At 71.4% G+C, this 57,150-nt stretch carries 42 protein-coding genes (2 of these 42 running past the window's edge); 20 read left to right on the top strand and 22 right to left on the bottom strand.

Annotated elements, in window-relative coordinates; all coding sequences use genetic code 11:
* Positions 1-4,089, bottom strand: partial view of a DEAD/DEAH box helicase gene (locus KYK13_RS04470; protein WP_223642236.1) — the 5' portion only. Its footprint begins 255 nt before the window's first position; only the first 4,089 of its 4,344 coding nucleotides appear in the window; its start codon is at positions 4,087-4,089; the stop codon falls past the left edge of the window.
* 216 nt (positions 4,090-4,305) lie between these two features.
* Here KYK13_RS04470 and KYK13_RS39195 point away from each other — a divergent pair, with 216 nt between their 5' ends.
* Positions 4,306-4,494 carry a DUF1778 domain-containing protein gene (locus KYK13_RS39195; RefSeq protein WP_223642234.1) on the top strand — a complete coding sequence of 63 codons (189 nt, stop codon included), beginning with the start codon at positions 4,306-4,308 and terminating at the stop codon, positions 4,492-4,494.
* A 93-nt stretch (positions 4,495-4,587) separates the two neighbouring features.
* Here the strand turns inward: KYK13_RS39195 and KYK13_RS04460 are convergent, their stop codons facing one another.
* Positions 4,588-5,583, bottom strand: a complete 996-nt coding sequence (locus KYK13_RS04460) for a hypothetical protein (protein ID WP_223642233.1) — start codon at positions 5,581-5,583, stop codon at positions 4,588-4,590.
* A 377-nt stretch (positions 5,584-5,960) separates the two neighbouring features.
* Between KYK13_RS04460 and KYK13_RS04455 the strand changes: the two genes are divergently transcribed.
* Positions 5,961-6,896 carry a pirin family protein gene (locus KYK13_RS04455; RefSeq protein WP_223642232.1) on the top strand — a complete coding sequence of 312 codons (936 nt, stop codon included), beginning with the start codon at positions 5,961-5,963 and terminating at the stop codon, positions 6,894-6,896.
* Here the strand turns inward: KYK13_RS04455 and KYK13_RS04450 are convergent.
* Both KYK13_RS04450 and KYK13_RS04445 read right to left on the bottom strand, forming a co-directional pair.
* A complete protein-coding gene (locus KYK13_RS04450) occupies positions 6,887-7,495 on the bottom strand; it encodes a DUF2378 family protein (protein ID WP_223642231.1) in 609 nt (202 codons plus the stop codon). The genes KYK13_RS04455 and KYK13_RS04450 overlap by 10 nt on opposite strands.
* An 83-nt stretch (positions 7,496-7,578) precedes the next feature.
* Positions 7,579-9,039, bottom strand: a complete 1,461-nt coding sequence (locus KYK13_RS04445) for an ATP-binding protein (protein WP_223642230.1) — start codon at positions 9,037-9,039, stop codon at positions 7,579-7,581.
* A gap of 175 nt (positions 9,040-9,214) precedes the next feature.
* On the opposite strand from KYK13_RS04445, the gene KYK13_RS04440 reads away from it, so the two are divergent.
* From KYK13_RS04440 to KYK13_RS04430, 3 genes are read left to right on the top strand one after another with little or no spacing between them, the layout of a single operon-like run.
* Positions 9,215-10,168, top strand: coding sequence for a PLP-dependent cysteine synthase family protein (locus KYK13_RS04440; RefSeq protein ID WP_223642229.1), 954 nt, complete (start codon positions 9,215-9,217; stop codon positions 10,166-10,168).
* Between the two features lie 17 nt (positions 10,169-10,185).
* Positions 10,186-11,337, top strand: coding sequence for an ATP/GTP-binding protein (locus KYK13_RS04435; RefSeq protein WP_223642228.1), 1,152 nt, complete (start codon positions 10,186-10,188; stop codon positions 11,335-11,337).
* Positions 11,334-12,107 (top strand): DUF3226 domain-containing protein, encoded by a 774-nt coding sequence (locus KYK13_RS04430; RefSeq protein WP_223642227.1) that lies wholly within the window; start codon positions 11,334-11,336, stop codon positions 12,105-12,107. Before KYK13_RS04435 ends, KYK13_RS04430 begins: the two co-directional genes overlap by 4 nt.
* A 1-nt stretch (position 12,108) precedes the next feature.
* Here KYK13_RS04430 and KYK13_RS04425 read toward each other — a convergent pair whose 3' ends face one another.
* Both KYK13_RS04425 and KYK13_RS04420 read right to left on the bottom strand, forming a co-directional pair.
* Entirely contained in the window at positions 12,109-13,200 is a 1,092-nt protein-coding gene (locus KYK13_RS04425; RefSeq protein ID WP_223642225.1) for an aromatic ring-hydroxylating dioxygenase subunit alpha, read from the bottom strand.
* Between the two features lie 97 nt (positions 13,201-13,297).
* Complete coding sequence (locus KYK13_RS04420; RefSeq protein WP_223642223.1) at positions 13,298-15,769, bottom strand: heavy metal translocating P-type ATPase; 2,472 nt, start codon at positions 15,767-15,769, stop codon at positions 13,298-13,300.
* Positions 15,770-16,067: 298 nt separating this feature from the next.
* Between KYK13_RS04420 and KYK13_RS04415 the strand changes: the two genes are divergently transcribed.
* Complete coding sequence (locus KYK13_RS04415; RefSeq protein WP_223642221.1) at positions 16,068-18,119, top strand: hypothetical protein; 2,052 nt, start codon at positions 16,068-16,070, stop codon at positions 18,117-18,119.
* A 9-nt stretch (positions 18,120-18,128) separates the two neighbouring features.
* Here the strand turns inward: KYK13_RS04415 and KYK13_RS04410 are convergent, their stop codons facing one another.
* Both KYK13_RS04410 and KYK13_RS04405 read right to left on the bottom strand, forming a co-directional pair.
* The gene (locus KYK13_RS04410) at positions 18,129-18,704 is read right to left on the bottom strand and encodes an RNA polymerase sigma factor (RefSeq protein ID WP_223642219.1); all 576 of its coding nucleotides are present in this window, start codon (positions 18,702-18,704) and stop codon (positions 18,129-18,131) included.
* A 15-nt stretch (positions 18,705-18,719) separates the two neighbouring features.
* On the bottom strand, positions 18,720-19,298 hold the full coding sequence (locus tag KYK13_RS04405; RefSeq protein ID WP_223642218.1) for a hypothetical protein: 579 nt from the start codon (positions 19,296-19,298) through the stop codon (positions 18,720-18,722).
* A gap of 120 nt (positions 19,299-19,418) precedes the next feature.
* Here KYK13_RS04405 and KYK13_RS04400 point away from each other — a divergent pair, with 120 nt between their 5' ends.
* The 3 genes from KYK13_RS04400 (at position 19,419) to KYK13_RS04390 (ending at position 22,713) form a co-directional block, all read left to right on the top strand.
* On the top strand, positions 19,419-19,883 hold the full coding sequence (locus KYK13_RS04400) for a hypothetical protein (RefSeq protein ID WP_223642216.1): 465 nt from the start codon (positions 19,419-19,421) through the stop codon (positions 19,881-19,883).
* 96 nt (positions 19,884-19,979) lie between these two features.
* A complete protein-coding gene (locus tag KYK13_RS04395) occupies positions 19,980-20,915 on the top strand; it encodes an MBL fold metallo-hydrolase (RefSeq protein WP_223642215.1) in 936 nt (311 codons plus the stop codon).
* Between the two features lie 31 nt (positions 20,916-20,946).
* A complete protein-coding gene (locus KYK13_RS04390; protein ID WP_223642214.1) occupies positions 20,947-22,713 on the top strand; it encodes a M14 family zinc carboxypeptidase in 1,767 nt (588 codons plus the stop codon).
* Positions 22,714-22,831: 118 nt separating this feature from the next.
* Here the strand turns inward: KYK13_RS04390 and cglD are convergent, their stop codons facing one another.
* The gene (gene cglD, locus KYK13_RS04385; RefSeq protein WP_223642213.1) at positions 22,832-26,245 is read right to left on the bottom strand and encodes an adventurous gliding motility lipoprotein CglD; all 3,414 of its coding nucleotides are present in this window, start codon (positions 26,243-26,245) and stop codon (positions 22,832-22,834) included.
* 261 nt (positions 26,246-26,506) lie between these two features.
* Between cglD and KYK13_RS04380 the strand changes: the two genes are divergently transcribed.
* Positions 26,507-27,235: a TIGR02266 family protein gene (locus KYK13_RS04380; RefSeq protein ID WP_223642212.1), complete on the top strand. Its 729-nt coding sequence runs from the start codon at positions 26,507-26,509 to the stop codon at positions 27,233-27,235.
* Positions 27,232-28,179, top strand: coding sequence for a serine/threonine-protein kinase (locus tag KYK13_RS04375; RefSeq protein WP_223642211.1), 948 nt, complete (start codon positions 27,232-27,234; stop codon positions 28,177-28,179). The genes KYK13_RS04380 and KYK13_RS04375 overlap by 4 nt, the downstream gene beginning before the upstream one ends.
* A 4-nt stretch (positions 28,180-28,183) precedes the next feature.
* Here the strand turns inward: KYK13_RS04375 and KYK13_RS04370 are convergent, their stop codons facing one another.
* Both KYK13_RS04370 and KYK13_RS04365 read right to left on the bottom strand, forming a co-directional pair.
* A complete protein-coding gene (locus tag KYK13_RS04370; RefSeq protein WP_223642210.1) occupies positions 28,184-32,014 on the bottom strand; it encodes an AAA family ATPase in 3,831 nt (1,276 codons plus the stop codon).
* On the bottom strand, positions 32,011-33,255 hold the full coding sequence (locus tag KYK13_RS04365) for an exonuclease SbcCD subunit D C-terminal domain-containing protein (protein ID WP_223642208.1): 1,245 nt from the start codon (positions 33,253-33,255) through the stop codon (positions 32,011-32,013). Before KYK13_RS04365 ends, KYK13_RS04370 begins: the two co-directional genes overlap by 4 nt.
* Positions 33,256-33,706: 451 nt before the next feature.
* Between KYK13_RS04365 and KYK13_RS04360 the strand changes: the two genes are divergently transcribed.
* On the top strand, positions 33,707-34,387 hold the full coding sequence (locus tag KYK13_RS04360; RefSeq protein ID WP_223642206.1) for a hypothetical protein: 681 nt from the start codon (positions 33,707-33,709) through the stop codon (positions 34,385-34,387).
* Between the two features lie 9 nt (positions 34,388-34,396).
* On the opposite strand, the gene KYK13_RS04355 is transcribed toward KYK13_RS04360, so the two are convergent.
* Complete coding sequence (locus KYK13_RS04355) at positions 34,397-35,119, bottom strand: 1-acyl-sn-glycerol-3-phosphate acyltransferase (protein ID WP_223642204.1); 723 nt, start codon at positions 35,117-35,119, stop codon at positions 34,397-34,399.
* A 221-nt stretch (positions 35,120-35,340) separates the two neighbouring features.
* Between KYK13_RS04355 and zwf the strand changes: the two genes are divergently transcribed.
* From zwf to gndA, 3 genes are read left to right on the top strand one after another with little or no spacing between them, the layout of a single operon-like run.
* The gene (gene zwf, locus KYK13_RS04350) at positions 35,341-36,882 is read left to right on the top strand and encodes a glucose-6-phosphate dehydrogenase (protein ID WP_223642202.1); all 1,542 of its coding nucleotides are present in this window, start codon (positions 35,341-35,343) and stop codon (positions 36,880-36,882) included.
* Complete coding sequence (gene pgl, locus KYK13_RS04345) at positions 36,879-37,544, top strand: 6-phosphogluconolactonase (protein WP_223642200.1); 666 nt, start codon at positions 36,879-36,881, stop codon at positions 37,542-37,544. The genes zwf and pgl overlap by 4 nt, the downstream gene beginning before the upstream one ends.
* Before the next feature lie 21 nt (positions 37,545-37,565).
* Positions 37,566-38,993 (top strand): NADP-dependent phosphogluconate dehydrogenase, encoded by a 1,428-nt coding sequence (gene gndA / locus KYK13_RS04340; RefSeq protein WP_223642198.1) that lies wholly within the window; start codon positions 37,566-37,568, stop codon positions 38,991-38,993.
* A 26-nt stretch (positions 38,994-39,019) separates the two neighbouring features.
* On the opposite strand, the gene KYK13_RS04335 is transcribed toward gndA, so the two are convergent.
* The 3 genes from KYK13_RS04335 to KYK13_RS04325 form a co-directional block, all read right to left on the bottom strand.
* Complete coding sequence (locus KYK13_RS04335) at positions 39,020-40,657, bottom strand: acyl-CoA synthetase (protein ID WP_223642196.1); 1,638 nt, start codon at positions 40,655-40,657, stop codon at positions 39,020-39,022.
* Between the two features lie 129 nt (positions 40,658-40,786).
* On the bottom strand, positions 40,787-41,614 hold the full coding sequence (locus tag KYK13_RS04330; RefSeq protein ID WP_223642194.1) for a zf-HC2 domain-containing protein: 828 nt from the start codon (positions 41,612-41,614) through the stop codon (positions 40,787-40,789).
* Complete coding sequence (locus KYK13_RS04325; protein ID WP_223642192.1) at positions 41,611-42,168, bottom strand: RNA polymerase sigma factor; 558 nt, start codon at positions 42,166-42,168, stop codon at positions 41,611-41,613. Before KYK13_RS04325 ends, KYK13_RS04330 begins: the two co-directional genes overlap by 4 nt.
* 433 nt (positions 42,169-42,601) lie before the next feature.
* Between KYK13_RS04325 and KYK13_RS04320 the strand changes: the two genes are divergently transcribed.
* Complete coding sequence (locus KYK13_RS04320; protein ID WP_304504094.1) at positions 42,602-43,609, top strand: cupin-like domain-containing protein; 1,008 nt, start codon at positions 42,602-42,604, stop codon at positions 43,607-43,609.
* Between the two features lie 8 nt (positions 43,610-43,617).
* On the opposite strand, the gene KYK13_RS04315 is transcribed toward KYK13_RS04320, so the two are convergent.
* Positions 43,618-46,374 (bottom strand): CHAT domain-containing protein, encoded by a 2,757-nt coding sequence (locus KYK13_RS04315; RefSeq protein WP_223642190.1) that lies wholly within the window; start codon positions 46,372-46,374, stop codon positions 43,618-43,620.
* Positions 46,375-46,888: 514 nt separating this feature from the next.
* On the opposite strand from KYK13_RS04315, the gene KYK13_RS04310 reads away from it, so the two are divergent.
* Entirely contained in the window at positions 46,889-47,944 is a 1,056-nt protein-coding gene (locus KYK13_RS04310; RefSeq protein WP_223642189.1) for a polysaccharide lyase, read from the top strand.
* A 191-nt stretch (positions 47,945-48,135) separates the two neighbouring features.
* Complete coding sequence (locus tag KYK13_RS04305) at positions 48,136-49,671, top strand: S1 family peptidase (protein ID WP_223642188.1); 1,536 nt, start codon at positions 48,136-48,138, stop codon at positions 49,669-49,671.
* A 1-nt stretch (position 49,672) separates the two neighbouring features.
* Here KYK13_RS04305 and KYK13_RS04300 read toward each other — a convergent pair whose 3' ends face one another.
* Complete coding sequence (locus tag KYK13_RS04300; RefSeq protein ID WP_223642187.1) at positions 49,673-50,563, bottom strand: LysR family transcriptional regulator ArgP; 891 nt, start codon at positions 50,561-50,563, stop codon at positions 49,673-49,675.
* A 108-nt stretch (positions 50,564-50,671) separates the two neighbouring features.
* On the opposite strand from KYK13_RS04300, the gene KYK13_RS04295 reads away from it, so the two are divergent.
* The gene (locus KYK13_RS04295) at positions 50,672-51,280 is read left to right on the top strand and encodes a LysE/ArgO family amino acid transporter (RefSeq protein ID WP_223642186.1); all 609 of its coding nucleotides are present in this window, start codon (positions 50,672-50,674) and stop codon (positions 51,278-51,280) included.
* A 99-nt stretch (positions 51,281-51,379) separates the two neighbouring features.
* Here KYK13_RS04295 and KYK13_RS04290 read toward each other — a convergent pair whose 3' ends face one another.
* From KYK13_RS04290 to KYK13_RS04275, 4 genes are all read right to left on the bottom strand, one after another.
* Positions 51,380-52,930: a DHA2 family efflux MFS transporter permease subunit gene (locus tag KYK13_RS04290; protein WP_223642185.1), complete on the bottom strand. Its 1,551-nt coding sequence runs from the start codon at positions 52,928-52,930 to the stop codon at positions 51,380-51,382.
* A gap of 6 nt (positions 52,931-52,936) precedes the next feature.
* Positions 52,937-54,220, bottom strand: a complete 1,284-nt coding sequence (locus tag KYK13_RS04285) for an HlyD family secretion protein (protein WP_223642184.1) — start codon at positions 54,218-54,220, stop codon at positions 52,937-52,939.
* 44 nt (positions 54,221-54,264) lie between these two features.
* Positions 54,265-54,771, bottom strand: a complete 507-nt coding sequence (locus tag KYK13_RS04280) for a MarR family winged helix-turn-helix transcriptional regulator (protein ID WP_223642183.1) — start codon at positions 54,769-54,771, stop codon at positions 54,265-54,267.
* A gap of 130 nt (positions 54,772-54,901) precedes the next feature.
* Positions 54,902-56,008 (bottom strand): glycerophosphodiester phosphodiesterase family protein, encoded by a 1,107-nt coding sequence (locus KYK13_RS04275; protein WP_223642182.1) that lies wholly within the window; start codon positions 56,006-56,008, stop codon positions 54,902-54,904.
* A gap of 41 nt (positions 56,009-56,049) precedes the next feature.
* On the opposite strand from KYK13_RS04275, the gene KYK13_RS04270 reads away from it, so the two are divergent.
* Positions 56,050-56,283 (top strand): hypothetical protein, encoded by a 234-nt coding sequence (locus tag KYK13_RS04270; RefSeq protein WP_223642180.1) that lies wholly within the window; start codon positions 56,050-56,052, stop codon positions 56,281-56,283.
* Between the two features lie 8 nt (positions 56,284-56,291).
* Here KYK13_RS04270 and KYK13_RS04265 read toward each other — a convergent pair whose 3' ends face one another.
* Positions 56,292-57,150 carry the final stretch of a non-ribosomal peptide synthetase/type I polyketide synthase gene (locus KYK13_RS04265; RefSeq protein ID WP_223642178.1) on the bottom strand. Its footprint extends 7,790 nt past the window's final position, so 859 of the gene's 8,649 nt are visible here — the last part of the coding sequence; the start codon falls outside the window, past its right edge — the gene reads right to left on this strand; its stop codon occupies positions 56,292-56,294.

Genomic DNA, 57,150 nt, shown 5'->3' with positions numbered 1-57,150 from the left:
CTCACCCACGAAGCCCGACACGAAGCGCCCTCCTCGCAGCTCGCCCCGCGCCTCCATGCGCCGGTAGACGAACAACAGGTCTCTCCACGTGGGCGCCAATGATTCGCGCATCACCAGGTCGCGCCAGACGATGCCGTAGCGCTGGAGGAACAGCTTCGCCAGCGACTCCGTCACCTCCTCCTGCGACTTCGGCTCCGACGGCGCCAGCAGGCTCCAGCGGCCCGGCCCGCCCCGGTTGAGCAGCTTCTGCCGCTTGCGGTGCGCCGGGCTCTGCAGGATGCGCAGGTTCTGCACCGCGTCCGCCGTGACGAGCCCCTTCGCCACCAGCTCCCACAGCGCGTCCTCCACCTCCGCCGGCAGCCGCCTCGCCCGCGTCACCAGGTCCTGGAAGAAGCACGCGCCCCGCCGCTCCAGCACGCCCACCACGTCCTTCGCCGCCGCGCTCAGGTCCGGCGGCATCCACACGCCCCCGTCCGCCAACACCGCGTGCGGACGCGCCGCCGCCAGCATCCACTCCAGGTCCTCGCGCACCGTGAACGTCAACGGCGCGTTGCGCGTCGGGGATGAGCGCTTCGCCACCACCGGCTCCGGCGCCTCCACCGGCGCGCCCCGGCGCGGCCCCGGGGGCTTCGGCGGATCCTTCAGCGTCACCCGCCCCCACGCCACCTCGCCCGCGTAGCAGGCACGCTCCATCAGGTCCGGCGTGTAGCCCCGCATGCGCGCGGGCAGCAGGAAACGCTCCCACGCGGAGGCCGGCGCTTCGTACCCCTGAAGCAGCCGTACCGCCTTGAGCAATCCCGTGGAGCCCCGCAGCGCGTCCACGTCCTCCAGGTGGTGCCACCGGAAGAGGAAGCGCATGAAGTCCTGCGGGCTCAGCGGTTCAATCTCGCGGCGCAGACGCCCCACCGTCAGCCGGTGGATGCGCTGGAGCAGACGCCTGTCACACCACTCCAGCACCGGGCTCCCGTCCGCGTCCCGAGGCACCGGCACGTCGTCCTGCGCGCGGAACTGGCCTCGCAGCACGCTGCCCTGGCTCTCCAGGTTGTGCAGCGCCAGGTTGATGTCGTCCGGATCCAACAGCGTGAGCCGCGCCAGCTCCACCACCGTGGTGGGCCCCACCATCTCCATCCGCCCGCGCACCACCTGGAGCACCGCCGCGTCGCGCTCCACCGGCCGGTCGTACTCCAGCACCGGCAGTACCGGCTGCGTCTGAGCGTCCGGGAAGAGCGCTCGCACCGCGTTGCCACGCTCCGCTGATACCAGGAACCGCCCACCCTCGCGCTCCAGCCAGGCCACGCGGCCCTGCTTGAAGAGCCCCACCTCCAGGCCTCGCGGCACCTCCGACGCTCGCACCAGCACGAGCTGGAGGAGCGCGTCGTGCAGCTCGTCCTCGTCGCGCATCGGCGGCGCCGCGTCCTCCACCACCTGCCGGATGGCGTTCGCGTCCAGCGCTCCGAACGCCGCCGCGTCCTCGGCCGGCATCGCGCGGCGCAGGGCCACGTTGCGCACGCGGCGCTCCTCGGCCGGCGCGTCGTCCAGGAAGGTGTAGGGCTGGCTGTTGATGAGCGCGTGCGCGAAGACGCTCGGCTCCGGGACGTCTCGCGCGACCAGTTGGATGCGCCCGTCCTTCATGCGCCGGAGCACCTCGCGCAGCCCTTCGATGTCCATCGCCTCGCGCAGACAGTCGTCCATCGTCTGCTTCACCAGCGGATGGTCCGGCAGCTCCACGTCCGCGCCGCCATGGTTGTCCTGGCAGCCCACCTGCGCGGGGAACACCGCCGCCAGCAGGTCCTCGCTGCGCGCGCGCTGGAGGTTCGGCGCCACGCGCTTGCCCCCCATCACCCGGTACAGCGTCAGCGCTCGCGACGCCACCCAGCGGAAGCGCGTGCCGAAGATGGGCGACTGGAGGATGGCCTGCACCAGCACCTCCTCCACGTTGTCCGGATGCAGGAAGTCGAAGATGTCCGCCAGCGGGAACGAGTGCTGCTCCCCCAGGCTCAAGAGGATGCCGTCCTCCGTCGCCGCCGCCTGCAACTCGAAGTCGAACGAGCGGCAGAAGCGCTTGCGCAGCGCCATGCCCCACGCGCGGTTGATGCGGCTGCCGAACGGCGCGTGGATGATCAGCTGCATGCCGCCCGCTTCGTCGAAGAAGCGCTCGGCGACGATCTGCTTGTGGCTGGGCACCACGTCGCCCAGCATCTTCCGGCCCAGCCGCAGGTAGCCCAGCAGCGCGTCCACCGCGGGCGGCGGCACGCGCAAGAGCTTCTCCAGGAAGCCCGCGGGGTCGTCGTGGCGCAGGAGCTCCTCGCGCAGGCGGCCCACCTGGAGGCTCAGCTCATCCGTGCGGCCCGGCGCCTCGCCGCGCCAGAAGGGCACGTTGGGCGGCGCGCCCTTCGCGTCCTCCACCATCACGGTGGCGCCCATCACGCGCTGGATGCGCCACGCGGTGCTGCCCAACAGGAAGATGTCCCCGGGCGAGGACTCCACCGCGAAGTCCTCGTCCAGCGTGCCCACCACCTTGCCCTCGGGCTGGGCCATGACGGCGAAGTTGAACGTGTCCGGGATGGCGCCGCCGTTGGTGAGCGCGGTGATGCGCACGCCCCGGCGCCCCTTGAGCCGCTGGTTCACCCGGTCCCGGTGCAGGTGGATGCTGCCCCGGCCGCGGCGCTCGGCGACGCCTTCGGAGAGCATCTCCAGCACCTGCTGGTACTCCTCCCAGGTGAGGTCCTGATACGGGTACGCGCGCTGGAAGACGCTGAAGAGGGCGCGCTCGTCCCATTCCTCGCACGCGCACGCGGCGACAATTTGCTGCGCGAGCACGTCCAGCGGCTTCTTGGGGATGCGGACCGCGTCCAGGTCGCCCTCGCGCACGGCGTTGAGGAGCGCGACGCACTCCACCAGCTCGTCGCGCGTCATCGCGAAGAGGATGCCCTTGGAGATGCCGGCCTTGTGGTGGCCCGCGCGGCCCACGCGCTGGAGCAGCACGGAGATGGCCTTGGTGGTGCCCAACTGCACGACCAGGTCCACGTTGCCCACGTCAATGCCCAGCTCCAGCGACGCGGTGGCGACCATCACGCGGAGCTGGCCAGCCTTGAGGCGCTCCTCGGCGGACAGGCGCATCTCGCGGGACATGCTGCCGTGGTGCGCGGCCACCCACTGCTGGCCCAGGCGCTCGCCCAGGTCGTGCGCCACGCGCTCGGACATCTTGCGCGTGTTGACGAAGATGAGCGTGGTGCGGTGCTCGCTGGAGAGCTGGATCAGCCGGTCATAGACCTGCCCCCACATCTCGTGGCTCGCGATGGAGGACAGCTCCGCGTCGGGGATCTCGACCGTGAGGTCCCATGGGCGCTGGTGGCCCACCTCCACGCGCTTGCACTCGGTGAGGGACGCGCCGGTGAGGAAGCCCGCGATGGCGTCCAGCGGCTTCTGCGTGGCGGACAGGCCCAAGAGCTGGGGGCGCACGTCGGTGAGTGCCTTGAGGCGCTCCATGGACAGCGCGAAGTGGCTGCCGCGCTTGTCGCGGGCGAGTGCGTGGATTTCGTCCACGATGACCGTGCGCACGTGGCGCAGGGTGGCGCGGGCGCGCTCGGCGGTGAGGTAGAGGTAGAGGGATTCCGGCGTGGTGATGAGGATGTGCGGCGGGCGGCGCACCATCTGGGCGCGCTCGCCGGCGGGCGTGTCGCCGGTGCGCACCTGGACGCGAAGTTGCTGCGGTTCGTAGCCCTCCTCACGCGCCAGGGTCATCAGCTCCTCCAGCGGCTGGAGGAGGTTCTTCTGCACGTCGTTGCCCAGGGCCTTCAGGGGCGACACGTAGAGGACGTGGGTGTGGTCGGAGAGCGTGCCGTCGAGCGCCAGGCGGAACAGCGAGTCCAGCGCGGCGAGGAACGCGGTGAGCGTCTTGCCGCTGCCGGTGGGCGCGGCGATGAGCACGTCATGGCCCGCGTGGATGAGGGGCCAGCCTTCAATCTGCGGACGGGTGGGTTCGCCCAGGCGAGAGGCGAACCAGCGCCGCACCACCGGATGGAAGGCGGCGAGCGCCGGATGGGCCGCGGACTCCGACGTGAAGGCGAGGGCGATTTGAGGGGACATGGCGGGCTCCCGAGAAGCCAGCCTGAACACAGGTACAGCGCGTCGTCAACGGACGGGGGGTGCCGACTGCGGCCGCCGGGTCATGGAGACTGGAGGCTCTGCGTATCCCCCTGAACTGGCGACGGATTCGTCTTCTCAGCGGGGCACAGGGTGCTCAGGCGGGCAGGCGTCACATCGTCGTAGAACACCGCGTCAGCACTCGGCTCCGTTGCAGCCATGGCCCCAAAACTTCCAACGCTCGAAGAAGACGACCCGCCCTCCACGAACCGGCAGGAATGGACAGCACGCGAGGCAGTCCGAGTCGTGCTGCTTGCCGATGATTTCGACCGGCTCGTGGACGCGTTGGAGAAGCCAGCGAAGCCCCTGCCCCGGTTGCGGGAGCTTGCGCGCAAGAAAGCTCGCTGACGTCCTTCTGTCCTTCTAACGGCGGACCTCCCAGGCCAGTCCGTGAAGGCGACCACCAACGCCGATGAGGCCCGTGACCTCAAGTCGCACCGCTCACCGCAACCGGAGATCGCAGTGCGGACAGCGGTCGAGCGACAGCTCGATCATGGTTGCATCCGGCGTCTCTGGATCCGGCACCTCATGGCGCACGTCGTTCCCACACGACGGACAGAGCAGCAGGTACCGGATGCTCCACGCGTAAGCCGACGCGGCTCCGACGAAGAACGACATCAAGGGAAGCCCGGTCAGGTCCCATCCCTCATGCGGCATGTGCCGCGCCCAGAGCCACAAGGGCACGCCCACCAGCAGCCCCACGAAACCGCCCCCGAAGACCAACGCCTTGTGCCGCGTCAACCGTGCATTGAACAGCTCGCGCAGCGCCGCCTGCTCCTGGAAGTCCCTGCGCGCGGGCACGGGATGCCTGCTCCCGACAATGGGGACTTCCCTCCGGGCCGCATCCCGTGCGGCATCCGCCTGCGAGCGGTGCGATTCCGCCGCCTCCCGTAGCGCCGACGCAACCCGCGTCAGGTCCCGCAGAAGCGCCCGGCAGGTCTCCTCGTTGAAGGCTCCTCGCACCGGGGCGAGCAGTTCCTGACCCGCGAGATGGACCCGCACACCCTGCTGTTGAAGCGCGAGGAGCGCCGCCCGCACGGCGGGCTCCTTGAGCAACCGGAGGACGGCCGCCGGATTCGCCCCCTGGATGAGATACGCCGCGTCCAGCAGGGGCTCCCCCACCTGGAGGTCCTGGACCGGCGACACACCCCGCGGTCCCCGCCGCTGGGGCGTCAACGCGAAGCCCTCCGGCAGCTTCGCATCCAGGAGGAGCCGCAGCCGCGAGCCCCCCGTGCGAGCCAGGAACACCTCCACCGGATACCCCCGATAGCGGCCCACCAGCAGCGTGCCTGGGGACGCCTCCGGCGGGGACAGCTCCAGCTTCGGCCCCAGCGCCCGCCAGCGACGCCGGAGCCGATCGCGCCGCCAGGCCCGCAGCGGGATGGGTGCCAACACCAGAAGCGCCACGATGGCGAGCGTCGTGAGCCAGGGGTTCATGCGTGGCGCAGGTTAAGCGCGCGCCCGCACCGGTGGAAAACCCCGCGGCCTCAAAGCCCGACGCTTCACGCATGCCACCCGGTCCGCCGCCAGGTGCGGCTCACGGTTCCCTCCGGGTGCGTCCTGGGATGCGCGCGGCACACAGGCCGGCTCCCACTCCACGAAAGGCTGCCTCCCCCTGAGGCCGTGGCACCTGGGGCTCGCGAGCCTGCTGGCGCTCGCGGGCTGCTCCTCCTCCGGTACGCACCTTCGCGACACGAACGCGGACTGCACCGCGGGGCTCGTCTGTATCCACGAACACGCACACGACATCGACGAAGCAGGGCACGTGACGGCATGAAGTGGGGCACACTGCGCCCCCGAAAAGGAGCCACACCATGAGCTGGGAAGAAGACCTGCAGGGCCGTGAGCCCCCGCCCTCCCTGGAGACGCTCATCGTCCCGCGCGTGCGCGACCTGGGCGATGGCTTCCACGTGCGCCGCGCCCTGCCCTCCGCGCGCCGACGCATGGTCGGCCCCTTCATCTTCCTGGACCAGATGGGCCCCGCGGACTTCGACCCCGGCCGAGGCCTGGACGTGCGCCCCCATCCGCACATCGGCCTGTCCACCGTCACCTACCTCTTCCAGGGCGAAATCCTCCACCGCGACTCGCTGGGCTTCGTGCAGCCCATCCGCCCTGGCGCCGTGAACTGGATGACCGCCGGCCAGGGCATCGCCCACTCGGAGCGCACCGCCCCCGAGCCCCGCGCCGCCGGCGGCCGCCTCTTCGGCATCCAGGCCTGGGTCGCCCTCCCCAAGCAGCACGAGGAGACCGCTCCCTCCTTCGTCCACCACCCCTCGGACACGCTGCCCGTCATCGACGGCGAGGGCGTCCACCTGACCGTCATCGCGGGCCAGGTGCACGGCGGCAGGTCCCCCGTGCGCGCCCACTCCGACCTCTTCTACGCGGACGCGAAGATGGAGGCGGGCTCCCGCCTGAAGCTCTCCACCGAATACGAGGAGCGGGGCCTCTACCTCGTCGAAGGCACCCTGGACGTGGAGGGCACGCGCTTCCAACCCGGCGAGCTGCTCGTCTTCAAGCCGGGCAGTGAGATCATCCTCAAGGCGGAGTCCTCCGCGCGGATGATGCTCCTGGGCGGCGAGCCCATGGACGGCCCGCGCTACCTCTTCTGGAACTTCGTGTCGTCCTCCAAGGACCGCCTGGAGGCCGCCAAGGCGGACTGGAAGGAGGGCCGCTTCGCCCCCGTGCCCACGGAGACGGAGTTCATCCCCCTGCCGCCGGATGATCCGCCCGCGCCCGTGCGCTACCCGTAGAGCCGGCGCACCGGCGCCAGCGTGCCCGCGGGCCGCTGCGCCGTCGCCTGCGACCACGTCAGCCGGTACGTCGCCGCCGTCCCGTCGAAGGCGATGGGCTTCACCTCCGGGGAGCCCGCGCCCGACGCGCGCAGCGTCTCCGCCAGGAAGCCGCAGGCGAAGAAGGGGTTGTCCGCCAGCACGTCCTTCACCCACAGGGTGGCGTCCTGCTTCGTCAGCTCCTCCACCCGGACCTCGTTGAAGTTGTTGCCCGCGCGCAGGTTGTACGGCACGCGCTCCAGCGTCTTCTGCGGGCCCAGGTGCGTGACCAGCTGCATGCTCGCCCGCCCCACGGACGTCTGCTGGAAGCCCTTCAGGTAGCGGGCGCCCAGCTCCAGGTAGGCCGCCTCCAGGGCCTGGCCGGGGAAGACGTCCCGCGCGGCGATGTCCAGGAAGGACCGCCACTGCTCCAGCGAGTAGTGGGGGCGCAGCGGCTCGGACAGGTTCAGGCCCGCGGCCTTCAGCTTCTGGCGTCCGTCACGCGTCAGGTAGGGCCCCAGCGCACGCACGAAGAGGGCTTCCACGCTCTGGGCGAAGATTTGCTTTTCGGATGGGACCATGCCCCCAGGGTGGGGGCGCCCCTGCGCATCCGGAAGGGTCGACGCAACGCTTCCGTCCACGAGTCGTCAAACCCGTAGCTTTTTCAGTCTCGCGGCAGCCGCACCGTGAAGGTCGTGCCCTGGGCCTCCGTGGAGGTCACCTGCACGGTGCCGCCGTGGGCATTGACGATGCGCTCCATGATGTAGAGCCCCAGCCCCAGCCCTCCGGCCGCACCGCGCTCCCGGTCGCTGCGGCCGGCGCGGCGCCACGCGGTGAAGAGGTGCGGCAGCTGCTCCGCCGGGATGGGCGAGCCCTGGTTGTGCACGCGCAGCACGGCCTCGCCCTCCAGCCCCTCCGCGCTCACGCGCACGGGCGTCTCCGGCGGGCTGAACTTGAGCGCGTTGGACACCAGGTTGGTCACCACCTGCTCCAGCCGGTCCGCGTCCCACGCGCCGCGCCCGTCGCCGCGCAGGTCCAGCAGCACCTCGCGGTGGGGCTGGCTGGCGCGCGACTCGTCCACCGCGCCGCGCACCACGTCGAACAGGTCGCACCGCGAGCGCACCACCGGCAGCCCCGCGCCCAGCCGCGCCCGCGCGAAGTCGAGCAGCTGGCGGATCATCCGCTCCATGCGCTCGGCGCTGGTGAGGATGCGCCCGGTGAAGACGCGCTGGCGGTCGGACAGCTCGCCCTGGCGCAGGAGCTGCTGCGCGGACATGGACAGCGCGTTGAGCGGGTTGCGCAGGTCGTGGCCCAGGATGCCGATGAACTGCTCGCGGAAGTCCTCCGCGTTGCGCAGCTCCGTGACGTCCTGGCCGGTGGCGATGACCGCCTCCACCGCGCCCGTGGGGCCGGTGGCCGGAGACATCGTGTACTCGAAGTGCCTGGGGCCCTGGTCCGAGGACAGCGTGACGCGGCCGCGCTGCACCTGCCCCGTGAGCCGCGCCGCATCCAGCGACTTCGCGAAGGACTCCAGCTGCGGGTCCATCGCGCGCATCGCGTCGATGTTCCTGCCCGGCACGTGCACGTGGTGCGAGCCGCGCGACGCGGCCACCGCCTGGTTGACGTAGATGAGCGTCCCGTCGCCGTCGTAGAGCGCGATGGGGTCCGCCGCCGCGGACATGGCCAGCTCCAGGAGGCGGCGCTGCTGCTGCACCCGGTCGGAGAGGACGCGCACCTCGCGCTCGGCGCGGCGCAGGCGCAACAGCGCGTGCACCTGGGCCACCAGCTCCTCGGGATCCACCGGCGCCACCAGGTACGCGTCCGCGCCGTGCTCCAGCCCCTGCGCCCGGTCCGCGGGGCCCACCGCCTGCGCGGACAGGTGCAGCACCAGCACGTTGCGGGTGCGCGGGGAGGCCTTCAAGCGCCTGCACACCTCCAGGCCGCTCATGTCCGGCAGGCGGACGTCCAGGATGACCAGGTCGGTGTGCTCGTCCGCGAGCGACAGCGTCTCCGCACCCGTCCCCGCCTCCAGCACCTGGAAGCCCGACAGGGACAGCACACGCGACGTGACATAGCGGCTGGCCAGGTCGTCGTTGACGTTGAGGATGATGGGCGCGGAGGACATGCGGGCGGAAGAAGACCGTGGCCCTCCTTCGTAATGGCTGCCCCGAGGCGCGCCAAGTGTTGCACATGGGAAAATGTCTTCTCTGACGGAACAGCCAGGGAACCGGTCGGCCGCAGACGCTCGCTGGACGACAGGCTGGCTCCCCCGCTGGCGCGTTTCGCGGTAGGGATGACCCATGCGCCCTCCCTGCCGCCCTCTCCCCGCTGATGGTCGCTTCCTCCAGGCCGTGGGCCCCACGCCGCTCGTGCCCGTGCGGCTGGACCCGGAAGGTCCGACCATCTGGTGCAAACTGGAGTTCCTCAACCCCAGTGGGTCCACCAAGGACCGCATCGCCCGGTACATGCTGGAGAAGGCGTGGCGGCTGGGGGAGCTGTGCCCGGGCGGCGACGTGGTGGAGGCGTCCAGCGGCTCCACCAGCATCGCCATGGCGCTGGCGAGCGCGCAGATGGGCTGCCGCTTCACCGCGGTGATGCCGGAGGGCGTGACGGAGGAGCGGCTCATCGCCATCCGCGCCTACGGCGGCGAGGTGGAGCTGGTGCCGCGCGCCGAGGGCATCCGGGGCGCCATCGCGCGGGCGGAGGCGCTGGCGAAGGAGCGCGGCGGCTTCGCGCCCCGTCAGTTCGAGAACCCGGACAACGCGGAGGCCCACCGCGTGTGGACGGGGCAGGAGATCCTGGCGCAGGTGCCGGGCGGGCTGGTGCACGGCGTGGTGAGCGGCGTGGGCACGGGCGGCACCATCGTGGGGCTGTACCAGGCGTTCGCGGAGGCCGGCTGTCCGGTGACGGCCTTCGTCGCGAGGCCCATCGCCGGGCTGGGCTGCGACATTGAATGTTGCAGCTTCAGCGCGCGCGTGCCGGGCGTGGTGGACGGCCTGTCGCGGCTGTACCACGAGGCGGACATGCCGGGCCGCGTGGAGCTGGACATCTCGGATGACCTGGCCATGCGCACCGCGCGGGCGCTCATCCGCCGCGGCTTCCCGGTGGGCCCGTCCTCCGGCCTCAACTACGCGGCGGCGGTGGAGGCGGCGAAGCGGCTGGGCCCGCAGGCCCAGGTGGTGACGGTGTTCCCGGACCGCATGGAGCGCTACTTCTCCACGGAGCTCGTGCAGCCCCGGCCCGCCAAGGGTTAGAGTGGCCTGGGCACCCCATGCTCCCCATTGAGAACCTCACCATCCACAGGCTCCGGGGGCTCCGCGACGTGGAGCTCACCGGATGCGGGCGCGTCAATGTGCTGGTCGGGCGCAACAACTCCGGGAAGAGCACGGTGCTGGAGGCTGTGGCCTTGCACGCACGACCGCTGAGCCCAGCAGAATGGGTGGAGGCAGTGAGCCGGCGGGACCCTGTTCTCTCCCGCTCAGCCATCATCGAAGGGCTGCGTTGGCTCTTTCCTCAAGCGAAAGAAGAGGATGTCGCGGAGGCTCCGCCTGAGTCACGCATGGTCCACATCAGTGGCCAGGGCAGCCTCCCAACGCGGGAATCGCGTACTCACTTCGAGGAGATCGAGGGCTATCTCCTGGGTGGTGAAGAGCCTCCTTCAGGGGATGCGCCGGAGTTCCCTCCCCTCGGAGAAGGCGTAGTCCGACACGGGGCCAGACTCCGGTTCCATGCCACGCTGACGGATAACGATGCCGCGCCGTCATCAAGTGGCCTCGCGCCGTCCTACGAAGAGCGCTTCTCGGTCGACTTCTGGGAGTCTCGCCCTTCCCTCATCGCCCTGGCACATCAGACGGTCGCTCCCCCCATCGCCACAGTCACTCCGTTCAGCCACCGCATCCGGCAACTCGAAGTCGAGGCGCTGTCAGACGCCGTTTTTTCAGACCTCAAACCGACGGTGCTCGAACTCCTGAAGCAGTTCGACCCCTACATCGAGGATCTCGAAATCCTGAAGCGCCCCCGGAACGACGCGGCCATCTACCTACGCCATCGCCGTCTGGGCAGAGCCCCCCTCAACACCTTCGGCGATGGAATGCGTCGGGTGCTCCTGCTCGGTGTCAGTCTGGCCACGGTCCAGGGCGGGATACTGCTCGTCGACGAGATCGAATCCGCCATCCATACCCGGGCGCTGGATGCATCGTTTCGCTGGCTCATCCAGGCCTGCCAGCGGCTGGACGTGCAGCTCTTCGCGACGACCCACAGTCTCGAAGCGGTCGACGCCCTGCTCGCCGCGAGCGCGTCCTCTTCCGATGACATGGTCGTCTACCGGTTGGAGAGCAAGGACGGGAGCATCCGGGCCAAGCGGTTCTCGCAGGAGCAACTCACCGTCCTGCGTGAGGAACTGGGTCAGGAGATCCGCGTGTGAAGTACGCGATGCTCGCGGTGGAAGGACCGACCGACCAGGCCGTCGTCGGCCAGTCCTTGAAGCTGCTCGGCTTCAAGCGTTTTGGGGGGCAGAGCGATGAGCTTGACGGCTTCTGGACCCCCCTCATCCCCCGCTATCCGTCCCAAACGGGCAACCTCTATGAGCGCTTGCCCATGCCGTCGATCTTCGAGGATGGCGTCACCTCCCTGGCCATCTACACCGGGGGCGGCAGCGACCTGATCAGGCAGGTCAGCGCCCTGCTCCTGAACCACGACCTGCACGAGAAGCTTGCGGCCTTCGGCGTCATCGCGGATGCCGACAAGCAGGCGCCTTCGGATGTGGCCAGGAAATACCAACAGGGGTTCCGCCCACTGTTCCCGGACTTTCCAACCACGCCGGGCGAGCTCACAAACGGCGCTCCGAAGACTGGCATCTTCGTACTCCCTGACAACAACCAGCAGGGCGTCGTCGAGCATTTGATCATCGAAGCGGGAGAAGCGGTCTACGGCACTCTGCTCCAGCGCGCCCGCGCATATGTCGACGGATTCGACGAAGCAGAGCGGCGTGCTGCGAAATGGAAGCCTTTCTCCCCGGAGAAGGCCGTCATCGCGGCGGTGGCGAGCCTGCTCAAACCCGGCAGCACCAATACGGTCACCCTGACGGACAACCTCTGGATTTCCGAGCAGACGAAAGCCCGCTCCATGCTCGCGGGCCTCATCGACTTCCTGGAGGGGTTGCTCGGCGGTTGGGAAAACGCTCCCGGCGGGTGAGCTACGTGCGCATGCGCACGCGCGTCTCGTGCACCGTGTCCGGAGCGGGCCCGGTGCGCTCGCGCTCCTGGGCGCGCATCAGGCGCAGGATGCTGGGCCCCAGCACGTCAATCTCCGTGGAGGCATAGGTCTCCGTGCCGAAGCGGCGGATGGTGTCCGTCTGCTTCTCCAGGATGCGCGCGTCCTGCCCGAAGATGTGCAGGCCCACCGGCAGCACGAAGGGCACCGCGGCCTTGAGCAGCCAGCGCGGCACGGGCAGCTTCACCGTCACCACCGCGTACACGAGCGTGTCCCAGTCATCCACCGGCGTCATGGCGGAGTTGACCAGGATGTGGCTCTTGTCTCCGATGCGGTACTCCACCTGCGCGATGGAGGGCATGAGGAAGCGGTCGAAGTGCTGCACCACCCCGCCGCCCGGCGCGAGCAGCCTCCCCACGAGCCCCTTGGGCGCGGGCTCGTTCAGGTACTCCGCCTCCACGCGGTCCGCGCTCCTGCGCACCACCACGTCGATTTCGTTCTTCTTCTCCGCGGTGCGGAACAGGCCGCCGTGGAGGAAGGCCGTGTGCGGCACGTCCAGCGTGTTCTCCAGCACCGCGTGCAGCGACCCGGGCGCGCGCAGCACCCGGCGCACGGTGGTGTAGTCCGCCGCGTCCAGCAGCGGGAAGCGGAAGGGCTCCGACGTGGGCTCCACGCCGGGCGTGGAGTAGACCCAGACGAAGCCGTCCTGCTCGCGCGTCGCGTAGGACGCGGCGCAACGGGAGCGGGCCTCGGGTTCACCCAGGAGCCCCGGGATGAGCCGGCACTGCCCCCCGGTGTCGAAGCGCCACCCGTGGTAGCCGCACTCCAACTGCCCGTCCTTCACGCGTCCCAGCGACAGGGGCACGTTGCGGTGCGGGCAGCGGTCCATCAGGGCGCCGGGCTTGCCCCCCTCGCCCCGGAAGAGCACCAGGGGCGTGCCCTGCAGCGTGCGCGCGAGTGGCTTGTCCCCCAATTCGCGCGACGTGCAGAGGATGAACCAGGAGTTCGGAAGCCGGACGACGGAGATGTGACTGGGGGGCGCACTCGGGGCGCGCCCCTCCTCGCGGGCGTTCATGCGCCCAGTCTAATGGGCCCGGGCCTGGGTGCACGCCCCCTTCAGGCGGGCAGGTTGGCGGCACACAGGGCGGCCTCTGGGTGGAAGGGCGGAGGCCCTAGAGCTTCAGCCGCCGCAGCCTCAGGGCATTGCCGATGACGGACACCGACGAGAGGCTCATCGCCGCGCTCGCGAAGAGCGGGCTCAGGAGCAGCCCCAGCACGGGGTACAGCACGCCCGCGGCCAGCGGCACCCCCAGCAGGTTGTAGACGAAGGCGAAGAAGAGGTTCTGCCGGATGTTGCGCAGCACGGCCTGGCTCAAGCCGCGCGCCCGCGCGATGCCCCGCAGGTCGCCCTTCACCAGCGTCACGCCCGCGCTCTCCATGGCGATGTCCGTGCCCGTCCCCATGGCGATGCCCACGTCCGCCCGCGCGAGCGCCGGAGCGTCATTCACCCCGTCGCCCGCCATGGCCACCACGCGCCCCCGGGCCTGCAGCGCCTTCACCGCGTCGCCCTTCGCGTCCGGCTGCACGCCCGCGATGACCTCGGTGAGCCCCAGCCTGCGCGCCACCGCGTGCGCCGTCGTCGGGCTGTCCCCGGTGAGCATCACCACGCGCAGGCCTTCATGGCGCAGGCGCGCCAGGGCCTCCGGCGTGGACGGCTTCAGCGGATCCTCCACGCCCAGGAGCCCCGCCGTGCGGCCGTCCACCGACACCAGCACCACCGTCTGCCCCTCCTGGCGCAGCGCCTCCGCGCGCTCCGTCAGCCCTTGCGCCTCCACGCCCAGCGCCCGCATCAGCGCCGCGTTGCCCAGCGCCACGTCGCGTCCGTCCACGCGGCCCCGGACGCCCTGCCCCGTCACCGACTGGAAGCCCTCCACGCCTCCGAGGGACACGCCCCGCTCCTTCGCGCCCGCCACCACGGCGGCGGCCAGCGGGTGCTCGCTGCCGCGCTCCAGGCTCGCGGCCTGGCGCAGCAACTCGGACGCGTCCACGCCCGGCGCGGGCTCCACCGTCACGAGGTGGGGCTTGCCTTCCGTGAGCGTGCCCGTCTTGTCCACGACCAGCGTGTCCACCGCCGCCATCCGCTCCAGCGCCGCCGCGTCGCGGATGAGCACGCCCATGCGCGCGCCCTGCCCCGTCCCCACCATCACGGACATGGGCGTGGCCAGGCCCAGCGCGCACGGGCAGGCGATGATCAGCACCGCCACCGCATTGACCAGCGCGTGCGCGAGCCGCGGCTCCGGCCCCCACACGCCCCAAACGGTCGCCGTCACCCCCGCCACCGCGATGACCGCGGGCACGAAGATGCCGGCCACCCGGTCCGCCAGCCGCTGGATGGGCGCGCGCGTGCGCTGTGCCTCCGCCACGCGCTGGACGATGCGCGACAGGAGCGTGTCCTGGCCCACGCGCTCCGCGCGCATCACCAGCGAGCCCGTGCCGTTCACCGTGCCGCCCGTCACCTTCGCGCCCGGCCCCTTCTCCACCGGCACCGGCTCTCCGGTGACGAGCGACTCATCCACCGCGCTCGCGCCCTCCAGCACCTCGCCGTCCACCGGCACCTTCTCCCCGGGGCGCACGCGCAGACGCCACCCCACGTGGACCCCGGACAGCGGCACGTCCTCCTCGTGGCCATCGTCCGCGATGCGCCTCGCCGTGGCGGGGGCCAGCGACAAGAGGGCCCTCAGCGCGCCGGAGGTCGCGTGGCGCGCGCGCAGCTCCAGCACCTGCCCCAGCGCCACCAGCGTGAGGATGATGGCGGCGGCCTCGTAGTACACGGGCGCGGTGCCGCCGTGCCCCGTGCGCGCGCCTTCCGGCAACAGGTGCGGGAACAGCGTGGCCCCCACGCTGAAGACGTACGCCGCGCCCGCGCCCAGCGCGATGAGCGTGAACATGTTCAGGTGCCGGTTCCTCACCGAGGCCCAGCCCCGCTGGAAGAACGGCGCCCCCACCCACAGCACCACCGGCGTCGCCAACGCGAACTGTGCCCACACGAGCGCCGAGGGCGACAACCCCGCCTGCCTCCCCGGCAGCATGTCCGACATGCCCAGCAGCATCAGCGGCACGCTCAGCAGCAGCCCCACCCAGAACCGGCGCGTCATCGAACGCAGCTCCGGATCCGGCGCCTCCTCCACCGTCACCGTGCGCGGCTCCAGCGCCATGCCGCACTCCGGACAGGTGCCGGGCCCGTCGCGCACCACCTCCGGGTGCATCGGGCAGGTGTACTCGACGCGCGTCTGGAGGACGGGCGGAGCCTCCGGCTCCAGCGCCATGCCGCACTTCGGGCAGGCCCCGGGCGCGTCCTGGCGCACCTCCGGATCCATGGGGCACACGTACACGGCGCCCGGCGCGGCGGGCGGCGGCGCCGGCTGGGGATGAAGGAAGTGCTCGGGGTCCGCCTGGAAGCGCTGGCGGCACTTCGGGGCGCAGAAGAACCAGGTGTGCCCCTCGCGCTCCCAGCTCCCGCCCCTGGGGGCGCGTGGATCCACCTTCATGCCGCACACGGGGTCGATGGCCGGTCCCCCCCTTTCGGAAGCGGGCGGCGGACGGGATGAAGGCGGGACGGGGGAATGCGGATGGGGATGCGTCATGGTGGAGCCTCCTTTCCCCGGGCCAACGCGGCACCCTGCGCGCTCTTACACATGTGCCATCCGCCCTCCCCGCCGGCCCATGCCGCCCACGCGCTCCCCGCATTGGATGGCGGGGGACCAGGCGAGCCCGGGGCTGTCCGGGGCGGGCGATTTCCGATAGGAGGCGGCGCCAGAGGCCTGGATTTCCAAGGCCTTGCACGCCGCGCCGGACGGGCTTCAGGGAAATACAGCCTGGAAAATCCCCTCGCTCCGTATGGCCTGGGAGGCAAGGTCGGGGCCCGACCGGAGAGGGCATCGAATGCGACGCACGTGGGGGACATGGGGGGCCGTGCTGGCCCTCCTCACCAGCGGCTGTGATGCCATCGACCTGTCGGAGCTCACCCAGCGCGACGTGAAGACCCGCGTGCGCCCGGAGCCGCCGGGCGGGCACTGCGAGTTCGGCGGAGACGCGGTGGAGTCCGGCCTCGACCTGGACCGCGACGGGGAGCTGGACGACTCGGAGGTCACCGCCACCGACTACGTCTGCGGCGCCGCCCTGCCCCCGGTCCGTACCCGCGCGCGGGCCGAACCCCACGGCGTGAACTGCACGCTGGGGGGCCAGGCGGTGCAGTCCGGCCTGGACCTGGATGGCAACGGGCTGCTCGACGACGCGGAGGTCTCCGCCACCGACTATGTCTGCGCCACCTCGGTCGCCAACGTGCTCCTGCGCGTGCGGCCGGTGACTCCGGGCGAGCGGTGCCCCCTGGGCGGACGGGTGTCCGACGCCGGCCAGGACATCAACGGCAACGGGCTGCTGGAGGACGCGGAGATCTCCCAGACGGTCTACGCCTGCGACCAGACGGCCCCCGTCCTGTCCCGCCTGCGCGCGCTCCCGGCCTTCACCGCGCCGTGCGACAAGGACGGCAGCGGAGGCACCGCGCTGGAGTCCGGCCTCGACCTGGACGGCGACGGTTCACTCGCGACGTCCGAAATCGAGGCCACCAGCTACGTCTGTGGCCTGGCGCCGGGGGTCCTGAAGGTGCGCCACCAGGCGGAAGGCCCGGGGCCGAACTGCGCCCGGGGCGGCACGCGCGTGGACGCCTTCCAGGACAAGGACGGCGACGGCCAGCCAGACGTCGGCGGCCTCACGAGCCCGGTGGCGTACGTCTGTCAGACCGCCCGCGTGCACGACGGGGACTTCGCCGTGTCGAGCCCCGTGGACCTGGTCGCGCTCGAGGGCGTCACCCACCTGCGCGGCAGGTTGATCATCTCCGCGCCCACGCTGACCGATGCGTCCCTCCCCGCCCTCGCGGTCATCCAGGAGGACCTCATGGCCCGGGGCAACGCGAGCCTGCGGCGGTTGTCCCTGCCCGCGCTGCGCTTCGTGGGCGGCGACGTGATGGTGAGCGCCAACGCCCTGCTGGACTCACTCACGCTGGGCACTGCGCCGGACTTCCCCCTGTGGGTCGAAAGCAGCCTGCTCGTGGAGAACAACCCCATGCTCCCCACGCTGGAGGGGCTGGCCGCGGTGCAGCCGCGCTTCAGCGTCATCCTGCGCGCGAACAACTCGCTGGTGGAGCCCGGCCTGCTGCCCAGAATCACCGAGCTGCTGGGGTCCCTCATCATCGAGAATCACCTCTGGATGGACCGGCTGCCCTTCTTCCGCCTGGCCCGCGTCCATGGCGACGTGCGCCTCACGAACAACAGCGCGCTCCCGATCCCCTCCGGGCTGGAAGCGCTGACCTCCGTGGACGGCGCGCTGGAGCTGCGCGGGAACCCCGTGCTGGAAGAGCTCCGCCCGCTGGGCAAGCTCTCCTCCGTGGGCGAGCTGGACATCATCGGCAACCCGCGGCTGACGGACACGAAGGGCTTGGAGCGGCTCTCCTACGCGGGCCGCATCTTCATCCAGGGCAACCCGGCGCTGGTGAGCGTGGGGGACATGGCCTCCCTGGAGCAGGTCGCCCAGGACTTCTCCCTGAAGTACAACGAGAAGCTCCAGCGCGTGCACCGCCTGCCCCTCCTGCGGAGCGCGGGCGCGGTGGCGGCCGTGGGCAACCCCGTGCTGACGTCCCTGGAGGGCTTCCATTCGCTGCCCCGGCTGGGCTCGCTGGAGGTGCTGGGCAACACGGCGCTCACGTCCCTGGGCGACCTGGCGCTGCTGCGCGAAGTGGCGAGCCTCAACCTCCAGGGCAACGCGACGCTCACGGACCTCGCGCTGCCGGAGCTGGCGCGCGTGTCCGCCGACTTCGTCGTCGTGAGCAACCCGAAGCTGCCCACGTGCCGGGCCACCGCGCTCGCGGCGAGCGTGTTCCAGGGCGACCCGTCGGGCGTGCACATCGACATGAACGACGACGCGGCAACCTGCCCCTGAGCCAGCGCCTCAGCGGCGCGGCTTGCAGGAGCAGTCCAGGCAGCCGTGCTCCGCGCACGTGCCGCAGCCGCGCTCCAGCGAACGCTTGAGCGCGAGCCGCGCGCGGTGCAGCCGCACGCCCGCGTTGTTGGAGGTGATGCCCACTTCACGCGCCACGTCCGGCACCGCGCGTCCCTCCAGGTCCACCTGGCGCACGAGCTCCGCGTACTCGGGTTTGAGCGTGGGCAGCAGGTCGTGCAGGCACTCGCACACCGCGCCCTTGAGCTCCAGGTCCTCCGTGGCGCCGTCCCCTTCGCGGGCCTCCACCGCCAGCGCGCGGCCCTCCGCGGTCTGCCGGCGGTGGTGGTCCACGAGCGCGTTGCGCAGGAGGCGGTAGAACCACGCCACCGCGCCCTCGCCGTCCTTCAGCGCCCCGCCCTTCTCCAGCGTGCGGGCGAAGGCCGTCTGGAGGAGGTCCTCCGCGACGGCCCGGTTGCCCACGCGCCGCTCCACGAAGGCGCGGAAGCGGCGCTGCTGGGCCAGGAGCGCGGACATCACGTCCTCCCGGTCCGGAGGCAGCCCCGCGTCTGGCCCTTCAACGTCCATGCGTCTCCCTTGCGGCTACGGAGGGCCGTAGCCCTGCACGCGCGAGTTCAGCTCCACCGCGGTGGCGTAGATCTGCGCCCACGCACGGTACTTGAACTTCGCCATCGTGCCCTTCTGGTCGTTGGCGTAGTCGAACATGTCCTGGCGGAACTGCGCGTCCGCGGCCTTGCGGGCCTCGGGCTTCAGCGGCGTGCCCTTGCGGTCGTAGTACCGCAGCATGTCGTAACCGTAGTCGTGCGTCTTGGCCGCCTTGTCGAACTCCTCGACGGGGCCAATCTTGCCGGGCACCGACGCGTAGCCGAGCGGATCCTGCATGCGCTGCCCGTGCGGCGTCTGGATGGCGTAGGGCTTGTAGCCCATGACCTTCTCGAAGTCCGCCGGGGGCGGGCGAGCGCCGGTGAGGTACTCGCTCATCAGCTTGCCGTGGTCCCCCGGAGGCCCGTTCGTGACGGCGCCCGTGCGCTGGGCGGCGGCGGTGCCGGAGGAGAACGAGTCCTTCACCGCGTTGCGCGCGGCGGGAGCGGCGGGGCGCGCGGCGGAGGTCTCCGGACCGGAGGTCAGCGGCTGGCGGACGGGCGAGTTGCGGATGATCATGGGGGCCTGGGGGGAGAAGTCTTCTCGATTTTTCGGAAACCGCCTCCCCAAAGTTGCGGCCCCCCGCCCGAAGTCGCGCAGAATGGATGCAACGCACCGCGTGGTGCATTGGGAGACACCGTGAAGAGCTCTCCGTATTCCGAGGGAATCAAGGAGCTGCGCGCCGGCCACCTCGAGAACGCCCAGCGCCTGGTGGACCAGGTGAAGCAGCGGGGCGACGCCACCGTGGAGGAGCTCCAGGCCATGGCGTTCGCGATGGACGAACACGACCAGCGCGGCTTCGCCACGGAGTTCCTGCGGGAGGCGCTGAAGCAGCAGCCCTCGGCGGTGGAGCCAGCCTGCCTGCTGGCCATGTTCCACCTGGAGAAGCAGGAGGACGCACAGGCCGCGGAGGTCCTCAAGCCCGCGCTGGCCTCATCTCCGGCTCACCCCAAGGCGAACCTGTGCATGGCCATGGCCCTGGCGAAGACGGAGGCCGCCCGGGCCCGCGCCCACCTGGCCAGGGCCGCGAAGGACACCGACGAGGACGTCCGCCAGCAGGCGGAGGCGCTGGACAAGGCGCTCGCGGAGCACGAGCCGCGCTGAAGGCCGGCCCACCGCCTCGCCGCTGGACTGTCAGACCCGTGCGGAGCGGCACGGACCATCTTCAAGGGACGGGACCCCCGTTGCCGGGAGCCACTCATGGCCATGCGCTTCAAGAACCTGGATGGCAGCGGACCGCAGCCCTTCACCCGCGTCTTCAAGTGGGCGGTCACGGACAAGCTCACGGGCAAACGCCGCAGCGCCCCCGCGCACGCCGCGGTGCCGCACGTGGAGCCGGACCTGGCCGCGCTCGCCACCCCGCCCGCCCCCGGAGAGGGCGCGCGCCTGACCTGGCTGGGCCACGCCAGCTGGCTGGTGCAACTGGATGGCGTGTCGCTGCTCATCGACCCGGTGCTGCGCGACGCCATCAACGTCGTCATCCGCCGCAACGTGCCGCCCGGCGTGCCCATGGAGAAGCTGCCGCGCATCGACGCGAGCCTCGTCTCCCACAACCACTACGACCACCTGGACCTGCCCACGCTCAAGCAGGTGGGCGCCCGCATCATCACCGGCCTGGGCCACGCGCCGGTGTTCCAGGGCCAGGGCCTGGCCTTCCACGAGCTGGACTGGTGGGAGTCCACGCAGGTGGGGCCCGTGCGCGTGCACTACGTGCCGGCCCAGCACTGGAGCCGCCGCGGCCTGAATGACGCCAACCAGATGCTCTGGGGCGGCTTCGTGGTGGAGGGCTCCAGCGCGCGCGTCTACCACTCCGGCGACACCGCCTACTTCCAGGGCTTCAAGGAGATTGGCGCGAGGTTCCCCCAGCTGGACGCGGCGCTCTTGCCCATTGGCGCCTATGACCCGGCGTGGTTCATGCGGCTGCAGCACATGAACCCGGAGGAGGCGGCGCAGGCCTTCGAGGACCTGGGCGCGCGGGACTTCTTCGCCATGCACTGGGGCACGTTCAAGCTCACGGACGAGCCACTGGACGAGCCCCCCGTCCGCCTGGATGCCGAATGGCTGCGCCGGGGCTGGCCGAGAGACCGTGTGCATGTGCTGCCCGTGGGCGGTACACACACCGTGCGGCACGGTTGAGCGCTGGCGGGGCTTGTGGTCTCAAGCACCCATGCTCCTGCCCGCCCTCGCAGCCCTGATCCTCACGCAGGCCCCTCCCCCCCTCACCACCGTCTCCGAGCAGAGCGGCTGGAAGCGCACCGGCCGCTACGCGGAAGCAGAGAGCCTCTGCCGCGCCTTCCCCAAGGCGTTCCCCGGCAAGGCCCGCTGCGACACGCTGGGCACCACGCCCGAAGGCCGCCCGATGGTGGCGCTCGTCGTGAGTCCGGACGGCATCCTCACCGCGGACGCCGCGCGCAAGAAGGGGCGGCCCGTCGTCTTCTTCCAGGGCGGCATCCACGCGGGTGAAATCGACGGCAAGGACGCCGGCTTCTGGCTCTTGCGCGACGCGCTCCAGAACCGCGCCTCCGCGCAGGACCTGCTCAAGAACGTCACCGCCGTCTTCGTCCCCGTCTTCAACGTGGACGGCCACGAGCGCTTCAACCCCAACCACCGCCCCAACCAGGTGGGCCCGGAGGAGATGGGCTTTCGCGTCACCGCCCAGAACCTCAACCTCAACCGCGACTACGTGAAGGCGGACGCACCGGAGATGGTGCTGATGCTCAAGTACCTCAACGCCTGGGACCCGCTGGTGTACGTGGACCTGCACGTCACGGACGGCGCGAAGTTCGAGCCCGACGTGTCCGTGAGCCTGGAGCCCCAGAAGTCCGGCCCGCCTGCGATGCGCGAAGCGGGCACGAAGCTGGTGGACGAGCTCTTCACCGGCCTCACCGCGCAGGGCCACCAGCCGCTGCGCTTCTACCCGTCCTTCCTCAAGGAGGACGACCCCACGAGCGGCTTCGCCTACGGCGTCCCCCCGCCGCGCTTCAGCCAGGCCTTCTGGTCCGTGCACCACCGCTTCGGCGTGCTCGTGGAGACGCACTCCTGGAAGAACTATGAGCAGCGCGTGAAGGCCACCCGCGACGTGCTGGAGGGGCTCCTGCGGCTCGTGGGCCGCGACGGCGCCGCGCTCCTGGCCGCCGTGAAGGCGGAGGACCAGAAGGCCACCTCCGGTCAGGTGCGCGAGGTGGTGCTCGGCTGGGAGAACACGCCCAGGCGCGAGGCGATTGAATTCAAGGGCTACGCCTACGAGCGCCTGACGTCGGACGTCTCCGGCCAGCCGTACATCCGCTACGACGACACGAAGCCCCAGACGTGGAAGGTGCCGTACGCGCCGGACATCCAGCCCGCCGTCACCGCGACGCTGCCCACGGGCGGCTACCTGGTGCCCGCCGCGCACGCCGCGTGGGTCGCGCCCAAGCTGGCCGCGCACGGCATCCAGTTCCAGCGCCTCACGCGCGCGGTGCCCGCCGCCCCGGTGGAGTCGTTCCGCTCGAAGGACTTCCAGTTCCAGGCGCGCTCCAACGAGAGCCGCCAGGGCCTCACCGCCAGGGGCGAGTGGAAGCCAGACACGCAGGAGCTGCCCGTGGGGACGCTCTACGTGCCGGTGGCGCAGAAGAACGTGGAGCTGGTGGCGCACCTCTTCGAGCCCGCGGGGCCGGACTCGCTCCTGGCGTGGGGCTTCTTCAACGCCCACTTCGAGCAGAAGGAATACATCGAGGACTACGTGCTGGAGCCCTTCGCCCGGGAGCTCCTGGAGAAGGACGCGGGCGTGAAGGCCGCCTTCCAGGAGCGCCTGAAGGACGCGGCCTTCGCCAGGGACCCGCGCGCCCGCCTGCGCTTCTTCGCCGAGCGCCACCCGTCCTGGGACGAGCGCCTGGGCCTCTACCCCGTGTACCGCGCCGCCGGCGCGCCGGCTGGCCTGGCCGCGGTGAAGTAGCGGGAAAGGAGAAGCCCCCGGCCCGCTGTCCCCTTCAGGGGCGTCGCGGAGCGGGGGCTTCGGAATCACCGCCGCGCTCCCGGTCCATGAGGCACCGGGAGCGCGTTTTCATTGCGGGCTAGCCGATGGGCTTCTCGCAGACGCACGCGCTGACGTTGCAGGTGAAGCCCGGCGCGCAGCCGCCGCAGTCCGGCTTGCAGACGCAGGCGCACAGCCCCGCGTTGGCGCCGTAGCCGGTGCCGCAGTTGAGGGCCGCCGTGTCGCAGACGCAGCCGCAGGCGTTTTTGTCGAACTTGTAGCCCGCCGCGCAGGTCGCGGACTGCACGCAGCTGCACGAGCAGGTGTTCGTGTTGCACGTCTCGAAGGTGCCGCACGCGCCGCCGCAGTCCGGCGCGCACGTGAAGTCACACACCGCGCGGTCCGTGTTGCACACCTGGCCCGGGGGCGCCGTGCCACCGCAGTCCGCCGGGCACTCGCACTTGTCCGTGGTGCGGTTGCAGGCGAGCTTGCCCCTGCAGAAGTCCGGGTCGTTCGGGTCGTAGTACTGCGTGTCGGACGCGCACGGCGGCGGGTTTCCGTCCGCCTTGGCGGTGCGGTCGATCCAGTAGCGGTAGGACAGCGCCGCCTGCGTCTTGCCGGACTCCTTGGGACGGCACGCGCCGTAGAAGGACACGGTGCGGTTGATGCCGTCCACGTCGAAGCCGTTGGTGCGGCTGCGCGGCAGGTCCCCGATGCTCGGGCAGACGGCGGGGTCCACCACCGCCTCCACCGCGACCTTCAGCGACGCGCCAATCGGCGGCTTGAGCGTGCGGTAGCCCACGGACGAGATGACGCTGTCCACGATGGCGTTGATGGTGTTGGTGATGGAGGTGTTGTCCCGGATGCTGCCGGACACGCCGCCCGTGGCCTGGATGACGTCCAGGTGGCGCGGGTTGGTGTTGTCCTCATCCGGGTAGCAGCGGGCGCCGTCCGGCGGGCAGATGATGCCGTGCACCTGGATGGGCTGCCCCGTGGGGTTGCTCGTGGTGCCGGACGTGGTGCCGTTGTTGAGGAAGTACGCGGTGTAGTTGGCCACCGTGTCCGTGGACTGGTCCCTCACGTCCGTGAGGATGATCACCACCACCTTGGCGCCAGGACGGATCTTCGTCTCCGCGCCGCCCGTGGACGCGGCCATGTCGTTGATGGCCTTGCGCGCCGCCTCCAGCGGACGCTCGCTGGAGTCACCCTTGATGTCCACCCAGCAGTTGGTGTTGGCCGTGCAGGTGGTGTTGGGCAGCGGCGTGTACGTGGGGTTCTGGGTGGTGCCGCCCTTCACGGCGCACACGCTGTTGTTGCACACCGCGTTCTGGGTCAGCCACGCCTTGAACTGGTCGATGTTGGTGGTGAAGGGGCGGATGACGTTGCGGTTGGCGCTGTTGCCCACCGCGTAGCTGGTGGTCACCATGGACAGGCGCCAGTCCATCGTCGCGTTGCTCAGCTTGTTGGCCACCGCCGTCGCCGCGCCGGCGAGGAAGGTCTGCGACGAGGCCATGGAGCCGGAGTCGTCCACCACGAAGAGGAAGTCCACCACCGCGGTGTTGCCAGTGAAGACCTCGCACTGCACCGCGTCCGCGTCGCCGAACTGCGCCAGCGCGGAGCCGCCCGCCGTGTCCGCCATGGTGAAGAGGCTGCCCGTGGCCGACTCGTTGTAGCGGGCCGCCGGCGTGATGGCGATGACCACCACCACGCTCGAGTTGGAGCGGTGCACGTACTGCGCCTGGATCTTGAACGGGCCGGCGATGCCCGCCGTACCGCCGAGCGTCTCCGTGCTGCCGGGCACCAGCTGGCGCGCCAGCGAGTTGGTGAAAGCCTTCAGATCCGCCGTGCCGGTGAGGCTGTAGCGGGCCACCGCCGCGGGGAAGCCGTCCCACGTGGTGAACGTCTGGGTGAACTCCACGTCCGCGGGCGACAGCAGCGCCGCGCCGGTGCGGATGCCCGCCTCGTCCCCGGCGGGCGTGGTGGAGGCGCCCACCTGCTTGCGCTTGTACGCGATGAACGTCACCTGCTTCGTGTCGTCATAGCCCATCACGCCCACGGTCTGGCCGTTGTCCTTCAGGTTGAGGAGGTTGGCGCTCTTGAAGGTGTTGGGCAGCGCGAGCCGCATGTCCGCGCCGCTGTCCTCCTTGAAGGTCACCGTGCGCAGGTTCTGCACGCTGCACGCCTTGCCCGCGGGCGTGTTGGCCGCGCCGTCCTTGGGGTCCAGCGGGTTCAGCTCGCCCGGATCCACGCGGCCGTTCTGGTTCGAGTCCTCCGCGCCGTCGGGGATGCCGTCGCCGTCCGTGTCCGCCTTGGTGGGGTCCGTCTTCGTGGTGGGGTCCGCGTCGCCCACGTAGCCGCAGTTGTTGCGGGGGGCCGCGGCCGTCGTCACGCCGCGCTCCACGCCGTCGAGCAGACCGTCGCCGTCCGTGTCCGGGTTGGTGGGGTCCGTCTCACCGGGATCCACCTTGCCGTTGGAGTTGAAGTCCTCGCCGAGGAAGCCGTCGCGGCCGGGGCCGTCCTGGAGGCCGTCGCAGTCGGAGTCCGTCAGGCGCGGGTCCGTCTCACCGGAGTCCACGCGGCCGTTCCTGTTGCGGTCCTCCACGCCGTCCGCCACGCCGTCGCCGTCCGTGTCCGGGTTGTTGGGGTTGGTGCCCGTGGCGATTTCAATGGCGTCCGGGATGCCGTCGAAGTCCGAGTCGGGGACGGACGCGTTGCAGTCCGCCTTGCGAGGATCCGTCTCGCCGGGGTCCACCTTGCCGTTCTTGTTCACGTCCTCGGCGCCGTCCGAGCAGGTGTCGCCGTCCGTGTCGGGCTTGAGCGGATCCGTGCCCGTCTGCTTCTCCAGGCCGTCCGGCAGGCCGTCGCCGTCGGTGTCGCGCAGGCGGGGGTCCGTCTCGCCGGGGCTCACCGAGCCGTTATGGTTCGCGTCCTCCACGCCGTCCGGGATGCCGTCACGGTCGGTGTCCGCGGCGTTGGGGTCCGTCTCCGTGGCGTCGCGCTTGCCGTTGCGGTTGGCGTCCTCCAGGCCGTCCGGCAGCCCGTCGTCGTCCGTGTCTGCCTTCACCGGCGAGGTGACCGTGCTGGGGTCCTGGTCTCCGCGGAAGTGGCAGTTCGGATCCACGCTGACCGTGGACGTGCGGCCCACCTCCACGCCGTCGCGGATGCCGTCGCCGTCCGTGTCGCGCAGGCCGGGGTTCGTCTTCAGGCCGCCCGCGTAGACCGTGGAGAACTCCTCCTGGTCCGTCAGGCCGTCACAGTCCGAATCCTTGTTGGCGTTGTTCGGATCATACGGGTCGGTGGGGACTTCCCCGGGGTCGGGGTCCGGGTCCTCGATGACGCCTGCATCTTCGACGTAGCCGGCGTCAAAGCCCGCATCAAATCCCGCGTCGGAGTTGCCGCCTCCGTCGCTGGGGGGGTTGGGATCGGGGTCGGGGCCCGGGTCACTGCCGCCGCAGCCCGCCACGAGGGTGGCAGCGAGCAGCGTGCCGGAGAAGAGTCGGATCCAATTGCGCATAACGGGTCTGCACTCCGGAAAGGGGGGTTACGGAGAACACCCGCAGCATAGAGGGAGGCGCGTCTGATTCCGATGTAGGTACGCCCTGGGACGGAGGCGGAATCACGATTCGTAAACTTGGCGTTCACCGGTGTCGCCTGTTTCCGACTGCACTGTCTTTACGGGGGCCAGGAGGGCTCGGTTATCGTCCGCCCCGTGCCTGTGTTCGGTCTTGCGGCGGTCTGGGGGGGAGCGGCTTCGCCGGAGAAGGCGGCGGCCGTCGTGGAGGGATTGAGCGCGCTGCTGCCGTCCGCGCAGTCGATGCAGTTGCTGGTGGCGTTTCGCGACGACGCCGGCGCGCTGGAGGTGAAGGTGGAGGTGCCCGGCTATCCGCGCGCGGCGGTGGAGAGGCTGGGCGAGGAGGTGCGCAAGAGCGGCGGCACGTTCGTGGAGTTGTGGCGGCTGCCCAAGGCGGAGCGGGACGCGCTGCGCTCACGCACGCTCGCGGGCGGCACGCCCTTCGCCGGCAACGAGCGCGCGCAGGCCGCGCAGGAGCTGCGGCAGCACCTGGAGGCTTTGTCCGCGCGAGGTCCCCTGCCCCCGGCGTCCGCGCCCCAGGCCGCGCCTCCTCCCGAATCCGCGCCCACCGCGAGCACGGGCGCGCCGGGGTCCGCGCCGTCCCGGGATGAATCCCCGCGCCGGGCCCGGCGCTTCGCGGTGAAGCTGGAGATGGAGTTCCGCACGGAGCTGGACTTCGTGCGCGAGCACGCGCTGAACATCAGCAACGGGGGCCTCTTCGTGCGCACGGCGCACCGCCCTCCGCAGGACAGCGTCGTCACCGTGGACGTGAAGCTTCCCAACGGCCAGCGGCTGCAGGGCGAGGCGCTGGTGGTGCACGTGGTGGACGACCAGTACACGGGAGGCGTGGGGCTGGCCTTCCTGAGCGACGACGCCACCTTCTCCGCGACGCTGGACGAGTACCTGGCGAGCCTGGCCGGGGAGAAGGCATGACGTTGGAGGAGGGCCAGACGCCAGGGTGGCCGCGCGACCTGGGCCGCTTCCAGCTGCTGTCGCGGCTGGGGCGCGGCGGCAACGCGGAGGTGTTCCGCGCGCGGATGCTGCAGGGCCTCCATGCGGGCGAGGAGGTGGCCCTCAAGCGCGTGCGGCCGGAGCGCCTGAGGGCTCCGGAGGCGCGCGAGCAGCTCCTGCACGAAGCGGAGCTGGCGCGGTGCCTGGTCCATCCGCACATCGTGGGCTTCCGGGAGTACGGCGAGCTGGCGGATGGGCCCTACCTGGCGCTGGAGCTGGTGGACGGCACGGACCTGGGGAAGGTGCTGGCGCAGTGCCGGCGGCGGCGCATCGAGCTGCCCATCGACATCTCCGTGATGATGGTGCGCCACGTGCTGGAGGCGCTGGCGTACGCGCACCAGGCCACCAACGCCAAGGGCCTGCCGCTGGCGGTGGTGCACTGCGACGTGTCCCCGCACAACGTGCTGGTGTCGCGTGGCGGCGAGGTGAAGCTGGCGGACTTCGGCGTGGCCCGCTCGCGCGCGGGCCTGGAGGTGGACCCGCGGCGGGTGGGCAAGCAGAACTACCGCTCGCCGGAGCTGCTCGCGGGCGAGGTCTCCGTGGCGGTGGACCTGTGGGCGGCGGCGGTGCTGCTGTACGAGCTGCTGTCCTTGGAGTCGCCCTATCCGGAGGGGACGTCGGAGGAGGTGGAGGCCTCCATCCGCGGCCTGCGGGTGACGCCCGTGCGCATGGTGGCGCCGGAGGTGTCGGATCCGCTGGCGCTGGTGCTGGACCGGGCGCTCGCGCCGCACCCGTCGCAGCGCTTCTCCTCCGCGGAGCAGTTCGCGCGGGCGCTGGCGTCGCTGAGCGACGACCGCGTGGCGACGCCGCTGGCGGTGGCCGCGGTGGTGCGCGGCCTGATGGGCGCGGAGCCGGTGACGGGCTGAGGCGTCAGGCCACCTCTTGCTGCTCCGCCGGCACGACGAGCCCCGCGTCGCCCTCGACGACGAGCTTGCTGCGGCCGCCGCCCTGCTTCACCACGCGCACCTGCACGCCGATGCGCTCCGCGAGCCCGCTCACGTGGGAGATGATGCCCACCTGGCGGCCGGTGGCCTGGAGCGCGTCGAGCGTGGCCAGCGCGACCTCCAGCGTCTCCGGGTCCAACGTGCCGAAGCCCTCGTCGATGAAGAGGGTCTCCACCTGCGTCGTCTCCGACGACAGCGAGGCCAGGCCCAGCGCGAGCGCCAGCGACACGAGGAAGCTCTCTCCGCCGGACAGGCTGGCCACGCTGCGGACCTCGTCGCCCATGTCGCCGTCCACCACCTGGAGGTCCAGGTCATGGCCGGGCACGCGCTCCAGGCGGTAGCGGCGGGCCAGCTCGCGCAGGTGCGCGTTGGCGTGCAGGAGCAGCGCGTCCAGGGTGAGGCTCTGGGCGAAGACCTTGAACTTCTTGCCGTCGTGCGAGCCGATGAGGTCGCCCAGCGTCTTCCACACCTCGGCGTCGGCGCGGCGCTGCTCCAGGGCCCGGGCCTCCGCGCCGTGGCGCGCGCGGGCGGCGTCGTCGGAGTCCAGCTTCGCGCGCAGCAGGGCCTCGGCGCGGCGGCGCACCTCCACGCCGGTGCGCAGGCGTTCGCAGAGCTGCGCGACGTCCCCTTCCACGAGCGAGGGAAGCTCCGAGGCCTCGTGGCGCACGCGGCGCTCGCGGCGCTCCAGGAGGATGGCGCGGGCCTGGGCCACGGACTCGCGCAGGGCATTGAGCGCGCGGGCCTCCGCGTCGCACCAGGCGGCGCCGCGAGACAGCAGTGACTTGAGCTCCACCAGGGTGGTGCCGTGGCCGGCGAGGCGCTCCGCGAGGACGGCCTGGGCGTTGTCGAGGACGCGCGAGGCCTCGGCGCGAAGGCGCACGGCGTCCTCGGCGCGGGCGGTGGCCACCTTCTCCGCCTGCTGGAGGGCCTCGGAGTCCTCGCGGGCGCGCTCGTAGGTGGCCTGGGCGGCGTCGACCCGCGCCTGGATTTCCGCGCGCACCTCCTGCGTGGGGCGGCCCTGGAGCAGCCGGGCGCGGGCCCTGGAGGCATCCTGGAAGGCCGCGTCCTTGAGGCTCGCGCGGTGCGCGGCGGTCTGCGCGTCCTCGAGCCGGGACTGGAGGCGGACCTCCTCACGGGCGCGGCGGCCCTGCTCCTCCTCCAGGCGCTTGCGCGAGGCCTCCAGCTCCGCGAGCTTCTCGCGCCACTTCGTCACGCGCTCCAGGCAGCGGCTCTGGAAGCGCGCGGGGTCCGCGGCGAGCTTGTCCTTCCAGGTGGCCTCCTCGCTGGCGAAGGGAGGGGACACTTCGGCGAGGGCGCGCTCCCGGGCGTCGCGGGCGGTGTCCCGGCGCAGGAGCGCATCCCGGTGGGCCTGGGCCGCGCGGGAACCGGCGTCCTCGGCCTTGCGGAGGGCTTCGGCCGCGCCTTCGCGCCGGACGCGCCGGGTCTCCAGCAGGGCCCGGGCCTCGCGAGCGGCGCTGGCCCGGAGCTCGGCGGAGGCCTCCTCTTCGCGAAGGGTCGCGAGCCGCGTGCGCACGTCCTCCTTCGCCGCGAGGAGCCACGCCTGCGCGGCGGAGTCCTCCGCGTCCTCGGGGGGCGCGGCGTTGGAGGAATCCAGCGGGGTGGCCTGCGAAGCCCTGGCTTCCGCGGGCAGCACCGCGCGGGTCCACCGTTCGCGCGCCGCGCGCCAGGAGTCTCGATGTCCCGTGCGCTTACGGGCCGCCGCGTCACGCCGGCCTTCGGCCTGGGTCGCGGCGGTGTCCGCGGTCGCCTGCCGCACGCTCGCGGCGCTCTCCTGCTTCGCGGCGGCATCGCGCGCGGACTCCAGCTCCAGCACCCGGGCCGCGGCCTCCGCCACCAGGCCCTCCAGCGCGGACGCCTCCCGGGCATACGGATGTTCGAGCGCGCCGCACAGCGGACACGGCTCTCCGTCATGCAGCGCGGCCCGGTGCGACGCCAGCCCCTGCGTCGCCTCCGCGCGCGACTGCGCACGGCGCGCCTCGTGGAGCATCGCCTCCTGCGTCGCCCGCCGGGCCGCCGCGTCCTTCGCCTCCTGTGCCGCGCGCGATGAAGCCTCGCGGTGCGCCTTCACCTCCGCCGCCGCGTCAGCTTCCGCCGCCCCCTCCGCCCGCGCGCCTTCACCCGCGAGCGCCAGGGCCCCCAGCGCGTCCTGCCGGGCCAGCAGCGCCTCCCGGAGCGCCCGCCTGGCCGCGCCGCCGTCCTCGCCCAGCGCGGCCTCCGCGTGCGTCGCCAGGGCCTGGGCCTGCGCTTCCGACTCGACCGCGTCCTGGTGCTCCTCGCGGCGCGCCTGCACCTCGGTGCCCAGCCGGTCCGCGTCCCTCCCCAACCGCTCCGCGTCCGCGCCCGCGCCCTGCTCCTCCTTCAGCGCCACCGCGAAGCGCTCCAGCTCGCGCTGCCAGCGGGGCCACTCCGTGGCCAGGGACTCCCAGCCCGCATGCGACGTGCGCCACGCCTCGGCCGCATCCACCAGCGCCTGCGCCTTCGCCTCCGCCGCCTGCACCTGCGTCAGCGCGTCACGCGCCGAAGCCTCCGCGGCCTGCGCCTGCTTCGCCAGCTCCGCGGCCTCACGGGATTCGCGCTCCGCCTCCGCGCGGCGCGTGTCCAGCGTCGCGGCCTCCTCCAGCGCCGGACGCACCGACGCTTCCGCCTCTAGCGCCGCCGCCCGCGCGGCCTCCGCCTGCAGCCGCACCTGCCGCTGCGCCGCCGCCGCCGCGAGCGCCGCTTCCGCCTGCGACGCCCGCTCCAACTGGTCGGCCTCCGCCCTCGCGCAGCCCTGCTCCGCGGCCTCCACCGCGGACACCACCGCACGGAAGCCCTCCGCCGCGCGCACCGACTCCAGCAGTGCCTCGCGAGGCGCCGCCGCCTCCCGCTCCGCCTCCGCCCGCGCCACCGCGCGCTCAGCCTGCTGCTCCTGCCCCACGAACTCCGAGCGCTGCGCGTACCAGGACCGGGCCGCCTCCGCCTCGCGCAGCCGCGTCTCCTCGCGGACCCGCGCGGCCTCCTCTTCCCCCAGCTGGACGCGCACGCCTTCGCGGTCCCCGTCCGACATCAGCGCGATGGCCGCGAGCCCCTGCGACAGCCGCTTCAGCTCCTCCTGCTCCTTGGCGTTCTTCTCGTGCGCCGCGATGGACACCCGGCTGTACACCTCCGTGCCGGTCATCCGCTCCAGGAGCTCCGCGCGCTCGTTCGCGTCCGCGCGCAGGAAGGCCGCGAACTCGCCCTGCGCCAGCAGCGCCGAGCGCCGGAACTGATCGAACGACAGCCCCAGCCGCTCCTGGATCGCCTGGAGCACCTCGCCCTTGGTGCGGCCGAACACCTGTCCGGAGACCACGTCCGTCAGGGTCAGCTCCTGCGGCCGGAAGCGCCCCTCGGCGCGCTCGCGAGCCCGCCACACGTTCCACCGCGCCCGGTAGCGGCGCCCGTCCCTGCCCAGGAAGTCCACCTCCGCGTGGCCCTTCCCCGCCCCGCGCCGCAGCATGCCGCGCACGTCGTAGGCCGACAGCCGCGCCTCCTCGTCCTCATCCGCGCGGCCCACCAGCACCTTGCTGGGCCCGCCCAAGCGGGGCGTGCGGTCGAACAGCGCCAGGCACAGCGCGTCCAGCAGCGTGCTCTTCCCCGCCCCCGTCGCGCCGGAGATGGCGAACAGCCCCAGCCGGTCCAACGGAGCCCGGTCCAGCTCCAGCGCGAAGTCCCCCGCGAAGCTCGTGAGGTTGCTGCCGCGAATCGCCAGGATCTTCACGACGCGTCCTCCTGCACCTGCGTGAGCAGCGCGTGGAACGCCTCCAGCAGGCCCGGCGAGGGAGCCTCCTTGAAGTCCCGCGCATACCGGGCGAGGAACACGTCCTCCGGCGTGCGCTCCCGCAGGGACAGCCCCGGCCGCGCGTCCGCCAGCGCCCCGCCCGTGCCCGTGTAGAAGGGCGTCAGCTTCACCAGCCGCGCCGCCCGTCCCTCCAGCGCCTTCTCCACCTTGTGGCGCAGCGCCGGCTCCGGCCGGGGCAGCGACACGCAGACCTCCAGGTACGGCCGCATGGACTCCGGCGCTCCCGCCTCGCACGCGGGCAGCGCCGCCAGCAGCTCCAGCACCTCCGGCAGCGGCGCCGCGTCCCGGCCCGGCACGCGCATCATGTCCGTGGTGCGCGGCACCGACAGCGGACGCACCTGCGTCAGCGCTCCGTCCTCGACATCCAGCACCAGCACCTGGTGCCGGTAGTGCGCCTCCGACAGCGACAGCGGCAGCGGGGACCCGCTGTAGCGCACGCCCTCGCGGCCGCCCACGCGCTGCGCCTTGTGCAGGTGGCCCAGCGCCGCGTACGCGACGTCCTCCGGGAACAGCTCCACCGGCAGCGCGTGCTGATTGCCGCCCAGGATCTTTCGCTCGCTCAGCTCCGACAGCTCCGAGCCCGTCATGTAGCAATGGCCCATGGCCACCAGCGCCTGCCCCGACCTGCGCCGTCTGCGCGCCGCGTCCAGCACCTCCGAATAGACGGCGCGCACGCCCTCCACCAACCGGTCCCCCTCGCTGTCCGGCACGGACGGCAGGTCCGACGGCCGCAGGTACGGCACCGCCGCCACCCACGCGCCCACCTTCCCGCGCGCGTCGTGCACCGGCACCACCAACCGCTCCATCTCCAGGCCGCCCCGGTGGCGCGGCAGGCCGCCCACCACCCGGACGCCCAGCGCATGGAACAGCGGATCCGGCGCGTCCAGGCGCGCGGCGGAGTCGTGGTTGCCGCCCACCACCACCACGTCCAGCTTCGGCAGCGTGCGCCGGGCACGCGCGATGAAGTGGTACCAGGCCGCCTGCGCCTCCGCGCTGGGGTTGGCCGTGTCGAAGATGTCCCCGGCCACCAGGAGCGCGTCCACCTCCTGCGACTCCAGCGTGTCCAACAGCCACGTCAGGAACGCGGCGTGCTCCGCTTCGCGTGAGACGTCATACAGCGTGTGGCCCAGGTGCCAGTCCGACGTGTGCAGCAGGCGCATCCGGCGTTCACCCTCCCTCGTGGCCCGGTGGCGGGTGCGGGCCGGGCAGCGTCGCCCGGCCCCATCCCCGACGCCAAGCGGCGAGCCCTCGCTCCCTTACCCGCCCCCTCTGACATTGTCGAAAAAGGGCGTCATTCCGCGCGCTTGCATCCGTGGCCTGCCCGACGCGTCCCGTCCTCCCCGCCCCACGCGCCACGGAGTCCGCGCCGCGCGGCCCGCACCACCCGGGGGGACGCACCCGTGGCGTGGGGGCGCTGCGCCATGCGTGCACTCCGGGGCCGCGTGCGCGCGCAGCAGCGCGAGCCCCGTGGGATTCCACACGTTTGCGCGCGTGAGGCGTTCCTTCCCCCGGTCCACGCACCCGCGCCGCAAGCCTGCCCGGCGCACGGCGGTGCATCCGCGGTCGGATTGATGGTCCACGCGCCGCGAGGCCAGTGCACAATGCGCCGTCATGCTTTCCGGTGTCTTCTCTCCGCTCGGCATCCTCGCGTCCCTGCTCGTCCTGGGCGCCCTGGTCCTCGCCACGCTGTTCGAACTCAAGCGCCGCCAGCGCGCCGCGTGGGAAACCTTCGCGAAGGCGCATGGCCTCTCCATCGCGGAGCGGCGCATGGAGGTGCACGGGCGCTATCAGGGGCGCACGCTGCTGCTGGCCACGGGCAAGCGCGGCGCGGGCGGCAAGAAGCGCCACACCGTGACGGTGCTGCGGCTGGACCTGGAGGGCGCGCTGCCCGCGGACCTGCTGCTGGAGCACGAGCGTCCCGAGGACAAGCTTCCCGGCGCCGCCACCCCGCGCGAGGAGACGCTGGGCGACGCGGAGCTGGACGCGGCCTTCCAGGTGGAGGGGCTGGCCCCGGAAGCGCGCCCCGTCATCCTGGAGCCGGGCGTGCGTCAGCGCCTGCTGGGCCTCAAGGGCCACCGCCGCGTGAGCATCAAGGGCGGCTGGCTCCAGGTGGAGCAGCGCGGCGTCCCCGCGAGCACCACCGCGCTGGAGGCGTTGATCCGCGCGCCCCACGACCTGGCCCGCGCCGTCGCCGAGGCCGCGCCGTCCCTGCCCGCGACGAACACCGTGGAGGCCCCGCTGCACGCGGAGGCCCCGATGGACGAAGAGCTGCCCGGCTCCGAGCACGCCTGAGCGCGGCGCTCACCCCACCCGCGCCAGCGCCTCCACGAACTGCTCACGCACGCGCGTGGCCAGCGCCGCCGAATCCGGCCCGAAGGTCTCCGGCGGCAGCGCCGGCATCACCTGCACCGTGACGTTGGCGCGAGGGCTCATCCACGGCCCATCCCCGTCCACCAGCTCGCGCGTGCCGCGCACCAGCACCGGCACCACCGGCACGTGCTCCTCCAGCGCCAGGTGGAACGCGCCTCGCTTGAAGGGCAGCACCTCCCCGGGCGAGTACGTGCCCTCCGGGAAGATGAGCACCGGGATGCCCTTGCGCAGCCACCGGCGGCACGGGCCCAACAGCTGCTCCATGGACGTGGAGCTGCCGCGCACGATGGGCACGTAGCCCAGCAGCGTCATCATCCAGCCCACCAGCGGCGTACGGAACAGGGACGCCTTCGCCACGAACTTGTACGGCGTGAACAGCCCCATCACCGCCAGGATGTCCGCGAACGACTGGTGATTGACGACGTAGACGCACGGGCCCTTGGGCAGCAGCTCACGCCCCTCCACGCGCACGCGCCACCCGGGAGAGGCGTGCAGCCACAGGCCATAGCACCACCGGCACACCAGCGCGTGCAGCCACTGGCGGTCGGGGTCCAACGGGTACGCCACCACGAACAACACCGCGCCCAACGTGAAGAGGATGGGCGCGGTGATGAGGAACAGCGCGAAGAACCACAGCGAGACGACGTAGCGCATGCGTAGAAAGAGGCCCGTTCAGCGCGAGACCCGGGGCGTCAGGGCGTCAGGAGTACCACGATTCCCAACGCGCCCTCGCGCCCGGCCGCCCGCGCGCTCCCCGGCGGGCCAGAGCGCCGGGGCAGGCAAGACGTCAGGCCCGCATCATTCTCCTGCAATGCGCTTGCAGGGCCGCCAGATTAGCGCCTTAAGGTTCCCGGCGAACCCGGAGGGAGAACCGCATGGACGCGCAGGGAGTGCACATCGAAACCCATCCCCGTGAGGGCGAACCGGTGTTCAGCGCGGGGCGCCCGGACCCCTGCACCCTGGTCCTCTTCGGTGCCACGGGCGACCTGGCCGAACGCAAACTATTCCCCGCCCTCTTCGAGCTCGCCCGCTCCGGCCTGCTCCCGGAGCACTTCGCCGTCGTCGCCTTCAGCCGCTCCAAGCTGGACGACGCCTCCTTCCGCGAGCACGTGAAGGAGGGCCTCAAGAAGTTCGCCCGCACGCAGCCGCTGGACGAGGCCACCTGGAAGCGCTTCTCGGAGACCATCGAGGTCGCCTCCGGCGGCTACGACGACCCGGAGGCCTTCCAGCGCCTGAGCCAGAAGCTCCAGGACATCTCCAGGCGCCACAAGACGGACGGCAACAAGCTCTATTACATGGCCACGCCGGCCTCCACGTTCCCGCAGATCATCCAGAGCCTCTCGGGCGCGGGGCTGATCAAGCGCGAGGAGCAGCCCGGCCAGAAGCCCTGGAGCCGGCTCATCATCGAGAAGCCCTTCGGCCACGACCTGGAGAGCGCGAAGGCCCTCAACAAGACGCTGGGCTCGGCGCTGGATGAGAAGCAGATCTTCCGCATCGACCACTACCTGGGCAAGGAGACGGTCCAGAACATCCTGGTCTTCCGCTTCGCCAACGCCATCTTCGAACCGCTCTGGAACCGCCAGCACATCGACCACGTGGAGATCACCGCGGCCGAGGCCATTGGCGTGGAGGGGCGCGGCGGCTTCTACGACGAGACGGGCGTCATCCGGGACATGGTGCAGAACCACCTGCTCCAGGTGCTGGCCCTGTGCGCCATGGAGCCCCCGGTGTCGTTCGGCGCGGAGGACATCCGCGATGAGAAGACCAAGGTCTTCCGCGCGCTGCGCCCGGTGGAGGGCAGCGACGTGGCCCAGCACGTGGTGGTGGGCCAGTACGAGGGCTACCAGGACGAGAAGGGCGTGAAGAAGGGCTCGCGCACGCCCACGTACGTGGCCATGAAGATGAACATCGACTCGTGGCGCTGGCAGGGCGTGCCCTTCTACCTGCGCGCGGGCAAGAACCTGAACAAGCGCCTGACGGAGGTGTCCATCCACTTCAAGTCGGTGCCCATCGGCCTGTTCAGCGGCGGCGGCGCCACCTGCCAGCGGCTGCAGCCCAACGTGCTCACGCTGCGCATCCAGCCGCACGAGGGCATCGCGCTGTCCTTCGAGTCCAAGATTCCCGGCGAGGACGTGAACATCGGCGGCGTCCGGATGGACATGGACTACGCGGAGAGCTTCAAGAAGCCCGTGCCGGAGGCATACGAGCGGCTGCTGCTGGACTGCATGCGCGGCAACGCCACCCTCTTCGCGCGCCAGGACAGCGTGGAGCAGGCCTGGGGTTACATCACGCCCATCCTGAAGGCGCTGGAGACGGACGACGGCGGCAAGGTCCACACCTACGCCAAGGGCACCAAGGGCCCGGACGCCGCGGACGCGCTGCCCGCGCAGAACGGCCGGCGGTGGTCCACGCTATGAGCAAGTCCCTCGTCGTCCCGGCGGCGCAGCTGGCCCGCGAGGCCGCGGACTGGATGGCTCGCGAGCTGGAAAAGGCGCTCGCGACGAAGCCGCGCGTGAGCCTGGCGCTGTCCGGCGGCAACACGCCCCGGCCCGCGTACCGGCTGCTCGCGGACCGCACGCTCCCCTGGGAGCGCGTGGACGTCTACTTCGTGGACGAGCGCTTCGTGCCGCCCGACCACAAGGACAGCAACTACCTGCTGGTGAAGGAGTCGCTGCTGACGCCGCTGAGGCTCCCGGACGCGCAGGTGTTCCGCATGCAGGGCGAGCGCACGGACCGCGACGCCGCCGCGCGCGACTACGAGCAGACGCTGCCCGCGAAGCTGGACGTGGTGCTCATTGGCGTGGGCGAGGACGGCCACACCGCGAGCCTCATGCCCGGGCACCCCGCCCTGCGGGAGCGCACGCGGCGGGTGCTGGCGGTGGAGCAGCGCGCCAAGCCGCCGCCGTGGCGGATGACGCTGACCTTCCCCGTGCTCCAGGGCGCGGGGGCGGTGCTGGGGCTGGTGGCGGGCGAGGGCAAGCGGGATGCCATGCGGCGGGTGCTCGCGGGCGATATGTCCCTGCCCGCATCGCACGTGACGAATACGCAGTGGATGTTGGACCCCGCCGCCCACGGGTGAGGCGGCCCTCTGGAGGGAACGATGAGCGAACAGACGAAGCCGGCGCAGTTCGGCGTGGCGGGCATGGGCGTGATGGGCGCGAGCCTCGCCCTCAACATCGCGGACCATGGCTTCCGCGTCGCCGTGTGGGACCGCCACCCGGAGAGCATCCAGAAGGTCCAGCAGGAGAACCCGAAGCAGGCCCTGCAGGGCTTCCCGGAGCTGGAGAAGTTCGTTGCCGGCCTGGAGCGCCCGCGCCGCATCCTGCTGATGATCACGGCCGGCGCCCCCGTGGATGAGATGATGGGCCGGCTGTTCCCGCTGCTGTCGCCCGGCGACGTCATCATGGACGCGGGCAACTCCTGGTACCTGGACACGCGCCGCCGTGAGGCGCTGTGCAAGGAGAAGGGCTTCCACTTCCTGGGCATCGGCGTGTCCGGCGGTGAAGAGGGCGCGCGCCACGGCCCGTCCATCATGCCCGGAGGCCCCAAGGACGCGTACGCGCTGGTGCGGCCGGTGCTGGAGGCCATCGCCGCGCGCAGTGAAGAGGGCCTGTGCGTCACCCACGTGGGCCCGGAGGGCGCGGGCCACTTCGTGAAGATGGTGCACAACGGCATCGAGTACGCGGACATGCAGCTGCTCGCGGAGACCTACGACGTGCTCCGCCGCGGCCTGGGCCTGGACACCGCGGCGCTCGCCGACCTGTTCTCCAAGTGGAACGAGGGCATCGCCGAGTCGTTCCTCCTGGAGACCACCATCAAGGTGCTGCGCAAGCGCGACCCGGAGACGGGCAAGCCGCTGGTGGACCTGGTGCTGGACAAGGCCGGCCAGAAGGGCACGGGCAAGTGGACGGTGCAGGTGGCCCTGGACCTGGGCGTGCCGGTGCCCTCCATCGCGTCCGCGCTGGACGCGCGCAACCTGTCCTCGCGCAAGGAGGAGCGCGTCGCCGCGAGCAGGAAGCTCCACGGCCCCGACATCTCCCTGTCCCCGGAAGAGAAGAAGGAGCTGGCCCAGTGGGCGCACGACGCGCTCTACGCGGCGCGCGTGGTGACGTACGCGCAGGGCATGCGGCTCATCCAGGCGGCGTCGGACGAGTACAAGTGGGGCGTGTCGCTGGCGGAGATGGCCCGCATCTGGCGGGGCGGCTGCATCATCCGCGCGAAGCTGCTCACCCCGCTGCGCGAGTCCTTCGAACGGCAGCCCACGCTGCCCAACCTGATGGTGTCCGAGGCCTTCGCCCCGGTGCTGGACAAGATGGCCCCGGCGTGGCGCCGGTTCGTGGGCGCCGCGACGAAGGCGGGCATCCCCGTGCCGGTGTTCAGCAGCAGCCTGGCGTACATGGACAGCTACCGCAGCGCGGAGCTGCCGCAGAACCTCACCCAGGCCCAGCGCGACGCGTTCGGCGCGCACACCTACCAGCGCCGGGACAAGCCCGACGCCGGCTTCGTGCACTCGGACTGGCTGAAGTAGTCCCGCGGCCCCGCCCTGCGCGCCGCCTACTTTCCTTGGGTGGCGCGCAGCTCCGCGCGGCGGATCTTCCCGCTCACCGTCTTGGGCAGCTCCGTGACGAACTCAATCTCGCGCGGATACTTGTAGGGCGCCGTGGTCTTCTTCACGAAGTCCTGCAGCTCCTGCGCGAGCTCCGGTGACGGCGTGTGGCCCGGCGTAAGCAGCACGTACGCCTTGATGCGCTGGCCAAGCTTGTCGTCCGGCACGCCGATGACGGCGGACTCGGCCACCGCAGGGTGCTCAATCAGCGCGGATTCCACTTCGAAGGGGCCCACGCGGTAGCCGGACGTCTTGATGACGTCGTCGGAGCGCCCCACGAACCACAGGTAGCCGTCCGCGTCGCGCACCGCGCGGTCGCCGGTGATGTACCAGTCCCCCCGGCTGCTGGCGGCGTTGGCCGCGTCGTCGTTGAGGTAGCCCGCGAACAGGCCCACCGGCCGCTCCGGCCTCACGCGCACGGCGATGTCGCCCTCCTGTCCGTCCGCCACCTCGTGGCCGTGCTCGTCGATGACGCCCACGGTGAAGCCCGGGGACGGCTTGCCCATGGAGCCCACGCGCGGCTCCATGCCGGGGAAGATGCCCACGATGACCACCGTCTCCGTCTGGCCGTAGCCCTCGCGGATGTGCAGCCCGGTGGCCTCCTTCCACGTCTGGATGACCTCCGGGTTGAGCGGCTCGCCCGCGCTCAGGGAGTGGCGCAGCGAGGACAGGTCCACCGCCTTCAGGTCCTGGAGCACCAGCGCGCGCCACGCGGTGGGCGGCGCGCAGAAGGTGGTGACCTTCTCCCGCTCCAGCACCTTCAGGAAGCCCGCGGGGTCGAAGCGGCCGCGGAAGTCGTAGACGACGTTGCACGCGCCCACGCTCCACGGGCCGAAGAGCTTGCCCCACGCGCACTTCGCCCAGCCGGTGTCGCTGAGCGTGAGGTGCCGGTCCTCTGGCTTCAGGTCCAGCCAGTAGCGGCCGGTGATGAGGTGCCCCTGGCCGTAGCTGGCCTGCGTGTGCAGCACCATCTTCGGCATGCCGGTGGTGCCGGACGTGAAGTAGATGAGCAGCGGCTCCTCCGCCTTCGTGGGCGGGAACGCCGTCGCCTGCGACTCCGCCAGCGCCTCCGACGTGTAGCGCGTCCAGGGGGACGGCGCGTCGCCGGTGGACACCCACGTCGTCACGCCGGGGGCCTGGCCCGCGACGCCCTCGAAGCGGTCCAGGCAGCTGGCGTCGGTGAGGACGGCCTTCGCGCCGGACACCTCCAGCCGGTAGCGGATGTCCTTGGCGGTGAGCATGGGCGTGCCGGGCATGAAGACGATGCCCGCGCGGATGCAGCCCAGCACCAGGAACCACCACTCCGGCACGCGCGGCATCAGGATGAAGGCCCGGTCGCCGCGCTTCAGGCCCAGCCCGGTGAGGAAGCGCGCCGCGTGCAGCGAGCGCTCCTTCAGCTCCTGGAAGGAGAAGCGCCGCGAGCGCCCGGACTCGTCGGACCACTGGAGCGCGGGGGCCTGGGGCCGCTCGGCCGCGTGCCTGTCGATGACGTCCGTGGCGAAGTTGAAGTGCGCTGGCCGCTCCCACCGGAAGTCACGGCGGGTGGACGCGTAGTCGGCGGAAGCGCGAGAGGAAGGCTCGGACATGGGCGGCTCCTGGAGTGTTCCGGCAACCCCGGCAGCCTGTCACGTCATCCCGAGCGGTGCGGCGGAGCCCCGCGCGAAAGCGCCCGGTGGTGGACGCTCGCAACGCGCGGGGGAACTTCCAGGTGCTGCTCAGCGCGAGGCGTTCAGCCCCTTCGCCAGGCTGCGCGCCTCGTCACTCCAGCCCGGCTCACCCAGGTCCGCCACCTGGTTGAAGTCGTGCGCGGCGAGGTCCTTCTGGCCCAGCTCGCGCAGCGCGATGGCGCGGTTCCACAGCGCCTGGGGGTTGCGAGGGTCCGTGCGCAGCACCGGGTCCAGCAGGTTCAGCGCGTCCTGGTAGCGGCCGTCCTGCAGCGCCACCACCGACAGGTCGATGTCGCGCGCCAGCGACGCGGGCTCGCGCGCCAGCACCGCCTGCGCCTGCTGCCACTGGCCGTGCAGCACGTAGGCCGCGACGATGCCGCGGAAGTCCCTGCGCTCCTCCATCTCCGCCAGGGGACGCAGGGGCAGCGTCACCTTCCCCGCCTCCGCGCCTTCCGCGCCGCCGCGCATGGGGCTGTAGGGACGGTGCTTGTCCGCGCGCGGATCAGAAAGGCGCGCCTCCAGCTCACGCGTGGACTGGTTCTCCAGGAAGACGACCGCTGGCACCTCTCCGGCGGGCATCATGCGCGGCACGACGATGGCGCAGAGGCTGGCGGCCATGGCCAGCGGCACCACCACGCGCGCGTTGCGGCGCACCCACGCGCCCAGCGCCACCACGTGGCCCTCCGGCTTCGCCGCCGGCGCCTCCGCCACGCCCGTGCCCAGGGCCCGCGCCGCCAGCAGCTCCAACTGGAGCAGGTCCCTCAGGCCGCCCTCGCAGGCGGCACAGCGCGGCAGGTGGTTCCGGAACGCTTCGGCGTCGGACTCGGACAGCTCGCCGTCCATGAAGAGGTGCAGCCGGGTGCAATGCGCGTTCATGACTGAGCTCCCCGCTCCCGGGCCACCGCGACGCTCGGAAGCAGCAATTCCCTCAGGTCCCGGCGCGCCAGCGTCAGCCAGCTGCCCACGGTCCCCACGGGAACGTTGAAATGTTCAGCGATGGCCTGGTAGCGGCGGCCTTCCGCGTGAAGCTTGTACGCGTCCCGGAGGTGCGGCTTGAGCTGCTCGATGGCCGCCTGGAACGCGTCGTTGCCCACCAGCTCCCAGTTCTCCTGGTCCGCGTCCCCTGTCACCGGCAGGTCCTGCACCAGCGCCAGGTGCGGCAGCCCCCGGCTCTCCGTGCGCTGACGGCGGCAGTGGTCCAGGAACCGGTTGGTCATCGTCGTGCACAGCCAGGCCGCGCACGCCGCTTCCGTCCGGTCCTTCAGGTGGCCGTACTCCGGCAACGCCCGCTCGAAGGCCTCCTGGACCAGGTCCTCCGGGTCCAGGGTGCCGCGGGCGCACAACCGCCGCGCCACCGCCAGCAGGCTGGGCCGGTGTCGCTGGATGAACGCCTCGAAGTGGCGCTTTTCCCGGTTGAAGAGGTTGGCCATGACACAAGGCCCCGAAGTGACTGGTGGGCTTTCCTGTTTAAAGACGCCGAGCGGTTCGTTTCTTGAGAGAAAAATGCCCGGAAGGGCAGACAAGCCCGGACGCCAGGTCCTTCAGCGAACGCCTTCCGCCCCCTCCAGCAGGGGGGGAACCGAGGGCGGCGGCAGCGGGCGGCGCCGGCGCGGTGCCCGGTTCTCGCAGTTCACGTAGGAGCCCTTCACGTGGGGAGCGCTGTGGTCCGGCTCGAAGGCGCCAGGGCGGTGAGAGGACGGGTCTCCGGGGGTCATGAATGGCTTCTCCTGGTACGACGGAAGTCCTGCGTCAGCATTGAGGTGGGTTGGAAAAAGACAGAATGGGGCAGTCCATACCACGCCCCGCCACACCGGCAGCAGGGCCCCCCCGGGCCAATCCTTCAAGGATTTCAAGGAGTTCTGAATGAACGAGGACAAGTCCCCGCTGCGGCCGGAGTGGCGCCAGTGGCTGGCGGAGAATCTGGCGCTGGGTGTGGGCATGGAGGAGGTGGAGCAGGTGCTGGAGGGAGCGGGGGTGCCCCTGGAAGTCGCGCGGGCGGAGGTGGCCGCCGCGGAGGCACACCCCTACTTCCAGGCGTGCCGTCAGGTGGCCCGGCACTTCGGGTGGCTGGAGTCGCTGATGGAGACCTACAGCGCGCTGCGTAACCAGGACGGCGGGCGCGTCCTGGAGGTGCGTGAGGGGCTGGCCCCGGAGGAGTTCTTCCGCCGCTACTACTTCGGCCACCGGCCGGTGGTGCTGCGGGGGGCCATGAAGGGCTGGCCCGCGCTGGGCAAGTGGTCGGTGCCCTACTTCCGCGAACACTTCGGGCAGGTGGAGGTGGAGGTGATGACGGGGCGCGACGCCAACCCGGAGCACGCGGCCCAGCAGGACCGGCACCGCTCGCGGATGCCCTTCACGGACTTCCTGGCGATGGTGGAGTCCGGCCGGGAGACCAACGACTACTACATGGTTCCGCGCAACGACAACTGGAGCCACGGGGGGCTGTCCGCGCTGCGCGAGGACCTGCGCGCGCTGGAGGGCATCATCGACCCGTCGCTCCTGGCGGATCAGATGACGCTGCTCCTGGGCCCGGCGGGCACCGTCACCCCGCTGCACCACGACAACATGAACATCGTGCTGGGGCAGGTGATGGGGCGCAAGCACGTGAAGCTGGTGCCGTCCTACGAGCGTCACCGGGTGTACCCGCACCGGGGCACCTTCAGCCATGTGGACGCGGGCGCGCCGGACCTGGTGGCGCACCCGCTGTTCGCCGAGGCCACGGTGCTGGAGACGGTGCTGGAGCCCGGGGACATGGTGTTCCTGCCCGTGGGGTGGTGGCACTGGGTGAAGGCGCTGGACGTGAGCGCCAGCGTCACCTTCCACCACTTCGTCGTCCCTGGCGGAAACACGCACCTGGATGCCCCCCCCTAGCCCGTCCGTCAGTCCGCCTTCTCCACCAGCAGCACGGAGAGCGTCCATCCGGCCCGCCCGTCCCGCGCGAGCCACGCCTGGCGCTCGTCGCGCAGCGCGATGGCGGCGGGCGAGCCCGCGTGGATCCTCCGGCGCACGCCGTCGAAGAAGCGGCCCGCCGCGTCCGGGATGTCCACCGTGGAGGCCAGCACCGCGCGGGCGCCGGAGTCGATGAAGGCCGCCGGCAGGCTGAAGGGCTCCGTGCTCTGCAGCGCCGTGGTGCGGCCCGCGCTGCACGCGGCCAGGAAGACGGTGGGCTCCCCCTTGAGCTTCTGCTCGCGCACCACGTCCGCGGTGAGCGCGTAGCGGCCGTTCACCTCCGGGGACAGCACCACCAGCGACGCGCCGGAGATGCTGGGGTCGGTGATGCCGTGCGCGTGGATTTCAATCTCCGTGGCGTCCGCCATGCTCTCCAGCACGCGCGAGGGCGTGGCGTCCGAGCCGGACAGCACGTTGGGCGGCGCGCCCCCGGGCTCCGCGTCCGGCGTCCAGGTGGGCAGCCGGGGCAGCTGCAACAGCGACGGGGCCTCCACGCCGGCCACCACCAGCCGGCGCGCGGACTGGGCGCTGGCGGCCGGACGCGGGCCCTGGGCGCGGCCCAGGCGGAAGCTCCACGCCATGTCGGACGGCAGCAGATCCGTGCGGCCGAAGACCGGCGCCCACGCCAGCACGTCCACGTGGTCACAGCCGGACAGCGTCTTGCGCAGCCCTTCCGGCACCAGCCGGGACGAGTCCGCGCGGGCAAAGGGCTCCTTGCGCGTGTCGTCGTAGTGCCCCTTCACCTCGCCGTGGGGGCCCAGCGCCACCAGCACGGTGCGCTCGGCGTGGACGCTGGCGGCCAGCGCGCAGCGCGTGAGCACGGGCGTGCCCAGCTGCGCGGCCATCAGCTCCACCACCTTGGAGAACTCCCCTGCGCGGCCCGCGTCCACCGCGAGCGACGAGTAGCTGAGCGCCCAGGCCTCACGCCCCAGCGCGTCGCCGCGCGGCAGGGCGTCCGCCGCGTCGATGGCCTTGCGCAGGTGGAGCTGGCCCTTCTGGCGGTCGCGGTCCAGGTGGAAGCGGCCCTCCAGGTAGTCCGCGTAGACGCGGTCCCCGCCCTGCACCACCGGGCCCGCCAGCGCGTTGGTCGTCACGCGGGAGAGCCACTCCAGGTCGTTGGGGCCGAAGTTGGAGCGCGTCAACTCCACGAGCGTGGCGCCGAACACCGGCTCCATGGGGTTGTCCGGGCAGGCGGCGGCGATGTCCAGCTCGCGCCGCGCCTCCTGGGGCCGCAGGTCCAGGTAGTGCAGGTGCGCCAGCTGCACGTGGGGCCACGCGCAGCTGCGCGTGGGGCCGCGCGCCATCCATTCCTCCAGATAGGCGCGGGCGCTGCCCAGATCGTTGCGCGAGCGCGACACCTGGCTCAGCACCTCCAACGCGCTGAACTCCAGCTCCCACTCGCGCAGCTGCCGGGCGCCGGCCCAGAGCACGCGCGCGTGCTGCTCGGACTCCGTCACGCGCTGCATGTCGTAGTAGAAGATGGCCAGCCGCTTCTCCAGCTCCAGGCAGCGCACGGACAGGCCATTCTCGCGGCAGCGCTGGAGCGCGCCGAAGAGCCGCTGTTCAGCCTTCCACCACGCTCCGTCGGAGATCTCCTTGAAGGCCTGGTCGCGGTCCGCGACGTAGGTGAACCACGGGTCCTCCAGCCGCTTGATGCGCTCCAGCGTGTCCTTGAGGTGGTTCAGGGAGCCCCTGCGCGTGCGCAACAGCGCGCCCAGGTAGATGTCGTCATCCCCGGACACCCGCGCCCGGTCCAGCAGCGCCTCCGGGATGCCGTGGCCCGCGCGCAGCGTCTCCGCGTACTGGCGCGCCACGTCCGACCGGCGGGAGAAGTCCCGCTTCGCCACGCGCTGCACGTAGTCCGTGAGCACGCTGCCGCCCTGTACCCGGTCCAGCTCCTTCGCCAGGGGCAGCAGCGCCAGCGCGCGCTCCTTCGACCCGGCGGCGCGCACCACGTCATAGAAGACGCCGCGCACGGTGCCCGGCATGTACCGGGCCGCGTCCATGGGCAGCGGCGCCTTCGGGTCGTCCATCAGGGCGAGCGTCGCGTCGCGCGCATCCTTCCACTGGCGCTGGCGCTCCAGCGTGGCCTCGCGCAGGGCCAGCGCCTGGGCGTGCGCCTCACGCCCCCAGCCCGGCTCGTTGCGCTTCGCCACCTCCTCGAACAGCTCCGACGCGCGCAGCGTCAGCCCCATCTCCCGGAACACCAGCGCGCGGTTCCACAGGGCCTGCGTCAGGTTCGGCTTCGCGGTGAGCGCCGCGTCCAGCAGCCGCAGCGCGCGCTCATGGTCCCCGCGGGCGAGCGCCACCGCCGCCAGGTCGCTGTCGCGCTCCGGCGAGGCGGGCAGACGCTCCAGGAAGGAGGACGCCTGGTTCCACTCGCCCTCCAGGGCATAGGCCGCCGCGATGCCGCCCCAGTCCTCCCGGGCCTCCATGCGGGCGAGCGGGCCCAGGGGCATCGGCTCGGCGGGGACCGGGCAGCCTCCCGCGGGGGCGCGCGAACGGTAGCGGTCCGCTTCCGGGTGCGTGAGGCGGGCCTCGATGCGGGCGGCCGCCCTGCGCTCCGTCCAGAAGGTGTCCGGGACGGGGGACGGCTGCGCCCGGGGCTTCAGGGCCGCGACCCCACCCACCAGGAGAGGGAGGGCCAGCGCCAGCGCCCAGAGACTCTTCTTCGCCGGCTTCACCATGCGGTCCCCTCGGGCATCTCCCCCCTGCTGCCCCTTGGGGCGGTTCTACACCAACCTCCGACGAACGCCGACCTGGCCTCGCCCCGTGCCTCCCGGCGTCTCATGACGCGGTGGGCAGGCGGGCGGTGGGACAACAGGCGCATCGGATGTCTGGGGCGATACACGCACCAATAGACGGGCTGCTCGGCCGATCTTGAAAAAAGGCCCCACTTCCCAGGTCCGGCGCGGGGGAGGGACGGGACGCCGGGACGTCAGGCTGTTGGGGGGATGACGCCCGGGGGCCTGCCTGCACGGCGGCTCACGGCGGATGGTTTGAGCGCCCGCATCCACCCGGAATCACGCGCTTCGGCATGCCTGGGGAAGCGACGGGCGGCAGGGCCTTGGCCCCCTCATTGCCCACCAGGCGTCCCGACGGGCGGGCGGGCGCCAGGGGGTTGGCAGGCGAGTGGCAGCGGGAAGGCTTCCTTCCCGCCGCGTGTCCCCTTGGCCCAACCCGGACCGAAAGGACCCCTGTTTGAAGCGACTCCTTACGCTCGTTGCCGCGGCCTCCCTGATGCCGGCCCTCGCATCCGCCAGCATCCTCTGGAAGGGCGACTTCGAGACCGGCAACACGTCGCAATGGACGCGGCAGCAGGCCGTTGCCAACAGCCGCTTGCAGGTCGTGACGGATGTGGTGCGTGACGGCAGGTACGCACTCAAGGCCACCGTGAAGCAGGGCGATGATCCCATTGGCGCCAGCGGCAACCGCAACGAGCTGCTCTATGTGACCCACGAGACGCAGGGGAAGGAGTACTACTACAAGTGGAGCACGCTCTTTCCCACCAACTACCCCGTGAATGACTCGTGGCAGGTCATCACGCAGTGGCACCAGGAGAGCTGCTGCGGCTCTCCGCCGCTGGAGTTCTTCGTGCGCGGGGACAAGATCAACCTGCGCGTGGGCGGCAACACCACGCCCGTGCTGTGGCAGACCTCCATCGACAAGGGCAACTGGCACGACTTCGTGCTGCACGTGAAGTGGTCTTCGGACAAGAAGGCCGGCTTCGTGGAGCTGTGGCACAACGGCGAGCACGTGCTGCCGAAGACCTACGGCGCCAACCAGTTCGGCAAGGAGCTGAACTATCTGAAGATGGGCCTGTACCGCGACGCCGCCATCAAGCCCGAAGCGTCCATCTTCCATGACGGCTTCACCATGGCGACGACGCTCGAGGACGTGATGCCGCCGGCGCCCGCGCCGGTGGAGGAGACGCCCGCGCCCACGCCCGTGCCGGACGACACGAACATCCCCGCGGAAGACCCGACCCCGGTCATCGCCCCCCCGACGCCGAACACGCCGGAGCAGCCCTCCCCCCAGCTGCCCACCACGGGCCAGCCCCCCACCACCGGCACCACGCCCGTGTCCAAGAACCCCACGGGCGTGCCGGACGCGTCCGAGGCCGCGACGGGAGGCTGCAGCGCGTCCGGAACCTCCGGCACCCTGCCCTTCGCCAGCGCCCTGCTGCTCCTGGGCGCCGCCGCGCTGCGCCGCCGCCGGGCCCCCGCCCGCGCGCTGGCCCCGCGCGCGAAGCGCTGACTTCCGCCCGTCACCGAAGCAAGTCCCAAGGCCCGGTGCGTCCTGTGACGCGCCGGGCCTTCTTGTTCTCAAAGACTTTCTTCGGCAGCACAAAAATGTCGGAGAATTTAAGTAATTCTTGAATTAATTGACTATCACGGCTTTGTCGGGTTTCGCTCCGGGCTCCCCCGAAGCACGAAAGGCAGGACCCGATGAAGCGGACCCCTGGTCTGTTCTCCACGGCGACGGCGCTGTTCGCTGGCGCCACGTTGAGCATCGTCCCCTCGATGGCGATGGCGGCTCCCTCCCCGGCGGAGGCCGCGCTGGCGCATGACGTGTCGCCGGAGCTTCTGTCCGCGATGCAGCGGGACCTGGGGCTGACGGCGGACGGCGCGAAGCAGCGGCTGGCGTCGGAGGCCGCGGCGGTGCGCGTGGAGGGCCACCTGCGCGCGGAGCTGGGCGAGCGCTTTGGCGGCGCGTGGATGAACGCGGACGGCAGCGCGCTGGTGGTGGGCGTGACGACGGACGCGGACGCGGACGCGGTGCGCCGCGCGGGGGCGGTACCCCAGAGGGTGAAGTACACGCTGGCGGAGCTGGACGCGGTGAAGGCGCAGCTGGACCAGGGCAGCCGGATGGCGGGCCGCGCCGTGCACGCCTGGTACGTGGACGTGACGACCAACAGCGTGGTGGTGCTGGCGCAGGACTCCGCGCTGACGGGCGGCACGGACTTCGTCGCGAAGGCGGGCGTGAAGCACGCCGCGGTGCGCACGGTGCCGTCGCGCGAGGAGTTCAAGCCCGTCTACGACCTGCGCGGCGGTGACGCGTACTACCCGGGGGGCGCGCGCTGCTCCATCGGCTTCCCCGTGTCCGGCGGCTTCGTGACGGCGGGACACTGCGGAGGGGCGGGCACGACCACCAGCGGCGTCAACGGCGTGGCGCAGGGCACGGTGGTGGCGTCCACCTTCCCGGGCAATGACTGGGCCTGGGTGCGCACCAACGGCTCCTGGGGGTCACAGCCGTGGGTGAACAACTACGCGGGCGGCAACGTGCTGGTGTACGGGTCGCAGGAGGCGGGCATCAACGCGTCCGTCTGTCGCTCGGGCTCCACCACCGGCTGGCGCTGCGGCGTCATCCAGCAGAAGAACGTCACGGTGAACTACAACGTGGGCCCGGTGTACGGCCTCACGCTGTCCAACGCATGCGCCGAGGGCGGTGACTCCGGCGGCTCGTGGCTGTCCGGCAACCAGGCCCAGGGCGTGACGTCCGGCGCCGGCGGCAACTGCACGACGGGCGGCACCACCGTCTTCCAGCCGCTCAACCCCATCCTGAGCGTCTACGGCCTGCAGCTCACCACGGTGGGCGGTGGCGGCTCCGGCGGGCCCATCATCGGCCTGGCGAACAAGTGCATCGACGTGCCGAACTCCAACTCCAACGACGGCACCCGCTTGCAGCTGTGGGACTGCAACGGCACGGACGCGCAGAAGTGGACCTTCATGTCGGACGGCACCGTGCGCGCCTTCGGCAAGTGCATGGACGTGGCCTGGGGCTCCAGCGCCAACGGCACCGCCATCCAGCTCGTCACCTGCAACGGCAACCCCGCGCAGCAGTTCATCCTCTCCGGCGCTGGCGACCTGGTGAACCCGCAGGCCAACAAGTGCGTGGACGTGACGAGCGGCAACTCCGCCAGCGGCACCCCGCTCCAGCTCTGGGAGTGCAACGGCACCGCCGCGCAGAAGTGGCGCCGGTAGCCTAGCGCAGGGAGGCGCGGGCGGCTGCATGGAGCGTCCGCGACAGCTCCTCCGCGAGCGGGGACGCCAGTCGCCCCTGCTGCCAGTACAACACCACGTCCAGGTGCCGGCCGGCCACGAGCTCCACGAGCCTCCCGGCACGCAGCTCCTCGCGGATGAGGGGCTCGGGGTTCATCCCCCAGCCCATCCCCGCGAGACAGGCGTCCACGAAGCCATGCGGGCTGGGCACCCAGTGCGTCGGCGGCTCGACGCGCGCGCGTGTCAGCCGGCGCAGGAAGGTCCGCTGGAGCGCGTCCTTGGTGTCGAAGCGCAGGCACGGCGCGCCGGCAAGGGCCGCCCCCGTCACGCCCGAGGAGAAGTGGCGCCGGTGGAAGTCGGGGGAGCAGGTCGCCAGGTACCGCATCGCGCCCAGGCGCGTCGAGCGGCACCCCTGGACGGGCTCGGCCTGTGACGTCACCGCGCCGAGCACCGAGCCCGACCGCAGCAGCTCGACCGTGTGGCTTTCATCGTCCACGGCCAGATTGAAGAGCACGGCGTGCCGAGAGGTGAAGCCCGCCAGCGCGCGCACGAGCCAGGTCGCGACGCTGTCCGCGTTGGCCGCCAGCCGCAGCGTCGGGCGCGGGCCCGGGGACGTCCCCACCTCCGGGAGGCGGGTGCGCAGTTCGTGCTCCAGCAGCGCGACCTGCTCCGCGTGCCCGCAGAGCACCGCCCCCGTCGCCGTGGGGCGGCAGGGCTGCGCCCGCACGACCAGCGTCTGGCCCAGGCGCTCCTCCAGGAGCTTGACGCGTTGGGAGACCGCCGATGGCGTGACATGGAGGACCCGGGCGGCGCGCTCGAAGGAGCCTTCACGCACGACGGCCGCCAGCGCCTCCAGCAGCGGGTAATCGAGCATGGTTTAGCGTTCCTTCATCCGGTTCAGGAGGTTTAGCTCCACTTCATACCTGCGGGCGGGCACCTTGCCGAGTGGGGCCGCGAAGCGCGCGGCACCCGGAGGGTCGTCATGGAGCTGTCACCGCTTCTGCGAGGGGCCGGACTGGGCGCCTCACTCATCGTGGCCATCGGAGCCCAGAACGCCTTCGTCCTGAGACAGGGGCTGCTGCGCGCGCACGTCCCCCTGGTCGTGGGCGTGTGCGTGGCCGGGGACGTGCTCCTCATCGCCGCGGGCGTCGCGGGCATGGGGCAGCTCATCGTGAAGCTCCCGTGGCTCGTCCTGGTGACGAAGTGGTGCGGCGCCGCCTACCTGGCCTGGTTCGGGGTGACGTCGCTCCTCCGTGCGCTCCGCCCTGACCGCGCGGCGCTGGAGGCCGCGGGCGGGCGGGAGGCGGGCTCGGGGCGCACGCTGCGCACGGCGCTGGCGCTCACGTTCCTCAATCCCCATGTGTACCTGGACACTGTCGTGCTCCTGGGCTCCGTCGCGGCGCGGGAAGGAGGCCACGGCGCGCCGCTCTTCGGTGCCGGAGCCATGGCCGCCAGCTGCGCGTGGTTCAGCGGCCTGGGCTTCGGCGCCCGGTATCTCGCGCCCCTCTTCGCGCGGCCCCTCGCCTGGAGGCTCCTGGATGGCGTCATCGGGCTGGTCATGCTGGCGCTGGCGGCCTCGCTCCTGGCCTGACGCGGCGGGCGTCGTCCCCGTGCCCTCCTGAAACGAAGAAGCGCGAGCCCCCAGTGCCTCGGGGACCCGCGCTTTGTCGTTTCCGGAAAGCCGTGCTTCCTAGTGCGCGCCTTCCACCTTCACCTTGGGATCCGCCTTCTGGAGCATGGCCACCAGGACGAGGGCGCAGACGAACAGCAGCGCGAGGATGAGGAAGTTCGCGTTGAAGGCCCGCACCAGCGCCTGGGCGCTGATGCGCTGACTCAACAGGCCGTAGGCGGCGCCCGTGGGATTGAGCACGCCCTTCGCGGCCATGGCGCCCGTCAGCTGGGCCACCTGCTCCTGGGCCACCTGCCCGTAGACGTCCACGTGCGACGTGACGGCGGTGACGTTGGCCTGGGTGGAGCGGCTGAGCGCGCTGCTCATCCACGCCGTGCCAATGGAGCCGCCCAGCTCGCGGGTGAGGTTGAAGAGGCCCGCCGCGTTGCCGCGCTGCTCCGGACGCAGGTTGCTGAGCGCCATCACCGACAGCGGCACGAAGATGAAACCCAGCGAACAGGCGCGGATGAACACCGGCGTGATGAGGGTGATTTCATCCACGCGCGTGGCCAGGTGCCCGTTGGTCCACAGCGACAGGCTCACGCCCAGCACGCCGAAGGCGACGAGGTAGCGCCCATCCACCTTGCCGCCGAACTTGCCGATGAGCGGCATCAGGATGACCTGGATGGCGCTGCCCTTGAGGAAGATGAGCCCGATGTCCAACGCCTCGTAGCGCATCACCGAGCCGCAGAAGAGGCTGAAGAGGAACGAGCCGGAGAACAGCGCCGTGCCCACGAGGAAGTTCACCCCCGTGGCCGCGGAGTAGCTGCGGTTGCCGAACACGCGCAGGTCCACCACGGGACTGGGTGTCTCCAATTCGTGGACGACGAAGGTGATGAGCGCGATGGCCGCGATGACCGCCAGCAGCGTGATGAGCCTGCTGTCGAACCAGTCCTCGCGGTTGCCCTCCTCCAGCACGTACTGGAGACAGGCCATGCCCACGGCGAGCAGCGCGATGCCGTTGCGGTCCACCTTCTCCATGGACGGCTCGAAGTGGGGCTGCTCGATGTAGCGCCACGCCATGTACGCGGCGAAGAGGCCCACGGGCACGTTGATGAGGAAGATCCAGTGCCAGCTGGCCGCCTCGATGAGCAGGCCACCCACGGTGGGCCCCAGCAGCGGGCCCGTCACGGCGCCCAGGCCGAAGAGGGCACCCGCCATGCCGTGCTCCTCGCGCGGGTAGCGGGCGAAGAGGATGGCCTGGGACGTGGGGATGATGGCGCCGCCGCCCATGCCCTGGAGGATGCGGAAGGCCACCAGCGAGGGCAGGTTCCACGACAGGCCGCACAGCACGCTGGCCAGCGTGAAGAGCAGGACGGAGAACGTGAAGTACTTCCGATAGCCGAAGCGGCGCTGCAGCCAGCCCGTCATCGGGATGACCACCACGTTGGCCATCATGTATCCCGTGGACACCCAGGCGATCTGATCCAACGGCGTGCCGAAGCTCGCGCGGATGTCGCTCAGGGCCACGTTGACGATGGAGATGTCCAGCACGGACATCAGCGCCGCGGCCATGGCCGCGATGGTGATGCCCGTCTTGGAACCTTGGATGACGTCGCGGCGTGCGTCCACGGTGGGTTACTCCTTGCGGGTGTCCACGGCCGCGGTCCGCTGCGGCGCGGGCTCGGCCCCGGTGTCCACGGTGACGTAGACGCTCATGCCGGGCTTGATGGGCAGGTCCTTGCGGTCGCCGTCGAAGCGGATGAGCACGGGGATGCGCTGCACGACCTTCACGAAGTTGCCGGACGCGTTGTCCGGCGGCAGCAGGGCGAAGCGCGCGCCGCTGGCGCCCGCGAGGCTGTCCACGTGGCCCTTGAACGAGTGGCTGCCGAACGCGTCCACCTTCACGTCCACCGGCTGGCCCGGGCGCATCTCACCGACCTGGTCCTCCTTGAAGTTGGCGACCACCCAGATGTCGTCCTGCGGAACGATGGCCATCAGCGGGCGCTCCGGGCCCACCATCTGTCCCACCTCCACGGTGCGGCGGCTGACCACGCCGTCCACCGGGGCGCGCACCTGCGCGTAGGACACCGCGAGCTCCGCGAGCGTCAGCGCGCCATGCGTCTGCTTGAGGCGGGCCTCGGCGAGCTTCAGCGCGGCCTGCGCGGCCTGCACCTGCACGGGCGCCGTCTCCGCGGCGGTCAGCTTGCCCTGCGCGGCCTCCAGGCCACCGGAGGAGCTCTGGATGCCGGCCTCGGTGGAGGTGAGGCGCGCGCGGGACTGGTCCAACAGGGCCTTGGCCTGATCATACGAGGCCTGACGCGCGTCCAGGTCCGCCTGGGCCACCGCGCCCTGCTCGCGCAGCTGCTTGATGCGGCCCAGGTCCGTCTCCGCCAGCTTGAAGCGCGCCTCGGCCGCGGTCACGTCCGCGCGGGCCTGGTCCAGCGCGGCCTTGGAGGAGCTGATGCCGCTGGAGGCCTGGGTGACGCCGGCGCGGGCCTGGCGCAGGTTGGCGCCCGCGTTGGCCTCCGTGAGGGTGAGCTGCGCCTGGGCGTTGGACAGCTGGGCCTCCGCGCTCATCACGTCCGCGCGGGCGACCTCCAGCTTGGCGTCCAGGTCCGCGTGGTCCAGCTCCACCAGCACGTCGCCGGCCTTCACGGTCTGGTTGTCCTTCACCAGCACGCGGGCCACCTGCCCGGCCACGCGCGGCGCCACGTTGGCGATGCGGCCTTCGACCTGGGCGTCGTCCGTGGACTCGTGGCCGTGGGTGAGCAGGTAGCGCGCGCCCGCGCCCAGCACCGCCACGCCCACGAGGACGGGCAGCACCTGCTTCGCGCGGGAGCGCTTCGCGGGCTTCGTGGCGGCGGGGGCGTCGGTGGAGGGAGCGGGCGCTTCCAGGGGAGAGGCGGTACGGGTCGTCATGGTTGTTGCTCGATGCGGCGTTGAAGAAGGGGTGTGGGAAGGCTTCAGGGGTCCCGCAGGGCGGGGATGCCGGAGGACACCTTGGCCAGCAGGGCGCGAAGGGTGTCCCGCTCCTCGAGGCTCAAGGGAGCCATGAGCGCGGCGATGCGGCGGTAGTGGTCGGGCATCATGCCCAGGATGAAGTCGCGGCCCTTCTGCGTGAGGTGCACGGAGTACATGCGCCGGTCCTCGGGGTGGTTCACGCGGGAGACGAGGCCGTCCTTCTCCAGCGTGTCCAGGAGCCCCGTGATGGTCGCGCGGGTGCAGCTCGCCAGCTCCGCGAGGTCCGCGGGGCGCAGCGTCTCGCCCGCGTCCTCCGCGGCGAAGAGCTGCACGAGCACCACGAAGCGCCCGTGTGACACGCCATGCCGGGCGAAGTGCGCTTCGTAGGCTTCCGTCAGCTCATTGGACAACCGCAGCATCGTCAGACACGTCTCGATGGCGCTGGGGTCGAGCGCGGGAAACCGCTGGGCCATCTGCTTCAGCCGCTCGTACCGGGGCACGAGCTTCATCGGCGTGGCGTTCTTGGGGCGCAGGGGAACCAAAGCGGGGCGTCTAGTAAGGCCCCTAATGATTTTGCGCAAGCTGATTTCGTCGACTGACTAACTCCTTGATTTCCCGAGCGGGAAGTGGACCGTCCGGTTACTCGGCCGCCTTCACATCCACTTCGGTGGGGCGGGTCTCCAGGAGGAGGACGGCGCGCGATTCAGGGTGACGCTCCTGCACCGAGCGCACGGCGCGCAGGTCGAAGGACTGCACGTCCACCCTCCCGACGAGCCCTGCCTCTTGGATGTCCCGGGCCACCGCATCACCATGCGCCGGGGCGATGTCTGTCTTCACGGACGTCCGTTTGAGTTCCACATTGAAACGGAGACGGCGGGCGTTCCGGGCGCGGAGCGGGTCGCGGGCTTCATGGGCGGCGTCCGCCTGGTCCGCGGCGAAGGCGAACAGCTGACGCAGGGTGGGGACGGTGTAGGGGTCCGGCAGGCCCGTACGCGCGGCGAACGCGACGGCCTCGGGCGAGCAGGTGTGGTCGTTCGTCTGCTCCGGCCGATGCGGGAGGAGGCGGTCGCAGACGTAGGCGGATTGGAGCTGCGCGACGGTGAGGGTCGCGACGGGGACGGGGGTGGTCAGCGGGCTTCCATCCGCGTGGCGGCACTTCGCCGGGGACAGGTCCGGGTCATGGGAGAGCACGGGGACGCCATCGGCGGTGAGGACGGTGTCCAGCTCCAGCGTGGTCATCCGGTGGTCGAGCGCGGCCTCGAAGGCGGGCAGCGTGTTCTCCGGCCGCAGGTTGCGCGCGCCCCGGTGGCCCTGCGCATCGAAGCGCTTCGGGTCGATGAGGCCGTCCGCGTCCAGCAGGTCGCCGGGAGTGCCGTCGCCGTTGGCGTCGAAGTCGCGCACCGCCTGGGCGAGGAGGTCCGGCCGGTCGCTGATGATGCCGTCCACGCCGCGCTGGAGCAGGGCCCGCATCGTAGGCAGGTCGTTCACGGTCCAGACGACGACGGGGTGGCCGGCGGCGTGGAGGCGCTCCAGGTCGATGCCGCCTCCGGGCCGGAGCAACGCCACGTCCGGCGAGCACACGGGAGCGTGCGTCCGTGCGTGCGCCCGCAAGGCATCCATGAGGCGCACCGTGGGATCATCCGGTGGCGTGGTGAGGTGGGCCCTCGTGCAACCGCAGGTGAGGGCCGCCAGGAGCACCGCGAGGACGCGACGTGGAGGCCGCCGGGTGGACGATGCCGTGCGCATGGGCTGCCTTCGTTCCGGGTGTCGGTTAGGAAGTGGAAGCGATGGACGTGAAGGATGCCACCGTGCAGGCAGCGCTGCGTCAGGCGTGTGACGACGCGGGACTGCCGCAGTCCCTGCGGGCCTGCGTGTATCCGCTGCTGCGGGACCCGGAGGGCGACTGGCCTCCGTGCTGTGGCGGAGGCTGCATGCCGTGCTCTTCCACGCTGGCGGATGTGGCGCTGCGCACGCTGGAGCTCTTGGGCACGCCGCGACGGTCGCCCCTTCCTCCGGGGTGAACAGGGGCTCATCCCGCGCCGCGCTCGTCGTCCCCTTCGCTTCCCGACGTCAGCTTGTCCCGGATGATGCGCGCCACCGCCGTCACCTGGGGCTCCTCCATGATGGTGAAGTGGTTGCCGCGCACGTCGTGGGCCTGGAACGAAGCGGTCGTCAGCGCCCTCCACCCCTCCTCCGCGTGCGAATCCAGCACCGCGTCCCGCTCCGTGGCCCGGAGGTACACGAGCGGCACCGCATGACGCCCTGGCGCATACGCGGCGATGGCCTCGTTGGTCGCGAGCACCACGTCGCGCAGCCGCGTGTCGTCCTCCATCGCCGTCCGCAGCCCCTCCGCCGCGCGGGGGGAGATCTCCTGGAACGCACGGATGAGCTGGAGCACGTCTCCCATGCTCCGGATGCCCAGCCTGCGCGAGTCGTCCACCGTCACCGTGTCGATCTGGAAGACGCCCGCCACGGAGTGGCCCCGCTCCAACAGCTTCGCCGCCATCTCGTAGGCGATGACGCCACCCGAGGAGTGGCCACCCAGCCAGTAGGGTCCCCGCGGCTGAAAGGCGAGCAGTTCGTCCACGTAGGCGCGCGCCATCGTGGGCACGTCTCGATAGGGCGCCTCGCCGGGCTCCAGCCCATATGCACGGAACGCGTGGACAGGCGTGTCCGCGCCCAGCTGCTTCGCCAGCGGCAGGTACGTGTAGACGGTGCCCCCGATGGGCTGCACCAGGAAGAGGCGCGCCCGTCCATGCCGGCCCGCCTGGAGCTCCATGCGGAGCGGAGACTCCTTGAGGAGCGGCCTCCCCGTTCGTTCCAGCTCATCCTGGACCGCGCGCACCCACGCGCCCAGCGTCGGGTGTTCCAGCACCGCGTGCAGCGAC

It is taken from the genome of Corallococcus sp. EGB (assembly GCF_019968905.1).
GTDB lineage: Bacteria > Myxococcota > Myxococcia > Myxococcales > Myxococcaceae > Corallococcus.
Note: the sequence above shows the minus strand (reverse complement) of the source record. Positions and strands in the feature narration are given on the sequence as shown.

Bases quoted from the DNA above. Each gene is read 5' to 3' on its own strand.
- KYK13_RS39195 (WP_223642234.1), top strand. From the start codon at position 4,306: ATGGCCCCAAAACTTCCAACGCTCGAAGAAGACGACCCGCCCTCCACG.
- KYK13_RS04460 (WP_223642233.1), bottom strand. From the start codon at position 5,583: ATGAACCCCTGGCTCACGACGCTCGCCATCGTGGCGCTTCTGGTGTTG.
- KYK13_RS04455 (WP_223642232.1), top strand. From the start codon at position 5,961: ATGAGCTGGGAAGAAGACCTGCAGGGCCGTGAGCCCCCGCCCTCCCTG.
- KYK13_RS04450 (WP_223642231.1), bottom strand. From the start codon at position 7,495: ATGGTCCCATCCGAAAAGCAAATCTTCGCCCAGAGCGTGGAAGCCCTC.
- KYK13_RS04445 (WP_223642230.1), bottom strand. From the start codon at position 9,039: ATGTCCTCCGCGCCCATCATCCTCAACGTCAACGACGACCTGGCCAGC.
- KYK13_RS04440 (WP_223642229.1), top strand. From the start codon at position 9,215: ATGCGCCCTCCCTGCCGCCCTCTCCCCGCTGATGGTCGCTTCCTCCAG.
- KYK13_RS04435 (WP_223642228.1), top strand. From the start codon at position 10,186: ATGCTCCCCATTGAGAACCTCACCATCCACAGGCTCCGGGGGCTCCGC.
- KYK13_RS04425 (WP_223642225.1), bottom strand. From the start codon at position 13,200: ATGAACGCCCGCGAGGAGGGGCGCGCCCCGAGTGCGCCCCCCAGTCAC.
- KYK13_RS04420 (WP_223642223.1), bottom strand. From the start codon at position 15,769: ATGACGCATCCCCATCCGCATTCCCCCGTCCCGCCTTCATCCCGTCCG.
- KYK13_RS04415 (WP_223642221.1), top strand. From the start codon at position 16,068: ATGCGACGCACGTGGGGGACATGGGGGGCCGTGCTGGCCCTCCTCACC.
- KYK13_RS04410 (WP_223642219.1), bottom strand. From the start codon at position 18,704: ATGGACGTTGAAGGGCCAGACGCGGGGCTGCCTCCGGACCGGGAGGAC.
- KYK13_RS04405 (WP_223642218.1), bottom strand. From the start codon at position 19,298: ATGATCATCCGCAACTCGCCCGTCCGCCAGCCGCTGACCTCCGGTCCG.
- KYK13_RS04395 (WP_223642215.1), top strand. From the start codon at position 19,980: ATGGCCATGCGCTTCAAGAACCTGGATGGCAGCGGACCGCAGCCCTTC.
- KYK13_RS04390 (WP_223642214.1), top strand. From the start codon at position 20,947: ATGCTCCTGCCCGCCCTCGCAGCCCTGATCCTCACGCAGGCCCCTCCC.
- cglD (WP_223642213.1), bottom strand. From the start codon at position 26,245: ATGCGCAATTGGATCCGACTCTTCTCCGGCACGCTGCTCGCTGCCACC.
- KYK13_RS04375 (WP_223642211.1), top strand. From the start codon at position 27,232: ATGACGTTGGAGGAGGGCCAGACGCCAGGGTGGCCGCGCGACCTGGGC.
- KYK13_RS04365 (WP_223642208.1), bottom strand. From the start codon at position 33,255: ATGCGCCTGCTGCACACGTCGGACTGGCACCTGGGCCACACGCTGTAT.
- KYK13_RS04360 (WP_223642206.1), top strand. From the start codon at position 33,707: ATGCTTTCCGGTGTCTTCTCTCCGCTCGGCATCCTCGCGTCCCTGCTC.
- KYK13_RS04355 (WP_223642204.1), bottom strand. From the start codon at position 35,119: ATGCGCTACGTCGTCTCGCTGTGGTTCTTCGCGCTGTTCCTCATCACC.
- zwf (WP_223642202.1), top strand. From the start codon at position 35,341: ATGGACGCGCAGGGAGTGCACATCGAAACCCATCCCCGTGAGGGCGAA.
- pgl (WP_223642200.1), top strand. From the start codon at position 36,879: ATGAGCAAGTCCCTCGTCGTCCCGGCGGCGCAGCTGGCCCGCGAGGCC.
- gndA (WP_223642198.1), top strand. From the start codon at position 37,566: ATGAGCGAACAGACGAAGCCGGCGCAGTTCGGCGTGGCGGGCATGGGC.
- KYK13_RS04335 (WP_223642196.1), bottom strand. From the start codon at position 40,657: ATGTCCGAGCCTTCCTCTCGCGCTTCCGCCGACTACGCGTCCACCCGC.
- KYK13_RS04330 (WP_223642194.1), bottom strand. From the start codon at position 41,614: ATGAACGCGCATTGCACCCGGCTGCACCTCTTCATGGACGGCGAGCTG.
- KYK13_RS04325 (WP_223642192.1), bottom strand. From the start codon at position 42,168: ATGGCCAACCTCTTCAACCGGGAAAAGCGCCACTTCGAGGCGTTCATC.
- KYK13_RS04320 (WP_304504094.1), top strand. From the start codon at position 42,602: ATGAACGAGGACAAGTCCCCGCTGCGGCCGGAGTGGCGCCAGTGGCTG.
- KYK13_RS04315 (WP_223642190.1), bottom strand. From the start codon at position 46,374: ATGGTGAAGCCGGCGAAGAAGAGTCTCTGGGCGCTGGCGCTGGCCCTC.
- KYK13_RS04305 (WP_223642188.1), top strand. From the start codon at position 48,136: ATGAAGCGGACCCCTGGTCTGTTCTCCACGGCGACGGCGCTGTTCGCT.
- KYK13_RS04300 (WP_223642187.1), bottom strand. From the start codon at position 50,563: ATGCTCGATTACCCGCTGCTGGAGGCGCTGGCGGCCGTCGTGCGTGAA.
- KYK13_RS04295 (WP_223642186.1), top strand. From the start codon at position 50,672: ATGGAGCTGTCACCGCTTCTGCGAGGGGCCGGACTGGGCGCCTCACTC.
- KYK13_RS04285 (WP_223642184.1), bottom strand. From the start codon at position 54,220: ATGACGACCCGTACCGCCTCTCCCCTGGAAGCGCCCGCTCCCTCCACC.
- KYK13_RS04280 (WP_223642183.1), bottom strand. From the start codon at position 54,771: ATGAAGCTCGTGCCCCGGTACGAGCGGCTGAAGCAGATGGCCCAGCGG.
- KYK13_RS04275 (WP_223642182.1), bottom strand. From the start codon at position 56,008: ATGCGCACGGCATCGTCCACCCGGCGGCCTCCACGTCGCGTCCTCGCG.
- KYK13_RS04270 (WP_223642180.1), top strand. From the start codon at position 56,050: ATGGACGTGAAGGATGCCACCGTGCAGGCAGCGCTGCGTCAGGCGTGT.